55 protein-coding genes and 1 pseudogene (1 of these 56 only partly in view) are annotated in these 57,270 nt (G+C 58.7%); 33 read left to right on the forward strand and 23 right to left on the reverse strand.

Going from position 1 to position 57,270, the window contains the following annotated elements; translation table 11 throughout:
- The 9 genes from dprA to ACFY5D_RS20890 form a co-directional block, all read left to right on the forward strand.
- A partial coding sequence (dprA, locus tag ACFY5D_RS20850; protein WP_387534285.1) for a DNA-processing protein DprA occupies window positions 1-1,018 on the forward strand: 1,018 nt, incomplete at its 5' end.
- A 634-nt stretch (window positions 1,019-1,652) separates the two neighbouring features.
- Window positions 1,653-2,639, forward strand: a complete 987-nt coding sequence (locus tag ACFY5D_RS20855; RefSeq protein ID WP_387534287.1) for a DUF4192 family protein — start codon at window positions 1,653-1,655, stop codon at window positions 2,637-2,639.
- Between the two features lie 83 nt (window positions 2,640-2,722).
- On the forward strand, window positions 2,723-3,139 hold the full coding sequence (locus tag ACFY5D_RS20860; RefSeq protein WP_387534289.1) for a hypothetical protein: 417 nt from the start codon (window positions 2,723-2,725) through the stop codon (window positions 3,137-3,139).
- Between the two features lie 6 nt (window positions 3,140-3,145).
- The gene (locus tag ACFY5D_RS20865) at window positions 3,146-3,556 is read left to right on the forward strand and encodes a hypothetical protein (protein WP_387534291.1); all 411 of its coding nucleotides are present in this window, start codon (window positions 3,146-3,148) and stop codon (window positions 3,554-3,556) included.
- A 2-nt stretch (window positions 3,557-3,558) separates the two neighbouring features.
- A complete protein-coding gene (locus tag ACFY5D_RS20870; RefSeq protein WP_387534293.1) occupies window positions 3,559-3,861 on the forward strand; it encodes a hypothetical protein in 303 nt (100 codons plus the stop codon).
- Between the two features lie 192 nt (window positions 3,862-4,053).
- Entirely contained in the window at window positions 4,054-4,308 is a 255-nt protein-coding gene (locus ACFY5D_RS20875; protein WP_068738516.1) for a glutaredoxin family protein, read from the forward strand.
- A complete protein-coding gene (locus tag ACFY5D_RS20880) occupies window positions 4,305-4,490 on the forward strand; it encodes a hypothetical protein (protein WP_387534295.1) in 186 nt (61 codons plus the stop codon). The genes ACFY5D_RS20875 and ACFY5D_RS20880 overlap by 4 nt, the downstream gene beginning before the upstream one ends.
- 260 nt (window positions 4,491-4,750) lie before the next feature.
- A complete protein-coding gene (locus ACFY5D_RS20885; RefSeq protein WP_387534297.1) occupies window positions 4,751-5,143 on the forward strand; it encodes a GNAT family N-acetyltransferase in 393 nt (130 codons plus the stop codon).
- Between the two features lie 237 nt (window positions 5,144-5,380).
- A complete protein-coding gene (locus tag ACFY5D_RS20890; RefSeq protein ID WP_387534299.1) occupies window positions 5,381-6,193 on the forward strand; it encodes a hypothetical protein in 813 nt (270 codons plus the stop codon).
- Window positions 6,194-6,229: 36 nt separating this feature from the next.
- Here ACFY5D_RS20890 and ACFY5D_RS20895 read toward each other — a convergent pair whose 3' ends face one another.
- The 3 genes from ACFY5D_RS20895 to ACFY5D_RS20905 form a co-directional block, all read right to left on the reverse strand.
- Window positions 6,230-6,508, reverse strand: a complete 279-nt coding sequence (locus tag ACFY5D_RS20895) for a hypothetical protein (RefSeq protein ID WP_387534301.1) — start codon at window positions 6,506-6,508, stop codon at window positions 6,230-6,232.
- A 484-nt stretch (window positions 6,509-6,992) separates the two neighbouring features.
- Window positions 6,993-8,951 carry an ATP-binding protein gene (locus ACFY5D_RS20900; protein ID WP_387534303.1) on the reverse strand — a complete coding sequence of 653 codons (1,959 nt, stop codon included), beginning with the start codon at window positions 8,949-8,951 and terminating at the stop codon, window positions 6,993-6,995.
- Window positions 8,952-9,099: 148 nt separating this feature from the next.
- On the reverse strand, window positions 9,100-9,924 hold the full coding sequence (locus tag ACFY5D_RS20905; protein ID WP_387534305.1) for a hypothetical protein: 825 nt from the start codon (window positions 9,922-9,924) through the stop codon (window positions 9,100-9,102).
- A 539-nt stretch (window positions 9,925-10,463) separates the two neighbouring features.
- Between ACFY5D_RS20905 and ACFY5D_RS20910 the strand changes: the two genes are divergently transcribed.
- The 3 genes from ACFY5D_RS20910 to ACFY5D_RS20920 all read left to right on the forward strand — a co-directional run bounded on the left by ACFY5D_RS20910 (window position 10,464) and on the right by ACFY5D_RS20920 (window position 13,767).
- Window positions 10,464-10,844 carry a hypothetical protein gene (locus ACFY5D_RS20910; RefSeq protein WP_387534307.1) on the forward strand — a complete coding sequence of 127 codons (381 nt, stop codon included), beginning with the start codon at window positions 10,464-10,466 and terminating at the stop codon, window positions 10,842-10,844.
- A gap of 281 nt (window positions 10,845-11,125) precedes the next feature.
- Entirely contained in the window at window positions 11,126-11,656 is a 531-nt protein-coding gene (locus tag ACFY5D_RS20915) for a hypothetical protein (RefSeq protein ID WP_387534309.1), read from the forward strand.
- A 458-nt stretch (window positions 11,657-12,114) separates the two neighbouring features.
- On the forward strand, window positions 12,115-13,767 hold the full coding sequence (locus ACFY5D_RS20920) for a hypothetical protein (protein ID WP_387534311.1): 1,653 nt from the start codon (window positions 12,115-12,117) through the stop codon (window positions 13,765-13,767).
- Window positions 13,768-14,024: 257 nt separating this feature from the next.
- Here ACFY5D_RS20920 and ACFY5D_RS20925 read toward each other — a convergent pair whose 3' ends face one another.
- On the reverse strand, window positions 14,025-14,636 hold the full coding sequence (locus ACFY5D_RS20925; protein WP_387534313.1) for a recombinase family protein: 612 nt from the start codon (window positions 14,634-14,636) through the stop codon (window positions 14,025-14,027).
- A gap of 353 nt (window positions 14,637-14,989) precedes the next feature.
- Here ACFY5D_RS20925 and ACFY5D_RS20930 point away from each other — a divergent pair, with 353 nt between their 5' ends.
- The 3 genes from ACFY5D_RS20930 (at window position 14,990) to ACFY5D_RS20940 (ending at window position 18,714) form a co-directional block, all read left to right on the forward strand.
- The gene (locus ACFY5D_RS20930; RefSeq protein ID WP_387534315.1) at window positions 14,990-15,760 is read left to right on the forward strand and encodes a YfbU family protein; all 771 of its coding nucleotides are present in this window, start codon (window positions 14,990-14,992) and stop codon (window positions 15,758-15,760) included.
- A gap of 141 nt (window positions 15,761-15,901) precedes the next feature.
- On the forward strand, window positions 15,902-17,137 hold the full coding sequence (locus ACFY5D_RS20935) for a protein kinase family protein (protein WP_387534317.1): 1,236 nt from the start codon (window positions 15,902-15,904) through the stop codon (window positions 17,135-17,137).
- 170 nt (window positions 17,138-17,307) lie between these two features.
- Entirely contained in the window at window positions 17,308-18,714 is a 1,407-nt protein-coding gene (locus ACFY5D_RS20940; protein ID WP_387534319.1) for a hypothetical protein, read from the forward strand.
- A gap of 306 nt (window positions 18,715-19,020) precedes the next feature.
- Here ACFY5D_RS20940 and ACFY5D_RS20945 read toward each other — a convergent pair whose 3' ends face one another.
- Window positions 19,021-19,278 (reverse strand): hypothetical protein, encoded by a 258-nt coding sequence (locus ACFY5D_RS20945; RefSeq protein WP_387534321.1) that lies wholly within the window; start codon window positions 19,276-19,278, stop codon window positions 19,021-19,023.
- Between the two features lie 350 nt (window positions 19,279-19,628).
- Here ACFY5D_RS20945 and mobC point away from each other — a divergent pair, with 350 nt between their 5' ends.
- From mobC to ACFY5D_RS20965, 4 genes are all read left to right on the forward strand, one after another.
- Window positions 19,629-19,961 (forward strand): plasmid mobilization relaxosome protein MobC, encoded by a 333-nt coding sequence (gene mobC / locus ACFY5D_RS20950; RefSeq protein ID WP_387534385.1) that lies wholly within the window; start codon window positions 19,629-19,631, stop codon window positions 19,959-19,961.
- A gap of 38 nt (window positions 19,962-19,999) precedes the next feature.
- Window positions 20,000-21,460 carry a relaxase/mobilization nuclease domain-containing protein gene (locus ACFY5D_RS20955; protein ID WP_387534387.1) on the forward strand — a complete coding sequence of 487 codons (1,461 nt, stop codon included), beginning with the start codon at window positions 20,000-20,002 and terminating at the stop codon, window positions 21,458-21,460.
- A 77-nt stretch (window positions 21,461-21,537) separates the two neighbouring features.
- On the forward strand, window positions 21,538-22,341 hold the full coding sequence (locus ACFY5D_RS20960; protein ID WP_387534323.1) for a hypothetical protein: 804 nt from the start codon (window positions 21,538-21,540) through the stop codon (window positions 22,339-22,341).
- Entirely contained in the window at window positions 22,338-22,796 is a 459-nt protein-coding gene (locus tag ACFY5D_RS20965) for a DUF4913 domain-containing protein (RefSeq protein WP_387534325.1), read from the forward strand. The genes ACFY5D_RS20960 and ACFY5D_RS20965 overlap by 4 nt, the downstream gene beginning before the upstream one ends.
- Before the next feature lie 254 nt (window positions 22,797-23,050).
- Here ACFY5D_RS20965 and ACFY5D_RS20970 read toward each other — a convergent pair whose 3' ends face one another.
- From ACFY5D_RS20970 to ACFY5D_RS21015, 10 genes are all read right to left on the reverse strand, one after another.
- Window positions 23,051-24,739 (reverse strand): dipeptide ABC transporter ATP-binding protein, encoded by a 1,689-nt coding sequence (locus ACFY5D_RS20970; RefSeq protein WP_387534327.1) that lies wholly within the window; start codon window positions 24,737-24,739, stop codon window positions 23,051-23,053.
- Window positions 24,736-25,593 (reverse strand): ABC transporter permease, encoded by an 858-nt coding sequence (locus tag ACFY5D_RS20975; RefSeq protein WP_387534329.1) that lies wholly within the window; start codon window positions 25,591-25,593, stop codon window positions 24,736-24,738. The genes ACFY5D_RS20970 and ACFY5D_RS20975 overlap by 4 nt, the downstream gene beginning before the upstream one ends.
- Window positions 25,590-26,615: an ABC transporter permease gene (locus tag ACFY5D_RS20980; RefSeq protein WP_387534331.1), complete on the reverse strand. Its 1,026-nt coding sequence runs from the start codon at window positions 26,613-26,615 to the stop codon at window positions 25,590-25,592. The genes ACFY5D_RS20975 and ACFY5D_RS20980 overlap by 4 nt, the downstream gene beginning before the upstream one ends.
- On the reverse strand, window positions 26,602-27,105 hold the full coding sequence (locus ACFY5D_RS20985; RefSeq protein ID WP_387534333.1) for a hypothetical protein: 504 nt from the start codon (window positions 27,103-27,105) through the stop codon (window positions 26,602-26,604). The genes ACFY5D_RS20980 and ACFY5D_RS20985 overlap by 14 nt, the downstream gene beginning before the upstream one ends.
- Before the next feature lie 124 nt (window positions 27,106-27,229).
- A complete protein-coding gene (locus tag ACFY5D_RS20990) occupies window positions 27,230-27,997 on the reverse strand; it encodes an alpha/beta hydrolase family protein (RefSeq protein WP_387534335.1) in 768 nt (255 codons plus the stop codon).
- 106 nt (window positions 27,998-28,103) lie between these two features.
- On the reverse strand, window positions 28,104-28,535 hold the full coding sequence (locus ACFY5D_RS20995) for a RidA family protein (protein ID WP_387534337.1): 432 nt from the start codon (window positions 28,533-28,535) through the stop codon (window positions 28,104-28,106).
- A gap of 101 nt (window positions 28,536-28,636) precedes the next feature.
- Window positions 28,637-29,737 (reverse strand): LLM class flavin-dependent oxidoreductase, encoded by a 1,101-nt coding sequence (locus ACFY5D_RS21000; RefSeq protein WP_387534339.1) that lies wholly within the window; start codon window positions 29,735-29,737, stop codon window positions 28,637-28,639.
- A 94-nt stretch (window positions 29,738-29,831) separates the two neighbouring features.
- Window positions 29,832-31,187, reverse strand: a complete 1,356-nt coding sequence (locus tag ACFY5D_RS21005) for an MFS transporter (protein WP_387534341.1) — start codon at window positions 31,185-31,187, stop codon at window positions 29,832-29,834.
- Window positions 31,188-31,550: 363 nt separating this feature from the next.
- Window positions 31,551-31,937, reverse strand: coding sequence for a RidA family protein (locus tag ACFY5D_RS21010; RefSeq protein WP_387534343.1), 387 nt, complete (start codon window positions 31,935-31,937; stop codon window positions 31,551-31,553).
- A gap of 29 nt (window positions 31,938-31,966) precedes the next feature.
- A complete protein-coding gene (locus tag ACFY5D_RS21015; RefSeq protein ID WP_387534345.1) occupies window positions 31,967-33,076 on the reverse strand; it encodes an LLM class flavin-dependent oxidoreductase in 1,110 nt (369 codons plus the stop codon).
- An 857-nt stretch (window positions 33,077-33,933) separates the two neighbouring features.
- Here ACFY5D_RS21015 and ACFY5D_RS21020 point away from each other — a divergent pair.
- The 3 genes from ACFY5D_RS21020 to ACFY5D_RS21030 all read left to right on the forward strand — a co-directional run bounded on the left by ACFY5D_RS21020 (window position 33,934) and on the right by ACFY5D_RS21030 (window position 36,928).
- Entirely contained in the window at window positions 33,934-34,509 is a 576-nt protein-coding gene (locus tag ACFY5D_RS21020) for an NADPH-dependent FMN reductase (protein WP_387534347.1), read from the forward strand.
- The gene (locus tag ACFY5D_RS21025; protein WP_387534349.1) at window positions 34,506-35,027 is read left to right on the forward strand and encodes a flavin reductase family protein; all 522 of its coding nucleotides are present in this window, start codon (window positions 34,506-34,508) and stop codon (window positions 35,025-35,027) included. Before ACFY5D_RS21020 ends, ACFY5D_RS21025 begins: the two co-directional genes overlap by 4 nt.
- Window positions 35,028-35,290: 263 nt before the next feature.
- A complete protein-coding gene (locus ACFY5D_RS21030; RefSeq protein WP_387534351.1) occupies window positions 35,291-36,928 on the forward strand; it encodes an ABC transporter substrate-binding protein in 1,638 nt (545 codons plus the stop codon).
- Between the two features lie 1,008 nt (window positions 36,929-37,936).
- Here ACFY5D_RS21030 and ACFY5D_RS21035 read toward each other — a convergent pair.
- On the reverse strand, window positions 37,937-39,499 hold the full coding sequence (locus ACFY5D_RS21035) for a LuxR C-terminal-related transcriptional regulator (RefSeq protein ID WP_387534353.1): 1,563 nt from the start codon (window positions 39,497-39,499) through the stop codon (window positions 37,937-37,939).
- A 240-nt stretch (window positions 39,500-39,739) separates the two neighbouring features.
- Here ACFY5D_RS21035 and ACFY5D_RS21040 point away from each other — a divergent pair.
- Window positions 39,740-39,949: pseudogene (locus ACFY5D_RS21040) on the forward strand (helix-turn-helix domain-containing protein); the annotation flags it as partial.
- 263 nt (window positions 39,950-40,212) lie between these two features.
- Here the strand turns inward: ACFY5D_RS21040 and ACFY5D_RS21045 are convergent.
- The 7 genes from ACFY5D_RS21045 to ACFY5D_RS21075 form a co-directional block, all read right to left on the reverse strand.
- On the reverse strand, window positions 40,213-41,952 hold the full coding sequence (locus ACFY5D_RS21045) for a type IV secretory system conjugative DNA transfer family protein (RefSeq protein WP_387534355.1): 1,740 nt from the start codon (window positions 41,950-41,952) through the stop codon (window positions 40,213-40,215).
- Window positions 41,949-43,541 carry a hypothetical protein gene (locus tag ACFY5D_RS21050; RefSeq protein ID WP_387534357.1) on the reverse strand — a complete coding sequence of 531 codons (1,593 nt, stop codon included), beginning with the start codon at window positions 43,539-43,541 and terminating at the stop codon, window positions 41,949-41,951. Before ACFY5D_RS21050 ends, ACFY5D_RS21045 begins: the two co-directional genes overlap by 4 nt.
- Window positions 43,541-45,052 (reverse strand): SCO6880 family protein, encoded by a 1,512-nt coding sequence (locus ACFY5D_RS21055; protein WP_387534359.1) that lies wholly within the window; start codon window positions 45,050-45,052, stop codon window positions 43,541-43,543. Before ACFY5D_RS21055 ends, ACFY5D_RS21050 begins: the two co-directional genes overlap by 1 nt.
- Window positions 45,052-46,326, reverse strand: coding sequence for a hypothetical protein (locus ACFY5D_RS21060; protein WP_387534361.1), 1,275 nt, complete (start codon window positions 46,324-46,326; stop codon window positions 45,052-45,054). The genes ACFY5D_RS21055 and ACFY5D_RS21060 overlap by 1 nt, the downstream gene beginning before the upstream one ends.
- Before the next feature lie 255 nt (window positions 46,327-46,581).
- Entirely contained in the window at window positions 46,582-47,283 is a 702-nt protein-coding gene (locus ACFY5D_RS21065) for a hypothetical protein (protein ID WP_387534363.1), read from the reverse strand.
- A gap of 38 nt (window positions 47,284-47,321) precedes the next feature.
- A complete protein-coding gene (locus ACFY5D_RS21070; protein ID WP_387534365.1) occupies window positions 47,322-47,603 on the reverse strand; it encodes a hypothetical protein in 282 nt (93 codons plus the stop codon).
- Between the two features lie 12 nt (window positions 47,604-47,615).
- A complete protein-coding gene (locus ACFY5D_RS21075) occupies window positions 47,616-48,158 on the reverse strand; it encodes a DUF6668 family protein (RefSeq protein ID WP_387534367.1) in 543 nt (180 codons plus the stop codon).
- 282 nt (window positions 48,159-48,440) lie between these two features.
- Here ACFY5D_RS21075 and ACFY5D_RS21080 point away from each other — a divergent pair, with 282 nt between their 5' ends.
- The 10 genes from ACFY5D_RS21080 to ACFY5D_RS21125 all read left to right on the forward strand — a co-directional run.
- The gene (locus tag ACFY5D_RS21080; RefSeq protein ID WP_387534389.1) at window positions 48,441-48,698 is read left to right on the forward strand and encodes a helix-turn-helix domain-containing protein; all 258 of its coding nucleotides are present in this window, start codon (window positions 48,441-48,443) and stop codon (window positions 48,696-48,698) included.
- Window positions 48,688-50,148 (forward strand): hypothetical protein, encoded by a 1,461-nt coding sequence (locus ACFY5D_RS21085; protein WP_387534369.1) that lies wholly within the window; start codon window positions 48,688-48,690, stop codon window positions 50,146-50,148. The genes ACFY5D_RS21080 and ACFY5D_RS21085 overlap by 11 nt, the downstream gene beginning before the upstream one ends.
- A 13-nt stretch (window positions 50,149-50,161) precedes the next feature.
- Window positions 50,162-51,283, forward strand: coding sequence for a transglycosylase SLT domain-containing protein (locus tag ACFY5D_RS21090; protein ID WP_387534371.1), 1,122 nt, complete (start codon window positions 50,162-50,164; stop codon window positions 51,281-51,283).
- The gene (locus tag ACFY5D_RS21095; RefSeq protein ID WP_387534373.1) at window positions 51,283-51,843 is read left to right on the forward strand and encodes a hypothetical protein; all 561 of its coding nucleotides are present in this window, start codon (window positions 51,283-51,285) and stop codon (window positions 51,841-51,843) included. Before ACFY5D_RS21090 ends, ACFY5D_RS21095 begins: the two co-directional genes overlap by 1 nt.
- Window positions 51,844-51,899: 56 nt before the next feature.
- A complete protein-coding gene (locus ACFY5D_RS21100; protein WP_387534375.1) occupies window positions 51,900-53,390 on the forward strand; it encodes an AAA family ATPase in 1,491 nt (496 codons plus the stop codon).
- A gap of 75 nt (window positions 53,391-53,465) precedes the next feature.
- Window positions 53,466-53,693, forward strand: coding sequence for a hypothetical protein (locus ACFY5D_RS21105; RefSeq protein ID WP_387534377.1), 228 nt, complete (start codon window positions 53,466-53,468; stop codon window positions 53,691-53,693).
- Window positions 53,694-53,810: 117 nt separating this feature from the next.
- Window positions 53,811-54,953, forward strand: a complete 1,143-nt coding sequence (locus ACFY5D_RS21110) for a hypothetical protein (protein WP_387534379.1) — start codon at window positions 53,811-53,813, stop codon at window positions 54,951-54,953.
- Window positions 54,954-55,031: 78 nt separating this feature from the next.
- The gene (gene parA / locus ACFY5D_RS21115; protein ID WP_387534381.1) at window positions 55,032-55,682 is read left to right on the forward strand and encodes a ParA family partition ATPase; all 651 of its coding nucleotides are present in this window, start codon (window positions 55,032-55,034) and stop codon (window positions 55,680-55,682) included.
- A 675-nt stretch (window positions 55,683-56,357) separates the two neighbouring features.
- Complete coding sequence (locus ACFY5D_RS21120; RefSeq protein ID WP_387534391.1) at window positions 56,358-56,741, forward strand: LexA family protein; 384 nt, start codon at window positions 56,358-56,360, stop codon at window positions 56,739-56,741.
- Window positions 56,720-57,270, forward strand: the start of a protein-coding gene (locus ACFY5D_RS21125) for a Y-family DNA polymerase (RefSeq protein ID WP_387534383.1). Its footprint extends 775 nt past the window's final position; only the first 551 of its 1,326 coding nucleotides appear in the window; its start codon is at window positions 56,720-56,722; its stop codon lies beyond the right edge, outside the window. The genes ACFY5D_RS21120 and ACFY5D_RS21125 overlap by 22 nt, the downstream gene beginning before the upstream one ends.

Raw genomic sequence — 57,270 nt, forward strand, 5'->3', positions numbered from 1 at the left:
AACCAAAAAACGCGGGGGAGAGACAAAGCGCGGGGCTGGTGCCGCGATCCCCCTCACCCATGAAACGAGAACAAACATGAACACCCAGAAGATCGCCTACGCCGCGTGGACTGACTTTTCAGAAGCGTGCGACGGATCCGCCCGTGCATTGTTGGCCTCAGTCGGGCCGGAAAAAGCGCTGGCGATGGTCGAGCGAGACGCGACCATGAACGATTCCGAACGCGAGAAGTTCAACAGCCTTGGCAGCGCCAATGAGCGAAATCTTGAAGATGCCTTGTACGTGTGGAAAGGCAAGTATCGGGGCCGCGAACATGCCCAAGCGAACCTCGCCTTGATCGAGCGTCTAGGTGGTGGATTCCTGACACCCGAGGATGACGAATGGCCTGTGGCGGGCAACGACCCCCATTCGAATCCGATTGGCCTCTGGTGGCGCGGAAACATGGCGGCCGGGATCCCTAAAACGCACCGGGCTCTGGCCATTGTCGGATCACGAGACGCCACCGACTATGGACGCCACATCACGGCTGAAATTGCTTTCCACGCGGCAAACAACGGGGTCACCGTAGTTTCCGGTGGAGCTTACGGGATAGATGCCCGCGCTCACGAAGCCGCACTAGGCGCCGAAAGCAATGGGTGCCCAACTATGGCAATCATGGCAGGAGGCCTTGACCGCTATTACCCAGCTGGCAACGCCGACCTACTAACCCAGATCGCCGCACGGGGAATCGTGCTCAGCGAGAACGCGCCGGGAAAAACGCCGACACGCGGGCGATTCCTAGCCAGAAATCGACTCATCGCCGGGCTGGCCGGCGCAACCGTCGTAACCGAGGCACGCTGGCGTTCCGGGGCGATGACTACCGCCAACCACGCCAAGGCGATGGGGCGAAACGTAGGAGCTGTACCGGGTTCGGTATTCTCGGCTAATTCCGCAGGAACTCACCGACTCATCCGTGATGGCATAGCAAGCCTCATCACCATCGGAACCGAAGCGCTGAACCTGTTGGATACCAACATCTAAACGCAGTAGGGGAGGGACACATCGGGTGCACCTCCCCCTTTCCTGGTGGTGCGGGCGGCCTCCGCCGCACGCTCCCCCGGCCGCCGACGCTGGCGCGCACTCAAGACCTCGCGCCAGGCAGCGGATCCGCCGCGGCCGGGGAGCGTGTTTTTTTACTCGCGTCAATGGCGTCTTCTGCTCACGCCGCTTCTTACTCATTTACTCAAGTGAGCAATGCATCATTTACTCAGCACGGAATGATGCGGTTTTCAGGCGTCCTGGTTACTCGCTCGCTCGCAACCAGGAAACGGGCGTCCGCTCCGCGTCCGACTGTTGACCTGATTCACCTCCGGCGAATCAGGTAGCCGGCCTGGCGGCCGTCCCCTTTTTTCGGTTGCTGTCCTTCGGATCATATGGGCCGGCTCCAATCACACAAGCCCCTACGCAGGCTCCGGGGCCGGCACCGGGAAAACATGGGTCGGCGCTCCTACGTCGCTTATTTCCTCCCCATCTTTTCCCGGCACCGCCCTGCGGGTTGCTGTGCTTTCCGTCCGGCCCGCTCGATAAATCTTCGCCAGCAACCAAAAAACGCGGGGGAGAGACAAAGCGCGGGGCTGGTGCCGCGATCCCCCTCACCCATGAAACGAGAAAAAACATGAACACCATCAAGGCAAGCACCATGGCCGACGTAGTGGCCATCGCCATCCACGGCATCGGGTTCGTTCCCACCTCCTCGGTGGCACTGATGCTGATGAACGAAAACGGGCTGGTCGCCACGCTGCGCGCCGACGCCAACCACGACGCCCCCGCCGAACAATGGGCACAGGCCATCACCGACTACGTGCACCGCGTCTCCGACGCGAACGGGGTCATCCTGCTCAGCTTCGAGGACGAGGACGCCATGACCACCGCCCAGTACCGCGCACTCGGTGACACCCTCGCCCACGCAGGGTGCCCCATCCGTTCGGCCATCCTCATCACCGCAGGGCACCTGATGGACTACGACGGAGATTCAACCGACTCTCTCGAATTCTCCGCCGTCGCCACCTCCAACGCGGCACTGACCCTCATGATGGCCACCACCCGGAGTACCAAGCTCGCCGCCGACATCCCGGCGTGCACCCACGCACCGACCGAACTGCTGGCACGGTTCGCCCGCGAAGCGGCGGCCATGGACTCAAGGTGCGCCGAAACGCTCGCCGTGGCACGCGGAACGCTCGCCGACATGATCGAGGGTTACCGGCAGACCGGAAAGGTCGGCCCCGAGCACGCCGCATGGCTGGCCGGAACCTGCACCAACAAGGGGATGCGCGACATGCTCATCGCCTCGCTGGCCACCACCGACACCGAACTTGAAGAAATCGGTGCCGCGCTGATGGGGGAAAAGACCCCGGAGGATTGGGGATTCTTGAAGGCCGGGGGAGACACACTGTATGCCGCCCTTGAATTCATCCCCACCGAACACCGTGCCGACCTGCTGGTCGCGATCGGCTGGACGCGCTGGATCGACGGCAAGGGAACCGAGGCACGCAAGTTCGTGGGCCTCGCCCTCGAATCCAACCCCGGCCACCGGCTCAGCCAGCTACTCAACCGGCTGATCCTCAGCGGTCACCTGGCCGCCAGCGCCACCACCCAGCACTAACACCAACCACAGGCCAGGGTGGGGTGACGGTTCAAACCGTCACCCCACCTAGCTACACTCACACCAATAAGGGAGTCGCACACATGAGCCACGATCTAGTCTTCCCGCCCCGGAACACGCAGATCCACCACAACCCGACATGGGTGCCGCAGTCACGGATTTCGGCGGCGGCCTCCTCCGCAAGCTCCCCCGGCCGCCGCACCGGGGCGCTGCGCGCCCCGGACACCCCGGCACGGGGAAACCCGGACACCTTCACCCACCAGGGCACGGCATACGTTCTCATGCGCTTTTACCCGGGCGACGCGCCGGCCGAGCCCGTGCCGCGCCACCGGGCGACCGCCGAGATACCGACCACCAGCGGCACCCCGGTCATTCCGGTCGAGGTCACCGCCCGCACCCCGCACCTGGTGCACGTGACATGGACCGATGACACCGGGGAAACCCTGGGCACCTGGTGCCCGGCCAGTATGGTGAGAACAGAACACGAACAACAGGATTAGGAGAGCATGAGCATGGATGAGGACCAGACCCCCGAAGCGGTGCAGGAAGCGGACAACGCCTGCGAAGCACTGCGCGCCATGGCCCACCTCACCCGGGCCACCCACCCGGCCCCCGAGGTGTACCGGATCCTGGGGAACCTGAAGAACTTCGGCAGCTTCCTGCCCCAGATTTCCGACCAGCTCGCCCAAGGCCTCACGAGATCCCTGCAGGAATACGACGTCACCGAAGACGAGGGCAAAGACCCCGCCGCCAGCGTCGCCCTGGCCGGCGAACACCTGGCCCGGGCCGCAAAGCTGGCTGCGCAGATGGGTGAGGAACTGGCGAAGGCGCAGAACGCCATCGCCGGGCAGGGCTACCGCACCGCGGAAGAGCGCCGCCGCGACGAGGAACTCCAACGCGAAGGCAACGGCGCCTAAGCATGGGGCCGCTGGATCCCAACCAGTACCAGGAGCTGCTCGCCGGGCGCGACGTGCTGGACGACGCCCCGGTGAACTTGAGCCGGTACCAGGCGCAGAAATGCGCCGCCATCCTCACGGCCGGACAAGCCGGCCACACCACCTACGCCGAGGCCACCGACACCGTGGCCCGGTTCCTGCAGGCACTGGCCCTGGACCTGCTGCCGGGCATGAGCCGAACCCCGGTGGACAGTGCCGCGCTGTGGCAGACCCTTGATGACCTGCCGTGGCCGGCACCCGGCCCGCCCGCAGCCCAACCCTCCTGAACCCGGGCCACCGAAGGGCAGCAACCAGGGTCCACCAGCGGGCATTGACGGCCAAAACAGGCACCACATCCCGAAGGTTTACAGGGCACGGACAGCGGCCAAAAATGCCCGGGATATCAAGGCAAAACCCTAGATGAGACCCTCATTTGAGGGTAGAATGATGGTACATCGAAAGAGCTGGAGGGCAGAGCAATGGCGATCACCATCTACACCAAACCGGGATGCTTCGGATGCCGCAAGACGGCAGAGAAATTCACCGAGGCCCACCTGGATTTCACCGAAGTGGACGTGACCCAACAGCCGGCGGCGCTGGAATACGTCACCGAGGAACTGGGCTACTCCCAGGCCCCCATCGTCGTGGTCGACGACGACTTCCACTGGTCCGGCCTGAACCCCACCAACATCGACCTGGCCATCAAACTGGCCAAGGAAGCGGTCGCGAGTTGAGCGCCAAACCCACCAAGGACGGGACACCGCAAAAGCGGCTGAACTTCGACGTCCCCGAGGAACTCGCCAACGAGTTCAAGGCCTACGCGGCACTGCAGGGCAAGACCCAGCGGGAAATCGTCATCGCCTTCATGGAACGGTGCACCAAGCAGGCCAAGCGAACACCTGAAAGGACGAAGTGATGACTTCTCAACCGAGAAATGTCGATCAAACGCCCCCGCTGGAGTACCCGAACGTGCCCAGGGGAGTGAGCGACTGCGAGTACGAGGCGTTAGAACCGGCCTTTCCCCTCAGCCGCGACCCAGAATTCGTCGGGTGGAAGAAACGGTTGGCGACTCTTTCGTCGTCCGAGGTTTCAATCCGGGTAGCGAATTCGGACCCACAAGACGGCCGCCGAATGAGGGATTTGCAAGTCCTATGTTCGCCGATAGGCGTCCAAGCTGTGAAAAAGAACGCCTCGACAGTTACCGAGCGACTGGTACTCCTAGCCGAGATCGGCGGTGTTCACGTAGGTTTTTGCGTTTCATCCCCGGGCCCCCAGGACTCGGATCCGCTGTTCATCCAGATAGTCGCGGTTGTTCCGGAAGCGCAGCGACGAGGAATAGGCCTGGCACTGCTCACCAAAGCAGCGGAACGTGAACCTCTGCGCAACATCGCGCTTGCCACCCAGGACGACAACGGCGAGGCTCGGGCGCTGAACGTGAAGTTCGCCAAGTCAATTGGCGCAAGTATTGGAAGGGTCAACCTCGGCACCTATCCAGATAAAGACCTTGGTATCCGACGAGGAATGGGCTATCGCGCTTGGCTCATCCAACGTTTGCCATTCGAACCCTGAGTGAAGAGGCCGACCAGAAACGATCATTTCTGGTTCAGCTATTTTGGTTCCCTAGGTTCTGCCGACACTGTCATTTTCCTCTAAGACGACTGCACTGGGCGTCCAAAGTCGTCTGCACTGTGCTGGGTCGTCCGCAAGCGGAACCCTCAGCGGGCACCTAATACACGTGACGAGGAAGAAGTCCGAGCACAATTACTACATGAATATACTTAAGGCATTCGCGAACGGAAGAGGCCGATGAACCAGGAACGTACGAATGAGGCCATCGCGAAGCAGATCGTTGAGCGGGTGATGGGGATTCAGCTCGAGCACGCGGACACTCACGGCGGAGTTGATTACCTCTCCACCGATGGCACCGCCGCCCTCGAAGTTACGGCTGTCACCGAAGGCGACAGGAAGAGCTCTCGTGGCGCGCTCTTAAAGTCCAAGGCGAAGGGCTCTCCGACGACGAGGTTGCAAGGTTGCTGGTTCGTGTTCGTCGCGGACACCCAGCTGGGGATGAAATCTTTTGTGCAGCGAGTGCAGCTGGCGATTGCTGAACTGGAGTTCGCGGGTGAGACGTACTTCGATCAGCGGCGCGCAAGAGCGCATGTTGTCAATAAGGGTGAACTTTCGCATGTCTACCTGCCGCTACTGGATGCCGGCGTCGAGAGAGCGATTCCCTTCCCGCATTCGAAGAGCCCGGAGGAACCGGATCACGTTCACCGTATTAGTGTCAGCGCCGGAAGTGGCGGCTCGGTGAGCGGCATCGATGAGTCACTTGACCTACTGATGAAGGCACTCAATAAGAAGACCGACAATCCTTTGAAGCTGCGTGCATCCGGCGCCCAGAATGGCCACTTGTTCGTGTGGCTAGACGACGACACCTGGTACAATATCGTCCGCCCACTAAGCCGTGAGAAAACTTCTTGGGTGGACGAGGGATGGGGTCTTCCCACGACCAAGCCGCAGCTGGACCCCGCCATTACATACTTGTGGGTCGTGCACGATGAGTCCCGACTGGGCTGGCTGTGGGACGGCGAAAAGTGGAGTGAGCTGCGAGGCCCCTAAGCCGCCGGAGGGTGCGGCAACTCATGGACGGCGCGGCTAGATGTAGAGCGTACGCCGGAGTTCGGTCTCGTCGCTGTCTTCCCAAGTAAGCTCGATTGCGGTGACGCTCGGGCTGACCAGAGACTTATCGATCGTGAACGGTACTGTCTCATCCGCCGCAAGCTCAAGCGGCAGAGTGCCGTCGTATCTGGCGGCGTTGTCACCGCCGGGGGTGACGTCCCTGAACCCGGTCAGTTTCGCGGACGCGCCGGTGTGTGTTGAGTCATTGCGGAGTCGGTACCGGTTCTTGGCCTCGTGCCAGGCAGTCCAGCTCACCCTGCTCTGCGCAGGCTCCGGTGACGGCATTCTTGTTTCGGCGGTGGATGCACTTTGTGGGGCCGCTGAAGTCTCAATAGCACCCCCCCGCATTCGCCGCGGCTTTCAGGGTCTCTACTCCTCCCTGGGTTTTGAGGGATTTAACGAGAGCGATACTGCTGACTACCGCCGCAGCCAGGCCACCCACGCCGCCGAGCCACGCGGGGACCGCTGCGCCCCAGACATCTATTCCACTCATGATGCCATCATAGTGTCACCCAAACGACACCAGTTTCAGGGTTCTGATTGGACTATCGGCACGGGAATCCACGATAACGGTGGATATTTCGCATAATCTCATCCACGCCAAGTTTCGGTCGGCTTGGTGGGACCGATGGACGGCCAAATGCTCGTCAACTGTGCTTGGTCCAGACGCGAGTAAAGGCCAAACGACATCATGAGGCCAATTGCTCTTTCGTACAGGATATCTATCGGTCCACCCAGCTTAGGCGGATACCTTTTCCTCAACAGCCAGTTCGGGTGGAAGGTACTCCGCGTAGCGTTCCCTGACATACGAAATACCCTTGTCATGATCGGAGGCATAGTCCAGAGACTCTTGGACGAACTGCAGCCGGAACTCAGCTTCGCTGATCACTTCAGCCCACGTCTTTACGACAATTCTGTATGGCGATGCCTGTATGACACCGGGAGGTAGATGAGGCTGATTTCTACTCTCGTTTACTGTGTCTTTCATGTCGGTTCCGATAAGCCAGAACTCCCAGGACACGTTCTGTTGATCGAATCGGGGGTCATTCTTAATAGCACTCGCATAAGAGCGGATTTGCATTACGTCTTTGTCTTCGAGCGTATGGCCGGGCCGCTTAAGCTCAACCACCAACTGTTCATACGAGTTCTTTGCGATTCTCATCTTTCGTCCGAGTACGAGGTCGGGGATTCCGTCCCTGCCGTCTTCTCGTAGGACAGGGGTTCCCGACGCCAATTCTGCATCTTGGTCCAACTTCGCAAGATGATTCTTGAGGACCTCGGTCAGACGCACGTCGTCTCCGGTGAGTGACCATTCCTCGCCAAATATCCAAGTCTCCTGGGCCAGGATACGGTGTAGCTGGCGGCGCTCCTTTGTATGTTTCCTACTCAGCTTGTCGAACACCAGAGCATTGAGCGCTTGGATAAAGTCGAGTCGGTCGCCAACCATGCGCCCAGCCGATATAAGGCTTGCTAACTCAGTGCGATCGAGAAGATCAGTAAGCTCATCCACTCTTGTTTTGGGCAATTTTGCCACAGATTGAAGGATGGGGAGCACTGATTCAGGGCTTTGCTCGAAGGCCTCTTTAAGTAGACCGAGCGCCATTTTCTTTAGATCTGTTGACTTGCTGGCCTCGACCGTCCGTGAGAATGCTTGAGCGACAACGTTGAACGCAGAACGAGCGGTTTTTTCGGTCTCGGACTTGGGCTCAGCTACATACGGGTACACACCCTCACGCCGCCATTTCTCAATGGTTTCTTTCTCGCGACGTCGCATGGAAAGCGACATGTGCTCCCGGAGTCTGTTCTTTGCTGCCTGGATAACCTTGCCCGCGGGGGTTTCTTCATCATCTTCCATTACCAAAGGTTGCCCGGAGGTGAAGCCAGCCCACTTAAGATAGGCAGTAAATTCCGACCCGGGGGCCTGGATCCCAGGAGGCATCTCATCAATGATCGAGCCCTCGTCGCTAACGAGATAGAGGCGTCGTTCTACATTGGCAATGTCCCATTCGATGACGGTCAGCTCTATCTTGCCCCTGGTCCCTTCTGGGTTCGGTATTGAAAAAGTCTGATTGTCCAGCTGCACTGACTTGGGATTTAGTTCCTCGCCGAAGATCGTGATGCGAAAATCTTCATAACGGTCCAGATGCAGGGCAAACTCAGAAATTACTTCATTTCTGAAGTAATTTTCTTTGTCCAGATCACGAATGCATTCAGTACTAAGCGCAGTTATCCGTACCGACGTCCCGCGCTTTAGTTCCCCCGTTTCAACCGGTGTAACGTCAACGGTCGTTAGGTCTGATCGAACACCTTGTGCAGCGACTGTTTTCATGGATCCTGATTCATCTACGGTGGATGTCCATGTGACGTACTCGCCTAAAGAAAATGCGGCATATCGACCCCGCCCATGCCGCCCATGCATGGGTCTCTTCTTGATTTCGGAGCGGGAGTTGAGTGGGGCCTTCCAGCTGTCTCCTACTTTTGAAAATGAGGCGTTCGCGGAGATTTCATTCATTCCCGTACCGTCGTCGCTGACGGTAAGGGTGTCCCATCCGCCCAATGGGGATTGCTCGGGGATCACGATGACATTCTCGGCATCTGCGTCAAAGGCATTCCAAATGAGCTCACGCAGTCCGACATGGGGGGTCTTCACTAGACCAACAAGGAGGCTTCGTCCCGCGTGGACACTGATTTTGCTCATTGTGTAAGTGTGCCATGACTTGCATAAGGTGACGGTGAGCTTGGTCTGCGTGGTTGACTGCGTGGGCCTCGGGTTTTAGTAGCAATGGAACAGGTAGGGAAAGAAATACCCGGGAGTTGAGACGACGACTCCACAGTGGTCCGTTCCTTCATCCTTTGGCTGGAGGTTCCTTCGTTGATCGAAGTTCCTCAAGGCGGTCCAACCCTTGTTCAAGTATCCTCAAACCCCGCTCGGCAGTTGAAACCATCTTTGCGATGCCGGCAGAACGATCTGTATTTGCGTCTGCCCGTGCCTCAGCGCCCCAGCCGTCTCTCGGCATGCGCGTCAAAAGTCCCGACCAGGGCTTACCGTGAGCTGCGCCGGATGCAATTTGCCAGTCAAGGAATACCTGGGGAGATTCGCCGGACTCGTGTGCGGCATCCTTGATTATTGAAGTCATCCTCGGGGCCTGGTTCATCTCCCTGAGAGATAGTTCGATCCCTGCGGCTGCAGCCTCGAGTGATGCTATCCGCCCTGCAACGAAGTCATCTGGCGCGTCAGGAGAGACAGCGCGTCCCAGAAACTTCCCTACTTCGTTTTGGGTGCGCATCATTTTTCGCGCGTCATTTGCGTTGGCCATTTCCAGGCGTAGGTGCCGTTTCAATCGGGTATCGCGGTCCAGAGGAGCCAGCACCCATAGGATGGTGCTTGCAGTCTCGATAGTCGAACGAGCCAGTGTGTAGGAACCGAAGACCGGGAAAAGCCTAGTCTCAACGATCGAGTTGGTTAGATACCAAATATGGTCGATCGCCGAGGGAACCAGATGGTGCCCAACATGAGTGGAAAGTTCGGCTCGAGGGCACAAACGGTCATCTGCATTTAGCACTGATCCAGAAACTGAAGCGGGAAACGTATTTATGCGGTTGACTGTCTTTTTGACTGCTTCATTTAGGTTGTTGACTCTTGCGAGTGCGTCACCTGTATCAACTTCCATGTCCCAAGCATATTGGCACGAACGGCTGAGCTTTTGTCGGCTCTGTATGGTGACGCGGCTGTCGTTTTCAAAAGTTCTCCGGCCTCAGGATTCTCGTTTCGACCAATTCTTAAAATCGTCCGTTTTCGAGAATGACTGTCGGGCCGCAGTGCGCCGCGTAGGTAGCCGTTCCCGCGAAGTCCGGACGCCATAGCGGGCGTCGTCATGTTGTCGGGACTCATGACCACCTCGGAGATGATGGAGGGGTGGCTTACTGGTAGGGACCGCTATTTCCTTGTGCAGCGAATTCTCCGACAACAGTGCTCGCGCTCGACATGGACGCTGCAGCTGATCACGTGGCACTTTCTCCTGCGCCAGGAACTGGATTCGGCCCAGCATAAGGCTGTGGCGCAGCAGGCTCACACTCTGCTGAATAGCGCAGATGACACAACGTTTTCATAGCCGGTGTGCTGACGGAGGGCGCAGACTTCGCCCCTTTTAGACATCATTGATGATGCTTTTCTGTTGATTTATGAGCACTTTCATGCAACAATCGAGGCATGGAAGCAACTGTTAGGAACCTCATTCACGTCGATTCGACCCGTATGAACATCCACGACATAGTGCGCGAGCTCAACAAAAACGTGGGCACCACCATTGTTCAGTCCATGGCCGGCGTCAAAGACCGGACCTCACCTACCAAATGGGCCAAGCCTGATGGGCCTGAACCTCGCCCGGACGTTGAAACACGATTACGGCTTGGATACCGGGTATGGAGAACCCTTGAGCAAGCAGACGGCAAGAACCTCGCGCTCGCATGGATCATGGGGGCAAACCCACGTCTGAACGAGGAGCTGCCTGTGCTGTTTATTCAAAAGAACCTGGCTCGTGACGTCATCGGCGCTGCGGAGGCATTCGTGAATGACACCTTCGCAGCATGATAGTAACTGGCGAGTCCCGAACCTGCACGACAACGGGGCTTCGACTGCTACCGGCTCTAGGCGAAGTCTCATACCGAGTGGCAAAAGATCGTTATGGCGCGCTTGCAGTTCGCGCGAATGAAATCGTGGGCCCACGGGTCGTCGGTGCCAGCTCTGCGCAAGCCGACTCTCGGGGTCGGTACGACAGCCTGGGGTCCACAATTTACTTGGCCGACTCTCGTCGCTGTGCCTACGCAGAAGTTTTGAGTGGTTTTCGTCAAAGCAGAGCAGCTATCACAAAGGTGGCCGAATCCATCGGATGGGATCCGAGAAAGTATGTTGAGGCTGTCCTCAAGGAAGCTCAAGACAACGGCCTCGACGCACCATGGGCAATTTCAGTGGATTGGCAGATGGACCGATCGATCTACGAGATCCGTCTCCCACGCGATGGATGGTGGGTCAAGATGGATCACGTCGATACGCTCAAGGCAGTCGAATCTTTCGATTCATCCTTTGTTGGCGTTGGAGAACGACTGCAGCTGCTCACCAACGGTTCTATCACCGGTGAAGACAGAGACCTCACCACGTTGATTGCGCATCTAATCAGAAACGTAACGCTGGATGATGGATCCGAACCTTTAGGGATTAGCTATCTGTCGAAGACGCTGCAGGGGCGCTGCTGGGCGTATTGGGATCGCCGGACTGACCTGCAATTGGCGCCAGGACGCAACGACCTGATCCAGCGGAGTTCAGATAATGTGGGACCTGATCCGGAATTCATCTGGACTGCCGACTATTACACACTGCCCATTCTCAATGGGCGTCGATACTGACAAGTAGGCTCACTTTTTGGGTCGCTAAGCGATGCGAGGATCGTCGTCGTGGCGGTGGTTCCGGCGGTGGTTCGGGGTCCTCTGTATTCGAGCACATGGAGCGCAACCCAGGTCTCCCGGATCGATTTCCAGGTGCAGCGAATTCTCCGACAACGGTGCTCACGCTCGAAATGGACGCCGCAGCTGAGCACGTGGCACTTCTCCTGCGCCAGGAACTGGGTTCCGCTCAGGATGAGAAGGTAGCCGTCTCTTCACGTCCTTAATAGCACGCGCTGACATCGACTCGTGGTGCAACTTGTGGCCTGAGATTGAGGTTTATGAAGGCCTAACCACTCAACATTTGATCTAACTAATGAAGAATAGATTGTTCAAGGAAACTGCCCAGTCGTTGTGGGCCGGGATCTGATTTTGCCTCATTACGAAGGCATGATGATCCCGAGAGCGGATAGGACCGAGCATTGACAAGCACGTTCAGTGAAGCAGAGATAGCGGAGATCAGTGGACAGCGAGCGAAGGATGAATTCTTGCGCGCAGGGTCGGGCCCCTGGACCGTGCTCTATGACTTCGAAGGAATCGACGAGAGTCCTATCTCAGCCGCAACATTCTCGGTGTTGGCACCCCCCGGATTGCGGTCTAAGTTCCTGAGCTCAGGCAGTTGGGATGCTACTGTCGGGTTCGGCCAACCAGGCACCATGACCACCTATGCCGAGACGAAGTCGACCACTTATCTCCCTTTGGGCAACGACCAGGGGATGGAACCCCTCGTCATCGTCACTGACTCTGCAGGAACAAGAAAATCAGAGATCTTGATCAACCAAGAGTTCCGCCTGGTTTTCGAACTGTTCGAGGACAAAGAAACCGGCAATTTGGTAAAGGTCTTCGATGATGGCACGGAAGAGATTGTGGTCGAGATTACCGGCGAAATAGTTCGTGTTCGGAGCTCTTACCTTGCCCGTTTCCGTGCGCTCAAGCAGCTTGATTTGTGGCTCTACACGAATGTAATCAGTCATTTTCCTGAAGTGTCTCAAGATACCGACTTCGAGCAGTTCGCCACAGAGTGGAAGAATGAGAATTCAGCCGGATCAAACAATGCTGGCACCTCGTTTGGGCGTACAACGTCGTACTTCAATGCAAAAAAATTCTTCGCTCCCGGGCCTGTTGAGAAGTGCAATCTATGGGAGTACGAAGACCGCAACAGGACTTATGAGGATTTCATCATTGGTGAAGACGAATTTGGCAAACCTGTCACCTTCACCTGTGAAGAGGACAAGCTCGCCAACTACTTCGGCAAAAACCCTGAGGCACCCCACTATCTGACCCCGGTATTCTTCAGGAAAGATGTGTTGCTGAAGTATTACAACCATGCTGAGCTCTATACGGTGACTGATGGTTCGGTTTCATGCGATACACGCTGGTATCTTCGCATGGACAACGACCATGAAGAGTATGTAGCTGTCTTCCTAGGCGACCTTGGGCGCGATCTCCCTGACACAGAGCGCCAGTATTGGAAAGGCTTCAACATCGCCCCGCGCGGTCCGATGAGCAGTACGTACTCACAACGCGCCTATGAGGGCAGATGGGTCGATGCTCAGCAGCCGGATCACCAATTTAAATCAGCATATGCAGATCTACAGAATCAATGGAACAGCAACCACGGGTGGCAGATCTACCGGGAACCTCACGACGCTGACAAATCGATCATTAACCGGCTCCACGTTCCGCTCAACGAAACCCAATCCGAGTTCGAGGATCAATTGATGAACCTCGCCAAGCTCCTGGTCGATTTCCTCAACGAAAAGGCCATTGTCAAAGCAATCGGCAAAGGGCCGGAGGGTGAACGTGGGCTGAGTAAGCTCCAGAGGTTCTTCACCGTCACCGGCTACAAACACGTCGAGGAAGACAACGCTCTGCTCAGGCAAATCCAAGAGCTGCGATCAAGGGTTTCGGCTCATAGCAAGGGTTCCGATTACAACAGGTATATCGCGGGCAAACTCGGTGGGATGCAAAAGAAGGAGTTTGTCATGGAACTGCTTAGAAACTCTACTGAGATGCTCAAGAGATGGGCCGATTTTTCGCCGGTTTATGCTGCTTACCGTGAGTCACAGTCATAGCGTTTTTCGAGACTAAACAGGGGTCACTTGTTAATTCGCCAAAAAAACCGACGCTACGGATCACAGTGTCTGGTAACGATCGTGCTCGAGACACAAAAACCGTGAGTTTGGTGTCATTCTCCAAAGGCCACAGCACCGGGAATGCCGCTATTTCGGGGTAGTGCAGGGGACTTCAGACATTGATATGTCCGGAGTTCCCTGCACAAAACAGCATTCCGGTCCGTAGTCGTCTGCACCATCGATCAAGTCTTGGTGCTTCAGTGGTTTTGGGGCTTGTCCACGGCGGTCAGCGTCTCTGGCGGTCGGGGTGGAAGGTGGCGGTAGAGGCTGGATCGGGTGATGCCGGTTTTCTTCACGATTTGGCTGATGGAGAGCCCTTCGTCGCGCAGGTGCGCCGCGTAGTCGAGTTTCGTCGGATCGACAACGCTGGGTCGGCCGATGCGTTTTCCTTTGCTGGTGGCGACGGCGCGGGCGTGGGCTGCCCGCTCGATGGCATAGGTTCGTTCCATTTGTCCGAACAGTGCCAGCATCACCACTGCCAGCTGGGACATGGGGTCCTCCGGGTTGGCCGAGTCAACACGGATTGGATCGGCCAAGTTCCGCACACCTACGCCGCGGTCGGCTAGGTCATGGATGAGGTTCAGGGTGTCCCTGACGGTGCGGCCCAGCCGGTCCAGGGTGTGTACGACAATCACATCGCCATCGCGGGCTTGGTCCAGGGCTTCATGGAGCCCCGGGCGATTGGTGGTTGAGCCGGACTTCTTATCCACGTAGATGCGTTTGGAGGGGATGCCCTCGGCGCGAAGCGCGTCGAGCTGCCGGTCGAGATCCTGTTTCGCCGTTGAGACGCGAGCATACCCAATATCCATACGCCCATTGTACCGAAAGTCAGTTTCGCACGTTTCTTTTGGGATCTTCTTTTGGGATTAGTTATGGAACTAAATTTGGCGGCGTGTCGCCCTGATTCGAATTCCGGGTCGGGGGTGTTCCACTTCCAAGGAACTGGGACGCCGCCTCGCGAGTCGTTCTCCGCTGCAAGTTCTGCAATGGACTTTTGGCATCCCGTGCAGTCGGCTTAGAGAAAATGACAGTCGGCGCCCGCATTGGCTTTCGTTGCGGGCCAAACAATTTGCAGTTGCACTACCGTAAGACGCGCGCGTATGCTTGTCTTACGGTGCGACAGTCGTGCTTGTTAGCAGTAAACCCGGAAAGGGTGGTTTGGATGGCGACAGTAACAATCAGGTTGAAAGATGAGACCCGTGATCGCATTGCCGAAGCGGCAGAGGCCCGCGGAGTCCCGCTCAGCGATTACATTCGCGAGGCACTTGAGGTGCACCTGACCCTTGAGCAGGCAGGCGAAGTTGGCGCCGACCGCCCCGACAACGCTGAAGATATTTCAATGACACCGTACGAGCGCAAGGTGCTTCAGCTGCTTCACCGCAACCTTCTTGCCACAAAGGGCGGGCTCACTGAGTCTTACTACGACGAGGAGCAAGAAGTTCGGGCTATCCAGGTGCTGGAAAATGGTTTTGCCGGCGAGTATTCCCAGGAATTTGCCGATATCAGCGAGCCAATGACGCGCTCCGAATGCGAACTGGTCTGGGATATCTTCGATATGTTCCGGGTCATTCAAGCCAGTGTGCGTGGGCTTGGCAAGGATGGGTGGAAACAGGTCAAGGTGGAGGACGCCGAGTTGCATGGCACCTTCCGGGGCTTCGATTTCAACGATCTAGACGAGATCCGCTTGGCAAACTACGCCAGGCACCTCGTCAAAACCAATCGTTGGACCGAGCAGAAGGATGCTTTTAGCCGTGAGAATGACAGCGGAAATTCGCATTGCCAGATGCTTCCTACGTACCGTGCCATGCTGCGGGTCTTCAAGCCGCTTTGGCGAAAGGCCATCCGCGGCAGCATTAGTCGACACTACTTTTCCGCGGAAGACCTCGAACAGGTCCTTTTGGCTGCCCCTGGCGCACGGACCTCGAAGGCATAGCCTTCGCAAGTCTCATACGGAAAATGGATCCAGCCTGCGGAATTCAACCTTTCGCAAGGTGTTGCCCCAAACTGCCACCTTGGCAATACGGTTCAGGCCCTCAGCTCCAAAGCAGTGAGAGTCTGAACCGTCACTCCGCTCGTGGCGGAGGCCCGCGGGACAGAATTGGGACCACAACTACTAACAAGATCGGGGACTGAAGCGTTGGTGTCACCAAGCTTTGTCTATCAAGACATCGAGACCAAATACTCGGAGCGTCAGTACGATGATCGCTTCACGCGCCTCTACGAAGCAGAGAACTCTCGTTTACGGCCAGCCTTTGCCTACCTCCATGACAGGCTCAACTCCCTGCTGGGATTTATGAACGAAAAACGGCTGAGGGGTGGTCACTATAACGCCGAACAGAGCCGGGAACTGATCGATGTCACCCGCGAGATCGGCCAACTTAGAACAACCCTGAGACGAATCGGGGTCGACGTTAGCCTCTCGGCTCCATATGAAACTGTCTTGGAACGATGCCGCAGGTTCCTTACTAGCAGCGGCGGCAGCGCGATCCCTGAAGACTTCGAAGAAGTTACTTTGGAGGACTATGAACCGATATTCTCGATCCCGGCATCCACTGTTCGGATAGAGAAGTCTGGCAGGGACTACGCTCTAAAATCGGTGGGTTCCGGATCCTACGCCCAGGTGTACAAGTACAAAGACGATGAATATCGGATGCACGTCGCGGTGAAGAAAGCACGCCACACTCTGGACGAAGCTGAAATGAAAAGGTTCGAAGCAGAGTACGCCGTGCTAGCCGATCTCAGCTCTCCGTACGTGCTGTCGGTCTTTCGATACAACGAAGCAGACAAAAGCTACACCATGGAGTACTGCGACCACACTCTAGGGACCTACATCGCGGAAAATAACGGCAAGACGAACTTCGATTTCACCAAGAGAAAACGCATTGCACAGCAATTTCTCTATGGCATCAGTTACCTAGCCGTCAAAGGAGTGCTCCATCGAGATCTGAGCTTCAACAATGTATTGGTGAAGACATACGATGCCGGTGTGGTCCAGGTAAAGCTCTCTGATTTCGGATTGCACAAGACCCAAAGTTCCATTCTTACCCGGACGGGTACCGAGATGAAGGGGACGATTCTCGATCCTACTCTCGAGCACTTCAAGGATTACTCCCTGGCAAACGAAATCTATGCGGTGGGGCATGTGGTTTCGTTCATCTTTACGGGGAGAACAGCACCCCATGTTCGCGGGGAAAACCTCGGCGGCATTGTCCGGCGATGTACTGATCTTAATGTTGCTGACCGATACCAGCATGTTAAGGAAATAATCAGAGACGTGACTGAACTTCGGGCCGAGAACTACCTAAGCTGACAGACCCACCGATGAGCCCGTTGCTCTGTGTTTGGCGAGGGTGAATGAGCACATTTTTGAAATTGGTGATTTGATGTCACGTTTGTCGTTGGAACGGCCGGAATTTTTCAAGGAAAAGGACATCAGTGCGCTCGAAATGTAGTTCTGTGTGGTCCCCCATAAACTGAGATATGGACTTACGAACTATTACATTCGGCCAAAGCGTTGCGGGACTTCTTGTAGACGGCGTTGAGACAACGCCGTTCACGGGAGCGACTCTCAAAATGGAAGATCTGCGCGGTGTTGTCGTTGAAATCCCTTACATCGATCACGGGGACACGGAGCAGTTCAACCATGTGAATGAGTGGTTCGAAACTAGAACGCCGCCCCGAAATCTCCTCCTGGCGACGCCTGAAGGGTCGATTGGTCTTTACGGGATTCGCTGGTTGGGGCATTCACCGAAACCCGGTGTTTCTTTAGGAAAACTTGCCCCGAGTGAAACTCTACTGGGGCCATGCGAGGCATCGCTGGAACGTCCTTTGGTGTTGGACGAGGTACGTAGTCGAATCGATGGTTTGCAAGAGTGGACAGGGCTGAAGTCCGTCGGCTTTGTTCCTGAAACTGACGAGCAGGGTCTGTCTCAGGCCATAACTGTCAACGTTCGTGCCGTCAAAAGCGAAACATGGGCGCAAGGTGAAGCCGCTATGCAATTTGAATCAGATTGGCGTACCTCTCGTCCTGACGAGACTGATGATGGCGGGTTGAACATTAACGATGGCGCTGTATTAGTTACGAGATTTCCGAGCCCACGTCCATTCAGCGAGCATCTTGCGGAGCAGCGAAAAGTCGTCAGCTTGCTTACGCTCTTATCCGGGCAGCCTATACATTTTCGTCAGCATAAGGTTTCGGCAGAGTCGATCATTGAGCGCGCTTTGAGCGGTGATGTTTTATCTCATCCTAAGATTCAGCTTGTTAGTGAACAGACGGTTCGGGACTACGGTCAGCCGGTCCCCAGTCGTGGGGATCTGCAGTTGTTTCTTGCAGCGTTCGAGCAGATCGGTATCGATGGAATGACTCGTTGGGCGTCGAGATATGAGCAATGGAAAAGGTTTGTTCTACCCGCAGTCGGTGTTCTTGGACGTAAGGGCTTGTTTCTCGAGGACGTGATTGTTTCCTTATCGATGAGCGTTGAAGCAGCAGGACAGATTATTGGCCATCGTGATGGTGAAGAAGTGACCTATCATCGCGGGCGACCTATTACAGCTACGTATGTGTTCCGTTGCCTTGATGTTCTGGAGATCAAGTGGAGCGGACTGGCGCCGAGTACGAATGCCCTTGCCCGGGCCATCGCGAAGACATACAACGACATTAAGCATTTCGATCGTGGAGAGTTTCCTGAAGGTGATGTGCTACACGTTGTCGGTGTCGTTCTCCGATACATTGCTCGGCTGCTCGCGCTCCATATCGTCGATGATTCCGGGAGCCTACTCGAAGGATTTAGGGAAGACCGAGCATTGTGGCGTGTGCAACGGGTGTACGAGGCTTACGAGATTTCCTTTAACGAACGGGGAGAGACTATCCGAGCCGAGCATGCGTAGGAAACCTGTCAATAAGGCAGCGACTACGATGTTCGAATAGACAGAGGCCATGCACAAGTCGTGCTCGCATAACGTGCGTGAACCCAGGTACCGCAACGTGCGGCTTGTGTATGGGCGTTCGCTTGGGTCCCGCTGTCCACATGTGTGCAGCGGCAAGACCGAAGGATTTTTCTTGCGCTGTGCACATGTGGTCAGGGGGCTATGCAAACTGAACCACAACCAAACAATGGTGAGTCATGATCCACACGGATTATGACCCACCATTCCTTTTGAATAGCGCTAGTTGTTTGAATCGGTTGACACGGATTATTCGCCAGCGGTCTGTGTTTTTGCGGCGCGCTTGCGCGTTGCACGCGCGGGGCTGATCTTGTTGAGTTCCTGCTGGGTCCAGCCCTTCTTGAGGGCGTTGGTGAACGCGGCCTTTTCGTTTGCCTTTGCTTCGGTGAGGGCGTTCTCGGCGTTGACCCGTGAGGCGACTGCCTGGGCAATGTCGTTGGCAGCTTGCATGCGCAGGTCGTTTTGCGCCTGGAGCTGTTCAAGGATTCGGGTTGCTGCGTCGCTCATGTGATCATCTCCGGTGGTTTCGGAGGCCAGCGGCGTGGTGTGCGGCCGGCCGCAATGTTGTTTCAAGGGCCATCCTGGCCATTGACCGTTCTCTCCGATGCTACTCCGCGCGGAGCATCGATTTCTAGTTCCCGAAGCCAAGGATTCGCAAACAGATTGACCGTTGGTGACGGAGCAAGCTATAGAATTAGCATAGCTAAGTCGGCTTTCCGCTTTACTGCGTTTCGCGGACGTGGGACACTTGAACCTAGTGGTTCGAGCGGGGTTGCACTGGGCGAAGGGATGAAGCGGTGGCTGTTGGGCGTGAACGGAAGCGACAGGCCAACATCGGCGGTGGCCGAAAGCACCCTGTGCAGTTGAAGCTCTCGCTGGTCGAAAAGACCGCTTTGAAGATCCACGCCGATGAACTTGGCGTCAGCATCCAGCGCCTTTTGGTTGAATCAACGCTTTCCTCGTTTCAGGGTGAAACGCTCACCGAACGTCGCGATCTTTTGACGGCGCTGTTTCAGCTTCAACGCGGCCTCGCTGCGGTGGGTAACAACATTAACCAGATTGCCCGCGCGGCCAATGCGACGGGCGAAATCCAGGGGGAGCTTGAGGCATCCCTGGCGCAGTTGCGTGCGTCGGTGAACCGAATTGATGAAGCGTTGGAATCGTTGAAGGTTGTTGGTGAACCGTCATGATTCCCAACGTGGTGCGCGGTGGACGCATGAACGGAGTGATGGCCTACCTGGTGGGGCCGGGCCGCTCCAACGAACACGAGAACCCGCACCTGATCGCGGGTGATGACCGAGTGACTTTTGCCATTCCGGTGGGCACATCATTGGATGCGAACCAGGGATTCGAGATCGGGTACATGCTCGATCAGCCGCGCCGCATTCATGAGGCCGAGTTCAACGTTCCGGTCTATGCCCGCGACGATGCATCCGGCGAGTTCCTCACGGACGAAGCAGGCAAGAAGATCCGCACCGGTTCCAAGCCGGGCCATGTTTGGCATTGCTCCTTGGCCGTTGACTCCGGGCATGGACGTGTCAGCGATGAACAGTGGGAAAAGATCGCCACCCAGTTCGTTGCGCGTATGGGTTTCATTGATCCCGATGGCGCGAAGTCATCGCGTTGGGCAGCAGTGCACCATGGCGCTTCCAAGAACGGGAACGACCACATCCACCTTGTCGTTCAGCTGATCCGCGAGGACGGAACGAAGGCGAACATCAACAACGACTTCCACCGCGCCCAGATGGTGTGCCGGGAGCTTGAGAAGGAGTTCGGTCTGCCGCGCTTGGAGTCCCAGGAACACGGCAAGGGCCTGGCCGGTGAGAAGCCCGCCGAGCGAGCGCGTGCAGATCGCGGCAACAACGTTCTGTCGGATAAGTTCGAGCTGCGCCGCCGCCTACGCGCCGCGCTTTCAACCTCGAACAATGCCGAAGAGTATTTGCGTCACGCCCAGGATTTGGGTGTGCATGTTGCCCCGAGTTTCAAGCCGGGTTCAAACACCGAAGTGCGCGGGTACAAGGTCTCGTTGGGTGGACGCGGCACGGACGAACGCGGCATCTGGTACGCACCTAGCAAGCTCGATTCAACACTTGCATGGAACGATGTTCACGCACGTTTCGGCAACGCCAACCGCGAATCCGGTGACGCTTACCTGGTGTCCTTGCATTCATCGAACACCGAGCGCGAACGTCACAAGGCTGTCGCCCATCCGGTATCGAACGAGCAACTGGAACGGATGATGAGCCACAAGACCGGACCGGATACTTTGGCGAACATCTACGCGCGCTTGTCCTTGCAGTTCGAGCGCAACAAGCCAGCAACATTCCAACGTCTTTCGGAGTCCTACGCACGCGCCGCACAAGGTTCGGGAAACCTCCGGTATGCGGCACGCATGAATCAGCGCTTTGCAGCTGGTCAGGGCCGGGGCTGGGTCGCTGTGGCCAAGCAGGCAGGACGCCTGGGCCGGGTCATGCTTGAGAACCAGATGACACAGGATCGACCCCACTTCTCAAACAACGTTGACCGCTTGTTGAAGGATGCCGAGGGCATCATCACCAGGGAAATGCAGCGCATCCAAAAGGAAGAAGCAGCGAGTGTTGCTGTGTCCAAGGCACCGACTGTTCCATACCGAGATTGGAACTCCAGTGCACAACCTGGATCGGGACAAGACCAGGGTTACGAACGCTAGGTACGGCCAAACAATAAGGGAGAGTGAGCACGATGGTTGATCAAGAAGAATCGGAAATCATCCAAGAGTTCGGCAACATGACCCGCGCCATCATGGGTTCCGGAATGCAGGCCGCTGAGCAAGCACAGCGCCGGGTGAGCATGAGCCAGGCCGAAGCCAGCGCGCAGGTTGCGCGCGAACGTGGTGTGGCCGAGATGATCCGTCGCGAGCTTTCCTCACCATCGTTTTGGAAGCACGCCAGCAGCGAAGCCATTGCCGACCGCATGACGGTAGCTAGCGAACTAGCGCTCAAACACAATGATGCTTCCCAGGCGTTCATGGCGGGCGCTGACCGGATTCGCAACCAGTATGGAATCAACGTCGAGGACATCAACCGCGACCACCCCACTTCCTCCGTCCAGAGGCACCAGGCGTTGCGGGATGCCCTGGATGATTACCTGGCCAGCCAGCGACTCAACAGCGAGGCACAGGGCAAGGAGGCAGGGACCGAAGTAGCGGAGACCGGCGCAATCGCCGAGGACGGCAAGGACACCGCTCACGAGCTGGAACAGGCAGCGGCCGCCGCGAAGCAGGACGAGCAAGCCAACCTTGCACGAGCTGGCGAAGCGGAAGCCGAAACACAGCAAGACGCGAAGCACACCCAAGCCGACGAGGCCAAGGAAACAACGAGGCCCAGCGACGATCCCACGGATCGCCCCGATAACGAACCAAGCGCCGCACCTGCGGCTGTGCTGGCCGTGTGGAAGGAAAAGGGCGGCAAGGATGCCGATTTCCCGAAGGCTCCCACCACCCACAACTCACAGGCCGCGATGAAGAACCGCAAGAAGGTACTCGACGCTGTGGGAACACAGCGCGGGCAGAGCCAGGAGCTATCCCGATGATTGAGATACCTCCGGGCACGGATTCCATGGATCTTGACGGCGACGACACAGCCGAGGAACCGCGTGCTTACTCCGTTGAAGCCACGGACGTGGCAAAGCCAGAACGACCATTCATGTTCTCGGATGCAGAACAATGGCTCCACCGGTACGCATTGCCCCGGTATCTTCGCAAGCTCGGTTCAAATAGGAGTTGGGCACCGAACTGGTATGACTACCCCGAAGCGTATTCACTGATTACCGCGCTGTGGGAGTCGTGGGAACAGATGCGCTGGGAAGGCCCACAACAAATCCTGGTGTTCTACAGGGACTACTTCTACCCGCTGATGGATCGACTCACCGCAATGGATGGCCCATTCCATGCCTACGACAAGACCACACACCCACAACTGCCTGAGACCTTCCCCGTCTGGGATGCCCCGCCAGGGTACTTCCGACAGGGCAAAGACGCAGAGTAGAACCCCTAGCCAAAGGGGATGGCGACCTAATAACTAAATAGCCATCCACCAGTGTTGCAAATGCCAGAAACCGCCGAACCTTACCTGGCCTTCTGAGTTATGGATGCGGCAGTCTGCCTGATCTGCGCTCCAGTAGGCTGAAAACGAACTGCCGCCAACGAAAAATGGGAACCAGCCCGGGGCGGTTACTGCCACGCAGGTCAAGTTCGGCATTCTCAAAGAACGTCGGCTTGATGTAGTCATTGTCTTTTTCCCTAGAAACTGTTGTTCTGCGCGTGTTCCAGGTCCTCGCTGCGCGGGTCCCCGTCCTCGAGGGTTTCCTGTCTGGCGCTGTCGCTGCCGTCGGTTTCCCAGCGCGGGCGCGGCACCGAGGCCAACAGGGTCTGGGTGTAGGGGTGCTGCGGGTTGTTCAGCACCGCGCCGGTCGGACCGCTCTCCACGATGGCTCCGTTCTGGACCACCAGCAGCTCGTCGCAAATTTCCCCGACGATCGCCAGGTCGTGGCTGATGAACAGCACCGCGACGCCGCTTTCCTTGCGCAGCTTGTTGACCAGATCAAGCACCTGCGCCTGCACCGACACGTCCAGCGCGCTGGTCGCCTCGTCGAGCACCAGCAGGCGCGGGCTCAGGGCCATGGCCTTGGCGATGGCAACGCGCTGCCGCTGGCCGCCGGAAAGCTTGCGCGGGTAGAGGTTTGCGTGCTTTTCCTCAAGCCCCACGGATTCAAGCAGTTCCTTGATGCGGGCCTTCATGGCCTTGGCATCGAGCTTGTAGTGCAGCTTCAGGACCGTGGCCAGCGCCTTGGCCGGGGTGAGCCGGGAATCCAGGGACTGGTAGGGATCCTGGAACACCATCTGGACGCGCGAGGCCGTCTTCAACCGGCGTTCCTTGGCGCTCCCGCCCTTGACCTCGCCACCTGCCACCGTCATCTCACCGGTGTCTGCGTGTTCCAGGCCGGCAACGATGCGTCCGAGGGTCGATTTTCCCGAACCGGACTCGCCAACGACGGCCAGGCCGCCACCGGCCGGAATGGCCAGTGACACGGATTTCAGAGCCTCAACCGACGGCTGCCCGTGGATGTGATACGTCTTGGAGACGTTGTCCACGCTCAGCACGGGGGCCTCGGCGGACTCCGTGCGGTGTGCTCCGGCCTTCGGGGCACCCTGCATGCTGGGCGTTGCCGCAACGAGCTTCTTGGTGTATTCCGAGACGGGGCGTTCGAAGACCTGGCGGGTCTCGCCGTGTTCCTGGACCACGCCGTGGCGCAGCACGTAGGTGCGGTCGGCAATCGACGCGGCCAGGGCCAGGTCGTGGGTGATGAAAAGCATGCCCATGGAGCGCTCGGACACGGCGTCGGAGAGCAGCTGGATCACCGCCGCCTGGGTGGTGACATCCAGGGCAGTGGTCGACTCGTCACAGATCAGCAGTTCCGGGTCGTTCATCAGGGCGCCGGCGATCATGACGCGCTGCAGCATGCCGCCGGAGAACTCGTGCGGGTACTGCTTCATGCGGGCCTCTGGATTGCTCAACCCCATGGAACCGAGCAGTTCCACGGCCCGCGCCTCGAGTGCGGCCTTGTCGGCACCCGGCACCTGCATCATCGGCTCGATCAGGTGGGCACCGAGGGTGCGCACCGGGTTGATCGACGAGCGCGGGTCCTGGAAGACCATGGCCGCCCGGGTGCGGCGCATGGCGCGCAGCTCGGCCGGGGAGGCCTTGAGGACCGGGACGCCCTCGAGCTCGATCTCGCCGGTGACGTCGGCAGAGGAAGGCAGCAGGCCCAACACGGCGCGGGCCGTCAGCGACTTCCCGGATCCCGATTCGCCAACCAGCGCCACGGTTTCGCCGCGCGCGATGTGCAGGGAAACCTTGTCCAGCAGCAGGGTCGAGCCCCCGGGCTGGTTGATCTCGATGCTTAGGTCAGAGACGTTTAAGAGGTTCATGCGAAGGGATCTCCCAGCTTGTCTGATAGCCAGCCACCAACGGTGTTCACTGCCACGACAACGAGCACCACGGCCACCGCCGGGATGAGTGCGGGCATGAAGTTTCCACTGACCAATGCTGTCTGGCCTTCATTGATCATGTTGCCCCAGTCGGCCTGCGGCGCCTGGATGCCGAGACCCAGGAAGGACAGGGCGGCCAGCTCGACAAGCACGTACCCGAAGTTCTGCGTGGCCTGCGAACCGACCACGCCCAGCACGTTGGGCATCACGGCCCGGGTGGCGATCCATGGTGCGGAGAACCCCTGCACCTTGTATGCGGCCACATACTGGCGGTTCTTTTCGGTGGCAACGAGTTGCCGGGTCAGCCGCCCGATGTACGGGGTGTAGGCAATGGACATGGCCAGCACGGGTGCCACCAGTCCCTTGCCGAAAAGTGCCACGGCGAGGATCGCCAGCAACAGGCCCGGGAACGCGAGCACGATGTCGAAGACGCGGCTGATGATCGCATCGACCTTGCCGCCGGCCCAGCCGGCCCACAAACCGATCAGCAGGCCCAAGATCGAGGAAAGCAGGACCACAAACGCCGGACCGGCCAGCGCGGTGCGCGATCCGTGGATCATGCGCGAGAAGATGTCGCGGCCCAGGGCGTCGGTGCCCAGCCAGTGCTGCGGCGTCGGCCCGGAGTTGACCCTCAACAGGTCGACCGCGGACGGCGGATACGGCGCCACCAGCGGGGCAAGGACGGCGGTGAGCAGGACCAACGCCAGGAAGACGCACGAGATGATCAGCCCCCACCGGCGGTTTTTCAGGCTCAGGCGCTTGATCGGCAAACGCGGAGCAACTTGGATGGTCATCGTGCCCCTTCCCCCGCCTTCAGGCGTGGATCGATAACGGGACCCAGGAGGTCAACCAGGGTGTTGATGGCTACGAATGCGGTGACGACGATCAGCACGATCGCCTGCACCACGGGGAAGTCCAGGCGGTCCACGGAGGAAACCAGCAGGGAACCCAAGCCGGCCAGGCCGAAGGCCTGTTCCACGATCGCGGAGGACACCAGGAGGCCGGCAACCAGCAGGCCGGACACCGTGAGGATCGGGCCGGTGGCGTTGCGCAGCACGTGGCGGATGACAACCGCAACCGGAGTGATGCCGCGGGAACGGGCAACCTCGACGTGCTCGCGGGCGAACTGCTCTACCATGGCCGAGCGGGTCACCCGCCCCACCACTGCGATGAACGAGAGAGCCAGCGCCAGGGACGGAAGAACCAAGTGGTACACCATGTCCCAGAACCCGGTTCCCGACCCAAAGGACGGGAACATGCCAAGCTGCACCGCGAAGACGGCAATCAGGACAATGGCACCCACGAACGACGGGATGGCAGCAAGGCCCGACATGGAGGCCACGATCGCCCGGTCGGCCCAGGTGCCGCGCAACAACGCGGCGGCGATGCCCGCGGCCAGGCCGAGGATCGCGATCATCGCACCGGCCATGACCACCAGGCCCAGGGTGACGGGCAGGCGGTTCAGGATCACGTCGGTGACGTCCTGGCGGTACTGCAGCGAACGGCCGAAGTCGCCCTGCAGCACGCCGGTGATCCAGTTCCAGTACTGCTCCAACGGGGGTTTGTCCAGGCCGTAGATGGCCGTGACTTCCGCGATGGCCTCCGGGTTGGGGCTGCGCCCGCGCAGCAGGAAACTGATCGGGTCGCCCGGCACCAGCCAGCGCGAGAAGAACACGATCACCGAGGAAACGAACACGGTGAAGAGGAATGCGCCGATCTTTCCGGCCGCGAGTTTCAGTGCCGCGCCCGCCTGGCGCGGGGGCTTGGTTGCCCCCGGAGCCGGCGGGGTCGCTGCGGCGAGGTTACTTTGCGCCAATTTGGGCCGCCCATGGGTAGTACAGGTAGTTCACCGACGGTGAGGCACCCGTGATCTTGTTGTTCATCCAGATATTGCTCGGGCTCTCGTAGAGCGGCAACCAGGGAAGTTCCTTGTTGGCAATCTTTTGCGCTTCGACCGCCTTGGCCATGCTCTTGGCCGGGTCGGTGCCCTGCAGTCCGGCGTTCGTTGCCTTGTCGAACTCCGGGTTGGCCCAGGAGCCGTAGTTGGAGAAATCCCCGGTGCGCAGGATGCTGAACATCTCCAGCGGGTTCGCCGTGGAAAGGTACCAGTTGGTGTAGAACAGGTCGGTTCCCTCGCGGGCCGCCGGATCCGAGAAGAGCGAGGTGTACGCACTCGGGGTCACCGTGTTGATCGTGGCCTTCAGGCCGATCGACTCCGCTGCGGCGGCGGTGGCCTGGGCCACCACCGCGAAGGCGTTGCCCATCGGCGCGGTGGTGATGGTGATTTCCTGGCCCGCGTCAGGCAAATCGTTGCTATGGCCAAGGAAAAGGCTCAGGCCTGAGTTTCGGGGTGCAGTCGGCCTGCGAACGTCGAATGTCTCGCCCACGGAAACGCCCTCCGCACAGGACGCCGAGGCCTCCTGGCCAGAATCACACAAACGCCGCCGCCTGGCCTCGACTGTTGCCCGACGCTGCCGGGTTGGCACTATTGCAGGCCCGAGTTCGGGCATCCATCCATTCGAGCACCCCTGCCCAATGCCCGAGCTTCGGATCAATGGCGCCAATGTGGTCCATCGCCGCATGCTCCTGGATCTCAATTTCGGAACGCGCCGCCAGGGCAGCGGCCACAAAGTCGCGTGAGTGTTCAACGGGCACTCGATCGTCTTGCACGCCATGGACCACCAAAACGGGGGCCGTCAGCGGCAGCTGGTGGATTGGTGAGGCTCCGCGGTACGTGGCCGGTTCCGCGTTCCCGAAGTACTCGGACACGGCGCCGTCGCCCAGTCCTTCGGCTCGCGTTCGGGTAATGTCGGTCAACGGTGCCAGCGCGACCACCGCATCAACACCCGCGTTCGCCAGCAATGCCAGTTGCCCGCCCACCGAATGGCCGATGGCGATGCGCGGGCCGCCTGCCCACTGGCTGTTGGCGAGCGTTTCGATGGCGAGTGCCACGTCTTCGGCGGGCTCGGGCCAGGTGCTGTTTTCTGATCCCCGCCTGTATTCGACATTGGCCACTGCCCAACCGCCGTCCAGCAAGTCGGAAACCATCGCGTCCATGAGCGATGCGGTGAAGCGGCTTCGCCAGTAGCCCCCGTGAACAAGGATTGCCAGACCCTTGCTTGTGGTGGTTCCCGAAGGCGCGTGGCACTGGATGTGCTGATCCGGCTCGGGTCCGTAGGTGATGTCGTGTCGGTTCATGGGTTCTCCTCGTTGGCCTTGGGCATTCCGTCGTTCGGCGGGGTTCACACAGGGAATCCGGGCGAAGCACAACGCCCCGCCCGGATCCCGTCGCCGCACCTTGTTGCTAGTTGTCTTGGCCGGCTGCCGACGCTGAAGATCCCACGGCGGCGACTGCTTCGATTTCGATCACGAAATCGCTTTCAATGAGCGACACGACCTGGACGCCGGTGCTGGTGGGCGCGTGGTTTCCAAAATATTTGCGCCTCACTTCCCAGTACTCCTCGCTGACTGTTCGATCAAGCGGGACGGAAAAGTAGGTCACGAGCTTGACCACGTCTTGCAGCGTGGCGCCCTGGCTTGCAAGAACAGCGCTCATCTTCTCGAAAATCTTCTCCGCCTGGCGCACCGGATCACCCGGGGCGTACGCGCTGCCGTCAGGTTCCCGGGCAATCACACCGGCCAGGTAGATGGTGTCGCCGACGCGAATCGCCGGCGAGATCGGCGGCGTCAACGCCGTGCTTGAACCGCCCAAGGTCTTGCTTCCTTCGTTGCTCACAGAGCTTCTCCTTGTATTTTGATCCTGCTTGAATGTCTGGCATGTGGCGCTCCACGGGCGGGCAATCCGTCCACGGAGCGCCGGCAAATACCGAAGTCACATCAGACTCTGCTGGGCTCGCCAATCGCGCAGCCGACGCCGTGCTCGGCCATCCGGGACAGGATCCGGGTGGCCACGGGCTCAAGGTCGTGGATGTAGTCGGGGACGATGATCATGACGCCATCGAGTTCCGCTTCCAGCACCGTGCTGGCGAGCCGGTGAGCGAGCGCTTCGTAGGAGCCGACCATCACGGAGCTCGAGACGGCACTGACCTCTTCGTCGCCGAAGATCTTGGACTTCTCGCCAACGGCCTTGTTGCTGGGGTTCTGCTGGTAGCCGGCCTTGACGTCCGCGACGCATTCGCGGTCCACCCCGGCGTCGAAGTGCTCCAGCAAGGCTTGTGCCTCTTCGTCGGTTTCACCGGGAATCAGGTAGACAAGCCCGAAAGTCTTCAGGTCCGGCTTGCCCAGCTCCCGGGCGGTTTCCTTGGCTTTCTTGGCGGCGGCGAGGTGGCTGGGGTTGTCGCTGGCAACGACAAATGCAACATCGCAGTTTTCGGCGGCGAACTGGAATCCCCTGCCGGAGGACCCGGCGTTGACGATCGGAGGCATCTTCGAGGGCTTCGGTCCCATTGTTGCTTCGTTGGTTTCGAAGAACTCGCCCTTGTGGGTGACGACCGGCTCGCTCCACAGACGCTTGACCACCTGGATCCATTCATCTCCGAGGCGGTAGCGGCCGTCGTGGTCCAAGGCCCCGTCCCACAATCCGACGTGGTTCAGGTCCAGGAAACTGGCGCCCGTGACAAGATTCAGTCCGACCCGTCCCGGGCCGATCTGGTCAAGCGTGGTGATCATCTTGGCGATCGTTGCGGGAGGGTAGACCGTCATGTGCGCGGTGGCCCACACATTGATGCGGCTGGTTGCCTGAAGCAGCGCCGCGGAGGTCGTCAGCGATTCCAGGGAAACCATCCAGTGCTCGGATGGCCCCTTGCGTCCGCGCCAGATGGCCGGGCTGAGGACGAAATCGAATCCGATCTCCTCTGCATTGCGGGTGACTTCCAGAACGTGGTCGAACGTCCCGGGCGTATGGGGGGCGTTCGAAGAGTGGATCCATCCGTTCTTTCCGACAGGGATGAACACTCCAACATCAATTGTCTTTTGCATTTGCGCTCCTTGCTTGTTCGAAACAGATAAGTCAGCAGAGAATGGTGATCGGCCCGAACCCGGATTCAGATCGATCCCGCGAAAACCAGGTTCCCTAGCTGCCCGCCGACAGCTCCTGGGGAGCCAAGGTGCCTTCCGTTGCGGCGGGGCCGGCCTTTCGCTGAGACATGCTCAAGGCAATGACCGCGACCGCCGACAGCACCAATGCTCCGGCGAATAGCGGGAAAATGCTTTTCGCGGCCCAGCCGCCCGAAATCAGGTATCCGACCAGAATGGGTGCGGCGATCGACACCAGGCGTCCGCTGCCGATCATCCAGCCCGTCCCCGTGACTCGGGCTTGGGGCGAGTAAAGCTCTGGCGAAAGTGCGTAGAATCCGGCAAGTCCGGCGGTGGTGAGCAGGCCCAACACGAACGCCACGCCAATTGCCGGCGCCGACAGGTGCATGACTTGCGCGAACACCACAAAGCTGACTGCAGCCGCGAAAAGGGTGATGGTCAACAGGATTCGGCTTCGGATGAAAACGGCGACGAGGCCGAAGACCAGGCAACCGATGATGCCACCGAAGTTCACGATGGTTCCAACCGTCACACCCAGCGATTTGTCGCCGGAAGCCGTGGCCATGATCTTCGGTGTCCACGTGTTGGCAAAGTAGTAACCGCTGGTCAGCAATCCGTAACCAACCCACAGCATGATCGTTCGGAACCCAGCGGAACCGGCAAAGACCTCCTTCACGACACCCTGGCGCGTTTGCTGCAAGGGGACTGGCGGAAGCTCATCGATTTTCACCTGGCCCATCGACCCGAGGAGTGCATTGATCTTTTCCATGGCGTTTGCCGGGCGCTTGTTGACCAGGAAGTCTAGGGACTCCGGAAGCATCTTCAGCGAGGCGATCAGCAACAGCGCAGACACCACCGCACCGACAATAAAAATCGACTGCCAGCCGAATCGCGGGATGAAGAGACCCGCAAAGATGCCACACAATGTTGCTCCGATGCCAAAGCCTGCGGCATAGATGCCCATCACGGTTCCCCTGCGCTTGTCCGAGGAGAACTCCGCGACCAAAACGTTCAGGGTGGCCGTCATGCCGCCGACACCGATTCCGGTAATGATGCGGAACGCTATCAGTTGAGGCACATCGGTGCTTAACAACGCCCCGACCATTCCGATGGTCACGATGCCCATCCCCAACAGCGCGAGTGGGCGTCGGCCGATTCGATCGGCCAGCGGAGTGAGGAAAATGGATCCTGCCGCCATGCCAATGAGGCCGGCACTCAGCAGGTATCCAAGTGTCACCGGGTCGATGCTCCACTCCGCCGACAAGGCAGGAGCCGCGAAGGCCATCACCGCCACGTCGAAACCGTCAACGAGCACCAAGACGAGTGCCAATGCGACCGTCCGATTTTGAAACCAGGTCATTTTGGACTGGCGGATGTTTGCAAGAATGTCCATGCTGTGCTTTCTCATTTCTTACTACGATGCAGTGAGAGGGAAATGAGAGACCCGGCGATTCGGAAATACCGTCACACATGTCAGAATGTGTGCAATCACTGAGGTCTCTTGGCACAACCGAGGTCTTGTGGCTCGGCGGCAGGGCAACGGCTTACGCTGCCCTGAAATAGCAGTCAAAACCCCGTCGTCGATACGCAGATGCAAGCGAGGCTACGGCTACACATGAGAATCTATCAGATTTTTGTCGACGGTCAATAGATCGCGATAGCTCAATATTTGCGGGCTCGACTAGGTTTTTCGGAGCACGACGAATCGACCCGGAGAGCCGCGTGGACGACTCCGGGCCGATTCGTTATCCGTTACTCACTCGATGACAGCTATGCCATCAATCTCGATGACATAGTCATCGTCAAACAGGGCAGCAACCTGCACTCCGGTGCTCGTTGGCCGGTGCTCGCCGAAGGCGCGACGTCTGACGTCCCAGTGCTCCTCGCTGACCTGGCGATTCAGCGGGATGCTGAAGTAGGTGGTCAGCTTGACCACATTTTGCAACGAGGCGCCTTCCTCGGCGAGCAGCTCCGCCATGATCTCAAAGATCTTTTCCGCCTGCCGAATGTGGTCGCCCGGGGCGTGTGCGTCACCGTTTGGCAACATTGCCACCTGGCCTGCGATATAGATGGTGTTGCCAACCCGCAGTACGTCCGCTATCGGTGCTTCTTGCACAAATGCACCTGAATGCTCTGTTGTCATTTCGCTCCCAGCTCCTTCCAAGTTCATTGCTAGCTCGCCGCTACCGCGAACTCGGTTCCGACATTGCTGGAAACGCCGAATTGCTCAAGGAGTGGGAACAGCTTCTGCGAAACGGCATCCAGGTCCTTGATGTAATCCGGAACAATGATCAGGACGCCGTCCAGGTCCGCTTCGAGCACCGTGTTGGCAATCCGTCGGGCCAGGGATTCGTATGAGCCGACCATTGCGGAATCCGGAACTGCGTCTGACTCGTCGTCGCCAACTACCTTCGAGAGTTCGCTAACATCCTTGTTGCTCGGGTTCTGCTGGTATCCGGCCCTGACATCGTCCACGCAGATCGAGTCCACGCCGGCATTGAAGTGCTCGAGCAGCGCCTGGGCTTCCTCGTCGGTCTCCGCGGGAACAAGCTGCATGAGACCAAAGGTCCTCACAGCGGGCTTGTTGAGCTCCTTCGCGATGGACTTCGCCCGCTTCGCAGACTCGATGTAGATGGGTTCGTCGCTTGCCACGACGAAAGCGATATCGCAGTTTTCTGCGGCAAACTTCAATCCCCTGGGCGAAGACCCCGCGTTGACCAAGGTGGGCATGACAGACGGCTTGGGGCCCATGGTCCCCTCGTTGGTCTCAAAGAACTCACCCTTGTGGGTAACAACCGGTTCGGTCCAAAGTCGCTTCACGAGGGAAATCCACTCATCCCCCAGCCGGTAGCGGTCGCCGTGGCTAAGTTCTTCTTTCCACAAGCCGACGTGGCTCAGATCGAGGTAGCTGGCCCCGGTCACCAGATTGAGACCAACCCGGCCCGGTCCAATCTGGTCCAGGGTCGTAATCATTTTTGCGATGGTCGCCGGCGGGTACACCGTCATGTGCGCGGTGGTCATGACCTTGATCCGCTCCGTTGCCTGCAAAAGCGCGGCCGAGGTGGTCACCGATTCCAGAGAAACCATCCAATGCTCAGACGGCCCCCTGAGCCCTCGCCAAATTGCCGGACTGAGCACGAAATCGTAACCCCATGCCTCGGCCTTTTTCGTTACCTCGAGAACATGGTCGAAGGTTCCCGGCGTGTATGGCGTGTTCATGGAATGGATCCAACCGTTCTTGCCTACGGGAAGGAAAACTCCGACTTCAATCTTCTTGTTCATTACTCCACTTTCAGATGGGACGACCATAGGTCAATTCCGAATGACAGATGTTTGGGCCAATCCCTCGCTTCAGGCCTGCACGAAGCACGGAACCCGAATGTCGCAGAGAGCCAAATGAACATCCAAATGTGATTGGACATGGCTATCGACGCAACGCAGGATTGGTGAGGCTCGCTGGCTCCGCAAGGCGAAACCGCTCAAAAGCCGGGGGGCAGAGTTAGTCGACCCCACTCGTTTCCGGTACAGGGCTCATACCCAACTCGAAAAACAAGGGCGCACAGTTCAACCAAGGGCAACCCACGGGTGGGCGCTACGGACATCTTTCCTTGGACCACCGAATTCTTGTGCAACGGTGGAATCGCAACGGCTTACGATGCGTGTCAGCTTGAATCCGCCCCAATGCGTGACATGTGGCGCGAATCACCAGCTGTTCGGAAAATCTATCACACCACTTCGAACGGTCAAGGCGTTCACGCATCGTCGGCAAATCTGCGCCGACGGACGGCGGCTCGCAAATCACCTCGGCGCGCCATTGCGCTCGGACGCGGCCGCGGGCCTCTTGCTCGATTCCCGATTGACTCGACGCAATCCAAACCCATTTTCCATGCACCCCGCAGAATGCTTGACCCGTGGCGATCTGTACTTTAGAGTACTTTTCACTTGATGTGACTCGGGCAACAATTGTCTTTGAATGTCGCATCTGGTCGCAGCGTAAGCCGTTGCGGGAACATCGGGTCACAAAATCTCGGTGATATCAGGAGACGCGCAGAGATACACGCGCCTGGTTCCGGTATTCGGCAATCTTCGCATTCGTATCTTTCCGTCTCACTTCCTCCGCCAGAGATAGTGAGAATAGTATGCTCAAAATTTCGATTGTTGTTGGCAACCCAAAACCACAATCACGGACGCTCAAGGTCGCTCAAACCTTGGCCGAGAAGCTCTTCGATTCCGTTGAGCACCAAGTTGAAGTCATTGATCTCGCGGACTACGCCGAAGAAATCTTCCGGTGGCCCAATGACAACCTGGCTTCACTGAACGCCAAGGTCGCAGCTAGCGATGTCGCCATCTTTGCTTCGCCGACATACAAGGCGACCTATACCGGCCTACTCAAGGCATTCCTGGATCGATACCCCGCCAACGGACTTGCTGGAGTCGTTGCAATTCCAGTGATGACCGGGGCCGATCAGACGCATTCGTTGGGGACCTTCACCTTCCTCCCCGTATTTGCCGAACTAGGAGCAATCGTCCCAGGACGCGGCTTCTACTTCGTGACATCGCAGATGGATCGACTCGATTCCCGTGTGCAGGAAATTGTCGATGAATATTCCGGAAACTTCACTCGCCTGGCTCATGTGGGCGCATTTGCGACGACAAAGAATGGAAATTCTTTGTCCGTTGAAGACATCGAAAACATTGAAGGACTAGTGAAATGACAACCATGCAGGGACTCGAAGGCGTCCAGCTCGGTAGCGCCGTAGACCAGAAGCTCTTCCGCACCACGCTCAGCAACTATGCCTCCGGAATCACCATCATCAGCGGCACGAATGGTGATGAACCCGTTGGCTTTACCTGCCAGTCGTTCTACAGCGTATCGGTTGAACCGCCGCTCATTTCCTTTAGCGTAATGCTTACCTCAACCACGTATCCCAAGATCCGCGAATCAGGCAAGTTTGCCGTGAACGTACTCGCCGATTCGCAGCAAGATATTTCCAACCAGTTTGCCCGCAAGGGTACCGACAAGTGGGCCGGAATTTCCTGGCGTCCGACTCGTAGGAACAACCCCGTGATCGAAGACTCTCTCATGTGGCTTGATTGCGACATCGTCTCTGAGCACGTGGCCGGCGACCACTACATTGTGGTGGGCCGCGTCAACGAAATGAGTCAGGAGGAATGGCACGCAAAGGCCCCCTTGCTGTTCTTCAAAGGACAGTACAGGGGTCTCAGTAGCTAACCCCACGGCTTTCCACTCAAAGCCTGTTGCAGCCTCCGGACGTTGGCGTCTGGAGGCTGCAACAGACCCTCAGGGCAGTGTCCACCCGACTTGCTACAGTCGGCGGATTTGTCCGCCGACTTCATGCCCTGCTGTTCAACCAGCGGCTCTTTGCATGCAGTTTTGCTACCACTCACGCACCAAGAAATTTAGCTTGATCTAGGCACATTCAATCGCAATTGTTTTATTCGACAATCGAGCTGCCCTAACTTCTGGAGAACCTTATGGTAAAAAAAGCAATATCCGGAACACTGTTCATGGCCTTGGGGATTTTCGCTCTCTCGGCCTGCTCCGGCGCCGAACCTGGCGCCGCAGGGACCGCACCCGAAAAGCCAGCTTTTGAATTGACTTCGACCACTCCAAAAGCGTCAAATGAACTCGATAAATTCACGTGGTCAACATATGCTGAACCATCGACATTAGATTATGCATATGCATTCGACTACGGAGACAATCAAGTTCTTTCGAATATTTGCGAATCCCTGTTGCGGCTCAACTCTGATTTGACGATCTCGCCGGGACTCGCAACCGCCTTTGAAAACAAGACTCCCACCACCTGGGTCTACACTATCCGTGATGACGTAAAGTTCCACGACGGTACGACTCTCACCGCCGACGACGTTGTTGCGTCACTTAGTCGACATATGGATTCAGCGGTCGGCTCATATTGGGCGGCTTCGTTCGCCAACGTCACTTCGATCAAGAAGACCAAAGACAACGAAGTCACCATCACGACGAATACTCCCGACTCGCAAGTTAATCTTGCTTTGTCCGGGGCGCCCGGGGTGATCGAATCTGCATCAACGCTGCGCAAGTCGGGCGCTGATTACGGCAATTCGACCACAGGGGTCAATTGCACGGGGCCATTTGAGCTTGCCTCGTGGAAAAGCGGTGAACGGCTCACACTCAAGCGCTTTGAGAGCTACTGGGACAATGAGCTGAAGGCCAAGTCCAAAGAAGTTGAGTTCATTTTCATGCCCGATCCCAGCGCGCGCATGAACGCTTTCAAGTCGGGGGAAGTCGACGGCGGCTGGTTGATTCCCAGCAACGCCGTCGCCGAATTGAACGCTTCAGGCGCCGGCCAGGTCTATTTCGGCAAGAACACCGTCGTCAACTCGCTGGTTGCGACGAATCCGGACGGGCCGTTGGGCAAGCCGGAAGTTCGCAAGGCCTTACTCCAGGCCATTGACCGGAATGCCTTGGTCCAAGCTGCAGAAGGAGGGTTTGGCGAACGAACCAACGCCTTGACGCCACATTCAGTCTGGCCGTCGAACGACCCCAAGATTCTCGAATCGGCGTTCGGGAATCTTGAAGATTATCCCTACGACGTCGCTGCCGCGACCCAAGCCATCAAGGAGTCCGGTGTTCTGGGTCAAGAAATCACGATCACCACCACGCCCATGGGCAACGCCCACAATGTCGTTGCCCAGGCCACCGCAGCGGCCGCAGAGTCAATCGGACTCAAAGCCAGAATCAACACGCTGACCCCCGATTCCTACACATCTTTGTTCTCGGATCCGGAGGCCCGCAAGGGAACCGACTTATTCTTCAACATTTGGTACCTTTCCACTCCCGATCCCCTCGAAGTGATGTCGGTTCTGCGTACCGGGGAGTTCAGCAATTACGGGTCCTGGAGTAACCCCGAATTCGACAAGATCGTGACCAAGGCCATTGGAATCCAGGATCCGAAGAAGCGCGCAGAAGAGTCTCTCGGAGCCCAGAAGATCCTCAACGAGGAGATCCCGTGGCTGCCACTCTACGAAACGCCAAACCTCTTGTGGATGAACAACAGGATTACTGGGGCTTCGCCATCGGTCAATTTCCTGTACTACCCCTGGGCCGCTCAGATCGGTGGAAAATAGCACCACCGGCATTTCCGGGGCCCCGGTCGTCCAGCTCCTGCCCGATGAATGCGATTGGCACTCAAAGGGGAACGTCTCCTCGATCAGCGTGAAGGGCGGGAAGCCAAGCTTCCCGCCCTTCACGTTTTCAGCGTCGATACACGGACGCTTTGACCGGAGATCCACCATCCGCCTAGGCTCAGCTCGAATCCCCTGGTTGTGCCTGCCAACACCGCATTTTTGTATTTCGTTGCACCGCGTTCCGGCGGACGGTCGCACGGCGTCGCTTGGCATTCCTTCGGGATCAATCACAGTGGACAACGTCCGAGGGGCCCATTCTGGCCACATGGCCAGGAGGGACCCCTCGGACGGACAAACTATGCGTATTCGGTCACTGTGCGGGTTCCCATGCCATTGAGCATGCGCTCGAGCGCCGTATTTATCTATGCAAGAGGCATGCTGTCTGTGACAAGGCTGTCCAGATCCACCAGCCCCTCCATGTACAGGTCAATGATCCGAGGAAAATCGATGCTTGCTCGACAAGATCCGTATTTTGAGCCGATGTTACAAGGACTTCGCGGGGACCTGGGCTCCCCGGCACTGTCAACCTTTCGCGCGCCAGGGATCTGGGGTGCCTGCCACACTTCGGTACGGAGCAAACCGGTAACCACCACTTGCGCGGTATTTCGTTCGTCGCCGCAAGCACCGGGTTAGTGGCGTCAAGCAAGACCGGGGTAGAGAATGAAGTTAAAGGGGTCCTCCAAAGGCTGTGGAAACATGGATCTGTTGGTGGCAGTGAGATTGAAACTGACCCGTCCGATTGGTCCGTTCGCGCTATGCTGCCTAGTCGCTTGACGAATGCTTCGGCCTCAAACTGCACCCGGCCGATCCGTCCTTTCCGCGGTCCGCCGGTGCCTGAGCATACGTGCCGATCGAAATCCGACCGACTTGTGCCAACGCTAGTCACGGGCGAAGGAAAAGAGGATGGGCGATCCCTGCCGCGGCCGGTGTGGGACCCCTCTCGAAGTTTCAGTTTGCGGAGTCCTCGAAGAAGGCAATGGCCTCGCCGCGATTGGACACCTGGAGCTTTCGATAAATGGCAGTGATGTGGTTTTGCAGCGTCTTGGAAGAAATTCGGAGGTTGCCGGCGATTTCCTTATTGCTCAACCCTCCCCGCATCGCTTCGAGAGTTTCGCGCTCCCTCCGGGTGAGCAGGTCACCCCGGTCCTCTCCTCGACGCCGGGGTACCGATACACTCACGCTTGAGGACTGTGGGGACCGGGAGGTCCCGATGCTGGCCCCAAGTTCCTCGATGATCCCGGCAGCATCGTCACTCGGTGCATACGGATCACTGGGCTGCTGGCGGCCGGTACTGTAGTCCAGACCAATCCAAATCCGGTCGGGTAATGAGTCGAGTTTGATGGTCATGTTGCCATCGGCGACGGCGGCAATCTCTTCTGCCAGACGAACCAGCAGCAGGTACAGCCGCGAGGCCAGGGAGGTAGACAATGTGGAAGGCCAGTTGCCTATTTCCAGCGAGCATTGCAGTCCTCGTTCCTGCGAGAATCGGTCAACTATGCCGGTCCTGACAAGTTCAAGGAAATCGAACTCGTCGTGGTGCAAGCGCTCGGCGCGTTGGGCCAATTCAGCCAGCCCCGCAGCGATGTCAGTCTCCTGCCGTCCGATACCGGGCTCGCCAAATTCAGCCGCGAAGGCATGCAAGTCGGCAAAGTGCTGTTCCCGCTGGCGGGCGAGCGTCCCGGAGAACTGCGACACCAGCGTCCGGAAGTGTCGGGCTCGTTCCTGCCTGAGGTCATGAACCTTCCGCTCCAGCCGGCCCGACTCGATGTATGGAGTGACGATTGCGGAGACCATCTCGAGAAAAGCAACGTCCTCAACCCGAAAAGGTTCGGGCGAGCGTTTGTACATTTCCAGGAGTCCGACCCGCCGCAATCCACGAAGCAACGGGACGCATGCGTAGGCTCGCAGACCCTCGCCGGCGATCATGTCTCGCCCGAGACGCGCAACCGGAAGCAGGTCGGGGATAGAGATCGACTCCCGCAGCGCGTAGACCTGTCCGCCATACCCTTGACCCAGTTTCCATGGACCAAGTGCCTGAGTGAATTTATCCGAGAGCCCGAGGGTGCAATAGACCTCAATCTTCTGGCGCACCAAGTCCGCCAGCGCGATCGCCGCCGCGTCAGCCCCGAGAAAACTTGCCACCTGGGCAAGAACGAACACAACGGAACGTTGGGTATCATCGCTCGACTGCAGGTCATGCGTGATGGAACGCAGCAACTCGAACTGTGTCACCATCCGGGTATCGTCGCTGTCCACAGCGGGGGCCGTGGCAATGGGGTCGATGCCAACCGAGGCCGCGTGCGCCATGCCCAAGCGACCCAGGCGTTCGGTCCCTTCAAGCTCCACTGCCAGTTTCCGGGCCCGATCGATGGTCTCTTCGTTGAAGAGCCGATATCCTCCGGCGCTGCGGACGGGGCTAAGTAGACCTGAATCCTCCCATGAACGCAAGCGCCACTCGGAAACCCCGCTTTCACGTGCTGCGACGCCGATCGTGACAAATCGATTCTTCATGTTTCGAATCCTAAGGTTGACGCATGGTTATCTGAAGGTTCTCACAAGGATCGTTATCCCATCTACACAAATAGGGCTTGAAAGTTACGCCTTCACTAACAGGTTTCCGCCCTGGCGGCCAGCGCGGAAGCCGCCAGCGGCTGCGCTCGCGGCGGGGGCGTTCCTTGGGGTGGCTTGGATGAGCGGTACGGAAAATCACGCTAAGCGGTTCAGGGTTGACCAGATCGTCCTTGCTCTGAACGTATACATTCCCGTAAGGGGATGGCCGTCGCCAAGGCAAAGGGCAAGCTGCGCGGAAAACAACCCAAGCTCTCTAAAGCCCAGGAAGCACACCTGGTTTTCGTGCACCGGGCGGGAACACACACAACTGTCGAAATTGCCGAACTCTTCGGCGTAGCCCGGTCCACCGTTTACCGTGTCATCAAACGCTCCGGAGAGATTGCCGTTTAAGTCAGCGTTCAGCTTTTGGTGCAGTGCAGAGAACATTGGACGTTCAGTTCAGTCGTCGACGGACAGTGGCAGCAAGCAAGCAAGCAAGCAAGCAAACAAGCAAGCAGGCGGGCACTAACCGCTACATTCACCGCCGCTTGATCCTCTAGCGTGAATTTCCGTACGGATCATCCTGAGATCCGGAGTAAAACATAAATCAAAAGGGGAGGGTGATCCAGTCACAGACTGGATCACCCTCCCCTTGTTGCGGTTGTCTTGAATTCTTAGGAGCACAATCTGCCGTTGCTGACGGCAAGGTCTTCGTAGTATTCCTTGGACTGCTCTACATCATTGGCGTAGGGCTTTTCGGAGTAGTGCTGTAGCCGGATCAGTCCTGCTGGCATTCCCGAGCCGGTGAGGATGGCCCGACCCTTGGGCAACGCCGCGAGGTCTGAGGTATCCATCGTCTTTTCGCGTTGCAGCGAGGTAGATACCGAACGCCCGCTCTTGCCGCTGGTGCTTGAGGAACGTTTCATCACGTCCCTATCTCCAATGAGTTGGGAGAGGAATGGCAGGAACTTATCGTCGGAGAGGCCGCGCCCGGCCACACGAATATTCGCAGCTCCCCAAAGCTTGGCCATGCCCTTTTCGCCGTAGGCTTCCACGCCTTGGCTGTAGGACTGGAAGAACGTGGAGACGATGATGCCGCGTGACCCGTAGTGGGAATACACGTCGGGCAGCTCGCGCCAGCGCACCACGTTCGCCGCCTCGTCGAGCACTGCCATCATCGGGGTCTTTAGCCGGCCCCCTGGTTGCGTGGCCGCTGTCTTTTCGGCTTCGGTCATCACCGCCATGACCAATGCGGCCGTAATGGCGCGTGCGGAACCGCCACCTTCCTTGGAGACCAGGTACAGGGTGTCGGTGGAGGTGGCGAATGCCTTGTGGTTGAACTCGGGGCGGTTGGCCCCGTTGTGGCGCAGCCAGGGAACAACTTGCTCGTAGGAGAGCACGTTCACCCACGGGCGCATGGTGCCATACACGCCGTCACGCTGCTTCGGGGTGAGCTTCTGGATCTGTTCCAGCGCCTGGCCCAACGCCACGAATCCACCGTCATGGAGAATATCGCGTGCAGACATATCTTCCGGGTCTTGTGCCCACAGGAAAACATCGGTGATGGGGCGCTTGCCTATCGACGCAGCGAACATCAGGTGCGAGAGCAGGCGCTTACCGTCCGACTCGAAGTAGGCATCTTGCTTGGCCCCGGCATCCGTGGCCGAGGAAACGAACACGTCGGCCAGCTTCTCGGCAGTCTCCATGTCATGAATGAAAGACAACGGATTCCACCACCAGGAACGTTCCTCACCGATGATGCCCTGCACGTCATGCACCCAGACGGTGCCCACGCGGGCGCGCGGCCCCCGGGTCATGTCCACAATGTCCCGCTTATTCGAGGTGGCCAGCACAGGCCCATTGGTTTCGAGGATCTGCGGAATGCATACGCAGGTAGTCTTACCGGCTCGAGGGCCCATCAACCAAATCTGCACCCATTCCCACGAGCCATACAGCGGCTTGCCGTTGTTGACCAGAACCGCCAGGGGAACACCCACCCCGGCTTTTTCAGCGCCGAGACGTTGCATGTCCGCTTTGGCGGCGGCTTCGCCCAGCTCCGCGAAGTCCTTGGAATGAGCCATTTCCCTTGCCAGATGGTCAACGCGCGAGCGGTTCGTGGTGTTGCGCCGGTAAACCACCACCAACATCACCGCGACCGCCACCAGCAGCGACATGCCCAGGGCACACACGAGGACTTGGATGCCTCCGACCGGTGCGTATCCGCGGCCCTGATCCATGAGCAGCTGGATCGGGTTGTTGGAGGTCTGTTCAACGGATGGGTCGAGGATCGCCCCGAGCGTCCACAACATCACGCCCACGATCACCAGGCTTAGGACGCCACCGCCGAACATCCACAGCGCCTCGTCGTTTGCTGGCTGGTTCTTGCGCCCGGAGCGGGGATCTGCACCGATCATGAGCGCACCATTTCCCAAGCGCTGTTGGTGTCGCTGATTTCGAATTCGAGGTCGGTGAGGTTGGTGACGAACGGGGTCCCGGGGTTCTTGCCGATCTTCAAGATGAAGTGCCCGGCGCCCGGACGGCGATCTGCCTTGTTGGTCTTGGGGTCGACCACGGCTTCACCCGTCCAGTCGGTCATCAACGCTTTTTCCTTCGAGGACAGGGCAAAGACCTCTTCAAGGTTGCCCATTTCCGAGGGCGCCAACCCGCCCAGGAACACCATCGAGGAACGCTCCACGAATCCCCAAGCGGTAGCGGTCAAATGCTCCTTGCTCAGGCGCAGGTCGTTCATGGTGTGGGTGATCATGATCTGGCCGATGCCCCGGCCGCGGTTCAGGCGGGTGATCGTGTCAATGAAGTGCACCATGTCATCCGAAGCGCGCAGGATGCGCCACAGCTCATCCATCACCAGGAAGTAGGTGCGGCGCTTGCGCTTGCCGGCACTTGCCAAGTGTTGTTCGGCCGATACCGTGGCAGAGCCAAGATTCCAGCACAAGGACTGGACGGCGGCGACCAACACGCTGTCATTCTCATTCACCCCGGAAATATCGAATACCACCGGAACCCCGGGAATGATGTGCGCGTCCGATGGCTGGGCGAACATGTCCCCGTAGGCCCCGGATGGGCCGAGGTTGATCAGCGCATCCAGCAGGGCTTGCAGGCGCTGATCGTATTCATGGTCATTGTCGTAGGCCAACACGTTCTGACGCAGGATTTCGGGACGCTCACGGATGAAGTCCACCAGGTCCCCGAGCAACGGCGGATTCTGCAGGTTCGGGTCGAGCGCATTGATGGCCACGGACAAGCACGTGGATTCGTGCGGCTTCAAGGGGCGACCGAGCATCATGGAAGCGATGCCCTCCATGAGGGAGCGGCGGCGACTGATCATTTCATTGATCGCAATGTCGCGCGCTTTCTCATCCTCGATCCCGTTCAGGCTGGCCACCAGCGGCCCAAGATCCAACGGGTTCAAATGCCCCTGGCCAGGGGAAAACGTGATGACCTGGCCACCTAAGGCGCGGATATGCGGGACGTAGTCGGGGCGTGAATCGGCCAGGATCATGGGGACCACTCCCCAGGCCGAGAGCACGGCAATCAAGCGGTGCACCAACGAGGTCTTGCCCAGGCCCGGCTGCCCGAGCACAAAAGCGGAGGGGTTGGAAATGATCCCGTTCAGGAACCACGACACCGGATCCCCGGTCACCAACGTGTTGCGCAGCAGGTGGCGACCCAGGGGAACGCCGATGGTTGGGAGGCCGGCACCGTTGACGAAGGGCCAGAACCCGCAGACCTGGACACTGGAGCCTTGGATTTCTACGGGGGGTTCGATGAAGTTGACCGGGCCGCCGCCGCGACGATTCCACCCGGTAGCACCGGGGGCCAGACGGGATTGTGCGCCTTCGGCCATGAGGCGAGCCAAAAGGCCAGGTTCCTTCCGTGGCTTCGGCGCGGCCTTCTTCGCTAACCGTTCGAGCCGTGCCACATCGCGTTTGGTGAGTGTCAGTTGCTCCGGGGCCGGGGTGACTTCTTTTTGGTCGAGCGACATTAGAACCACGTCCTGATTTCGTCGGGAAGCATCATGTGATCGGGAAGCACCACGCCGAGGGGCAACCCCGCCTGGAACGTCACCGCCTGATTCGCGAGGGCCTCGCGCACCCGCAACTTGGCATGGCTGACCATGCCGGGAACCGTTCGATCAAAGCGGCGCAGATCCTCGGCATCCTTGACACTGATGGTCACGATCAGGCCAAAGCGTGTCAAACCCGATCCAAGTGCTTCTTCTTGGGCCGTTTTCTGGGCTGCGGCGAGCCGTTGCCGGGCACGCACCGACACGCGCTGTTGGGAGCCGGAGAACATTGCATCCTTCTGTTCGTTCTCAACCACCGATGAGGTCTGGTCTGCCGGGATGGGCCGGTAGAGCAGGGTCACGCGCTTGCGTAGCGCCCCGGCGCTGGGAGCAGTCAGGCGAGCCAGCGAGTTGGAGGTGAAGGCCCCTCGCGGGCCTTCATACATCGTCCAGCTCTTCGATACGGCCCGGTCATGACGGTAGTGATCGAAGGCATCCAAGGCAAAGGACGGGCCAGCATCTTCCCAGCCCAGGCCGGTGCCGCCATTGGCTTGGGCCTCTTCCACCGCGGCGGCAGTGGTCGGGTCATAGGCGACACGGGTGAAATCAATGATTTCCTGTGCGCCGCACGGGCGAACCGCGCCGGCACCGGTGTTGGCCAATCCCGAGACGATGCCGGGGAGCCTGTTGCCGATTTCTTCGGCCATCTCTTCCATTCCACGATCCCCACCCTTGCCATCGACCTGACGGCCATCAAAGGTGAGGGAAATGCGTGCAACGAGTTCCGGAGCGTTGGAATTATCGGTATCCGCGATTCGCTGCACCACACGCGTGGCGAAGTCCGGTGCATCGTCGCGGTGATTCTCGGCCAGAAGCTTTTGCAGACGCAGACCGGAGTCGAGCGAGGATTCAAGGGTGACGGATGCCCCGCGAATGCCCTCATCCAACCCGCGCTGCGTGAGCCAATTGGCCCAGTGCGCCACCTGGTTATCCACGTCAACCTGATCAATCAGGCTGTCTCCATTGGGGTAGCACTCAAGCACCACCGAATAGTTGTGGTGGCCGCGTGACGATAGCCGGATCAACCCAAACGGATTGCCGTAGGAGTCAACCGACTCGGTGAGCTGAGACTTAGCCATCAAGCCGGGAAGCCGTACCTGGCCATCGGGCGTGAACCCGGCCGGGCCTGAGAGATAGACGTGGGTTTTGGTGGCTACTTTCCTGCGCTGAGCTGCCCGTAACATGATTCTCCCGTAAATCGAACGTCCTTGTTTTTTGGTGACCAACAGCAGCACGACACCGAGAACCGTGATCCCGATGACGATGACCGATGCAAGAATCCAGCCACGCGCCGCCAGCATGATCACGATGAGGATGATCGGAACCAACGCGAGGCTGTGGCCCATGGAAAGCCCCATCAGGCCGGAACGGCGGGGCACCGTGAAGTTTCCAAAAGTATTCGGTTCGATCCGAACATCTGCTTGAGCCATTACTCATCGCCTTCTTCCACTAAACGGTTCGGGTTGGCGCCCTGGGCCAGATGGTTGAGGTCACCCATTTTTTGGGTTGCGGTTGCTGTGCGGCCAGGGGCGCCGGCCCCGGAAGGGCCACCCGCTGAAGGCTGGGGGTTCTGCCCGCTGGCAGGGGCGTTTGCCCCCGACGGGCCGGAACCGGAAGTTGCTGATGAGCCGTTGGAGCTCGAACCGATCGAGCCAGCCCCACCAGGAGTGCCAGAGCGATTTGAAGCCCCAGCGCCGCTGTCTGAGGAAGACGGGCCGCCAGATGCGGTTGATCCGCCGCTTGGTGAGCCAGTTGCTGATGCACCCGTGCTGCTACTCGAGGCCTCGGAGTTGCCCCCCGCACTGGATCCACTGGGCGAATCAGTGCCGCTGATTGTCTGGGAGGCACCGGACCCGCCACCGGAGTTTCCGCCACCGGGACCAGGGGAAGAACCGCCAGGCCCGGTATTGGGGCTGGCGCCGCCAGCAGTGGAACCGCCCCCGCTTGAAGCCGCAGTTGCCCCGGCCCCGGCAGACGCGCCGCGTCCGGCGGTAGCAGCGCCACCGGCAACCGCACCCGCACCGCCAGTGGCGAGCACCGCAGCACCAGCCGCGAGGGTGACACCAGCCCCGAGCGCTGCACCGCCTGAGAATGCGCCAGCGCCGACGCCCGCGGCGGGGACGATGAACTTGATCAAGGCCGGCAATGCCAACGCAGCCAGCAAGAGGATCAACAATGCAATCAATGTTGAGTGCATCGCATCGGTAACGGAGGCTTCTTCCCCGCCAGCGCCGTTGTCGGTGACGAGCATTCGGAAGCCAAGGGAATAAATGCCCGCCGCGACGGGCTTGAAAAGCAGCAACGCGATCAGCCAGCCATTGGCCTTGCGCCAAGCCTGGCGGCCTTGCTCCGAGCCGCTAGCAGCGGCCAACACGACGATGAAAGCGGACAGGATCAGGAACATCACGTCTCGGAAATACATGAACAAGAGGTTGATGATCGCACCAAGCAGCAACAGGATGAACAACAGGAATGCCGTGCCGGGGCTGGCCAGCAATGCCGAACTAGCCGTGAGCATTTGGGTCAGGTCGATCTCACCGCCCGTGGATCTTTCGATGATCCACTTGGAGAACTCATCCGAGGCAGTCAGCAGGAGACCAATGCCGGTTGCGTAGGCGGCGGTTGCCAGGATGAGGTTCACGATCGGTGTCGCTATGCCGATCAGGCTTCCTTTTACATCTTGTGAAAGTACGAGCCTGACCAAGCCGACCAGGAAGCCAAGGATTGCAAACCCTGCCACGTACCAGGACATGTCCGCGCGGAGGCTTAGAACTGCACCGTTGGCAACGTCGGGGCTGGGCGAGTCCAACCAAAATGTCGAGACCTGTGCCACGAAGGCCACTGCCCCGTCATAAATGGATTTCACAAAGTCAGTAATCGCACTATCGGCAAGATTGCCCAGGCCCTCACCAACAACGCAACCGAAATCCCAAGGTTTGCATTCAGCCATGTCTAATCGCTACTTCCAGTCGGTGAAGCCCGATGGATCATTAACCAGCTTCCATTCCGACATTCCAGCGGATAGGTCTAATCGCCAGTCGCCAGCTTTGTCATCCCAAAGCACGGAAAAACGGATAGCTCCGTGTTTTCCTGCTTCTGCCGCAAGATACTCAATGGATGCGCTGTCCTTGTTGCTACTCATGACTCGGAAACCCGAAACCAACGGGTAATCGCTCGACGCTGGAATACTGCTTACCTCTGCGAAGAGGTTCTGACGGTTGGGTGAATCAACAGCGGCATCGATGGAACCACCCGAAGAGAAATCGAAGCTCAAAGCAATTCCGGCCATGACGGCACCGGTTGGCGTATGGCTAAAGCAGCGCCAAAAATCACCGTCTTGCTTGGCTGGCCCGTGCTCCGTTGAGACTGGTAGGAGCATCCCGGCAGGATGGCGTTTCCACTCAGTTGCAGGTGCGTCATTGGGAAAGGAAGTATCCGTGCTCAGTGCCGGGCAGTCGCCGGCAAGCGGCTGGGACGGTGAAGCCGTTGGCTGGCTAGATTCCACCGGCGATGATGCTGCGGGAGCCGTGGCCGGTGCGGCTTCCGGCGCGGGGACATTGCGTGGGACAAAAATGAGTCCCAGCACAACAACCGCTGCAATGAACGCCAGGACGCCACCCCAAAGCTTCCAATTTCTTCCCAATGGATCCGACTCGGCCATGAGGACACTTCCTTTCCTGAATGCGTTTAGGCGGAGGCCTATACAAAGACGTTGATGATCGTTCCTGCGCTGATTGCCAGGATGCAGACGATCAAGGAAATGATCAGGCCCTTGAAGCCGTTGATCTCACGCCCCGTGAAGGAGGCAAAGGCAAGGAAGCCGGCCGAGCACAGGAAACCGGCTACGCCCAGGATGATGACCGCCCAGGCAATCCAGTTCAGGATCGTGGTAAATCCTTCGGTGCCTGGCGGCTGTTCCGGGGTGGGGTTCGGAATGCTTGCGGCAATGTTTATTCCGGTGGTGAGAACTTGTAGAAACATGATGGTTCCTCTCTAATTTGTCGGTGCCGGTGCGTTGAGCAGTTTGATGATGCGTTTGATGCGTACCGGCAACCGTGCCGGTTCTGGTGGGGCATCAAGCCACGAGTCCATCCAAGGAAGATGTGTGCCTCGGGGAACCATGCGCAGTAGGCGTTTGGTTGCTTTCTTCCGGGCATCGCTGGTTCTTGGGCCGGCGTCGATCAGAACCAACGCCGAGAGATTGGATCCTGTGAGCTGCCCATTGGCCCATGACCTGACGAAGGTGTCGGCGGCTCGTAGTCCTGAGTAGTCGTTGCGTGCCACTGCGATCACCGGAATAGGCCAGGCCTTGGCCGTCCAGGGGTTTTGGGAGATGGGCCAAGCCCTTCCAACGTCCGAGGCACCTTCGCCCAGCAGGGCGGCAATGGTTGTGGCGCCAGCGCCTCCGTGGAGCCCCATCACGGCAAATCCTTCGAGGGGTCCTACGTTCTGGGTTTCCCATGCTTCTGCAGGTGCTTCCAGCGTCGGAGACAAGCCGGGACGTGTCGGGCCGGTGACCACCAGGTCATCGCCCATGAGGTCATCTCGAATGTCGAAAGAATCTACCTGCGGTATCTTCCGCTGAGAAGGGGCAAAAGGGTTAGACACGCCAGACATAGACCCGCTCTCCTAAGCGTTATCGCCACCATAAACTGTTCTTGCAGCCCCAGCATAAACACGGGCTCTAATCAATATCAACGCTTTAAACGCCTTAAACTCCCTAAACGCGCAAATGTGTACAAAAGTACATATTTGTGAAAAATAGGCTTAAATGCGTTGACTCGATTAGCTCCCATCACGCACATTGGAGAAGTGAAGATGAATGATCCCGCAGCAGTGGACAGCCTTCTGGAGCAACTACCGGACCTTGCTACCACCGAAGAGATTGCCGAACTCATGCGCGTCAAGACGGGCACGATCCTGAAATGGAGCCAAAAGTTCGGCTTGAAATCCATCGCGGTGGGCCCCCGTGTCCGTCGCTTCCGCAAGGAAGACCTGCGTGCCTTCCTGCTCCACAGCGACGAATTGAACGATCCCGTAAATGACCCAGCCAGCGGTGAGGTAGATGACGACTGATCCCGAGAAGGTCCCGGCCTTCCCTGTCTATACGCTGCAAATCAGCGAGGGCTCCCAGGCTGTGACCCTCGACGGAGCCGCGGTACCCCTGGCCGACGACGATGATTTCGTCGCAGCAGGTATCGCGGCGATTGTCGCCAAGCTCCACCGGCACCACCTGGGTGTCGTGCGTGTCCGTGCCATTGACGCATCAACGGACGATTCCTGGGACATGATCGTTTCCGCGACGGGTGAGGTCCTCGACCTCTCCGAACAGCATGAAGCGGAAAAGCTGCGCAAGGAACGCAACACCAAGCGCACCAAGTACCTGTTGATTGCCGGGGTGGGCACTCTTGCCGTGCTCACCCTGGGGGGTGTCACCGCCGCGGTGGTCGTTGCCAACCAGCCACAAGCACAAGCGCCGGCCTATGTTCCCCAAGGAGTTGGCGCAACCCTTCCAGCAGCCCCGCCGCCGCAGCACGCACCCACGGCGGCCTGGAGCCACACGGTGGCCACAGGCAGCACCGTGAACATGATCAGTGCGGAGCGTCTTTTGACCGCTGATCCCGATGGATCGGTCACCGCACGGAACCCCGAGACCGGGCAACCAGTCTGGCGGGGCGCCGGTGCCCCCGAGAACCTGCACGCTATGCATCAGACCACCTGGGCAGGACAAAGCGTGTATGCCGCCGTCGTTGGCCAAGAGCTGCGCCTCTGGCCAACCACAATGCCCCCTGACGCCTACAGCGTCTCCCCCACCGCGATTGCGCTGGAACCAGGGCAGAGCGCGCGAACCGATGTAGCACTGCCATACATCGACCTGGGCGACTGGTACATTCGCCTACCCGATGGGGCCGGGAAGCTCCACAACGTGATGATTCCCCCCGGATCCACCGTCCTGAACACCACCGCCGACGGCGGCATCACCACCCTGAGCGCAAACACCATCTACACGCTCGACAACAACGGGACAATCACCGCCGAGAAAAGCTTTGCAGCCCCGGAGGGAACCACCAGGTACCCAAGCCGTGTCTGGACGCTCGATGAGTCGCACCTGCTGCTGGCCTGGGATGAGGGAACGCGCCTGATGGGCGTGCTCGACACCACCACCGGGAAGCTCGTAGCCACTGCTAAGCCACGGGCAATCCCGAGCGTTTCGGATGACCTCTTCGTGGACAGGGACGCCCACACGGCGGCCATCGGCTCCATCGGTGTGAGCTACGGAAGCGTTGCGGCACTGACCGATTTGAAATCGGCATCGATCACCAGCATCCACGGAACCACCGTCTACGCAAACACCAACAACGGCCCCGTCACGATGGACTTGACCCATCCCGAAGCCGAAATGATGACGTGGGATAACTACCGCACAGAAGATCCGGCCCCCGAACTCGTCACCAACGATGCCATCTACCTGGTGGCAACGCAGCTCGAAAACACCGTCGTTTACCGCTCCAATCGCACGCAGTAAGGGGTGAAGCACCATGGAAGAAAGCGGAAGCTCGGCAAAACTCGTCATTGGTGGGCTGCTGGCTTTGCTGCTGCTCGTGCTCACTCCGGTGATCATCTTTTTGGGCGCAAATGATGAACCCCCGGTAGACCCGAACGGCCAATGCGTGATCCAGGGTGAACCGGCCGGCGACTCCGACAAGCCACAAGAGAGCATCCCGGAACAGTACCGAGAAGCCGTGGAAGCGGCCGCCAAAACCGCAGGGCTGCCCGTGGGAATCATTGCCGCGCAGATCCAGCAAGAATCCAATTGGAACCCCAAGGCACAATCACCTGTCGGGGCAGCGGGAATCGCGCAGTTCATGCCCGGCACCTGGGCCACCTGGGGTAACGGAAAAGATGTTCTGGATCCCTTTGCGGGTATCGATGCCCAGGGCCGCTACATGAAGCACCTGTCCGATTTCGTGGCGGACCTGGCCACCAACGAGAACCAAAAGCTCAAGCTCACCCTTGCGGCCTACAACGCCGGCCCCGGCAACGTCCAGAAATACGGCGGCATCCCACCGTTCGCCGAAACCGAGGAGTACGTGGAGAAGATCATGAAGAACGCTCAACTTGAGTTTTCTTCCACCTGTGAAGCCCCGGGCGGTTTCGACTTCGGGGACCTGCGAGCCGGCGAATGGGCGCACCCGCTTCCCGCCTCACGCCTGACCTCCGGTTTCGGCCCACGGCCATGCCCCCTGTCCAGCTGCGCGGGACAACCATATTTGATGTACCACGAGGGGATCGACCTCGCCGGTTCGGAGCCGTTCTTCTACGCACCCACCGACATGAAAATCACCTACGTCAGCGTCGGCTCCCCGGACAAGCTTTACGGATTCTACGGCAACTACCTCTTCGCGCAGATGACCGAAGCCCCCTACCTGGTCTTTGAGTTCCACGAGGCCATGGATCATTCGCTGCTCGTCAAAACCGGCGACGTGGTGACAAAGGGAACCCCACTGGGAAAGCCCGGTGCCACCGGAAATTCCAGCGGCATTCATGTGCACTTCCAAATCAACGACCCCAAAACCTCCGTGTTTGATCGCCCGGCGGTCAACAACGGAAAAACCATCGACCCACTACCGATCCTTCGACAGCAAAAGGTGAATATCTGATGAAACTAAAACCACTCATGATCACCTCAGCACTCGTTGGAATCACGCTGAGCCTGGCCGCATGCAGCCCGCCCGACAACGCACCTGGACCGGCGCCAGCCAGCACGCCAGATCCAACCGCGACGGCAGCGCCTGGCCCGGGTTCCGGGGTGCACGAGGAAGGCCACGCCAATGAAGATCCGGCAAAGGTTGCCCTTGCGCTCGAGGCGGCCAAGATCATGACGACCTGGAACCCGGCCAAGGACTTCAACCGCACCGATGCAGAAATGCGCGCCCGCAAACTCATGACCGCAGAACGAGCGAAAGAAGTCATCGCCCCCGAGCGACCGGCAACCGGCGAGGAATGGTTGAACGCAGCCGCCAAGAAAGCGACCAGCCAACCCACCGTCAAAATCGAAACCGCGCACCACGAGCAAAACAGCATCGCCGTCAATGCAACCTGGCAATGGGTCACCGCAGATGGGGAGACCTGGGCAGGGGAAGGAAAAACAACGTTCTTCTTCACCTTCACAGACAAAGCCCCCTACCAAATCAGGGACTACACCGCCTCCGGCCAGTAACCCCCGAGAAGCCCCATCCATCAAGGTTTCACTCCTTCACAGAAAGTGAGAACACCATGAGCACCACCGGAAACATCATTGAAGCCACCGTCAACGCGGACGGAACAGCCACGGTCACCATTGAGGATCAAACCCACGACTTCGAGGCGACCAACGAAGAGGAAGCACGAGCCAAGACCCTGGCCCTCGTGATCGCCCACGCGGCCAGCCAGGGCGCGCCCGTGCGGGCCCTCATGACCGACGAGCAAGGAACCTGGCCCGTCAAGGTCCACCCGGACGGCACCGTGGACGCCGACACGGAAAATGTTCCCCGGGTAGTCCACGAGGAACCGTCCGAACCCACCGCTGCGCCGATCCGCAAGCGACAGAGCACCCCCGCGGACCCCTCCCCGGCCACGGAAATAGAACAGCCGACCACCAGCCCCCAGCCGGTTCCCGGCGCAGATACAGCCCCCCAGATTTCCGCGCCCGAAGCAACCGCACCCGAAACAAACGCGCCACAGGCGCCCGCCACGGGAAATCAGGCGGCAAACCCCTTCGCCCGGAAATCATCCACCCCGAACGCCAACGGCACGGGTCAAGCGCAGCAACCGGCCAGCCCCGGCACGCGTCGCGAGGCCCGCCAAAGCTTCCTGACCAAGGAACAGGTCGAAGAACCGGCCTCCAAGGGATGGCGCGGCAGCCTCACCCGCATGGGAATGCGCATGGCTCCCAGCGAGGATGAACGGGCCGAACGGGACGATGTGCAGGCCGTCAGCCAACACTGGCCAGGGCCACGCACCATCGCCATCGTGAACGGCAAAGGAGGCGCAGGAAAGACCCCAACCACCGTACTTCTGAGCGCCATCTTCGCCCGCTACGGAGGCGCAGGAGTGCTCTCCTGGGACAACAACCAAACCCGGGGGACCCTAGGCTGGCGCACCGAGCAGGGCCCACACGAGGCAACCTTGCTCGACTTACTCCCCCAGTCAGAAAAGTTATTGGGCACCGGGGCGCAGTCCGCAGACCTGGCGCACTTCGTGCACCACCAAACCCGGGACAAATTCGATGTGCTGCGCTCCAAGCCGATGGCGCTGGCACACGAGCAACGCGTGGAGCCGGCCGACGTGGACGCCATCCACGCCGTAGCCGCCAAGTACTACCGACTGATCTTCATCGACAGCGGCAACGACGAATCAGACCCCATGTGGTTGCGCATGATCGACCTTGCCGACCAGATCGTCGTGGCCACCACAACCCGCAACGACCACGCCGAAGCCGGCGCACTGCTCCTGGAAGCGCTGGCAGAGCGCAACGAACACTCGGCGAGGCTCGCCCGTGAAGCCGTGGCAGTCATTTCGCAAGCAGACCCCAAGGCCACTCGCGCCGATTTGGAACACGTGGCCAACGGCTATGAAGCCCTGGTGCGGCAAGCTGTGCAGATCCCCCATGATCCGGCACTTGTTGACGGTCAGATTTCCTACGAAGCGCTACGTCCTTCAGCGCAACGCGCTTGGCTTGCCGCGGCTGCCGCCGTGGCCAATGGTTTGAGCACGAATCGGCGGTGATGACTTGGGTAAATATATCGCGACACACCGGATGGAGTCCTTGGTGCAGTTATTTCTGAAATGTAAATTGCTTCTATGGGTAATCTAACGCGCAGCAGAGTCGGGCGTCCTTCCAAGGGCGACCGGCATGTATTCACGACCCGTATTCCCACCTCGCAGGCTGAGAAGATTTTTGCCGTTGCCAAGGCACAGGGAATTTCTGCCAGTGACTTCATCGCGGACATAGTCCTCGAACAGTTGGGCACTATCGACATTGCAGCACTTGACAGTCAAACGGAGTTGCCGATCAAGCACGCTTCTTAAATAGAAGAAGGCCCGTACGAGACGGGCCTTCACTCAAGTAATTTAGCTATTCGCCCCATGTTCTTGGCGGGACCGGGTGAATAGCTCTCACAAACACACCCTTTTTCAAGGAGCCTTGTGTCTGCTATTTTACACACACTTGCGCAGGAACCAACACCTGCTATTTACCGCAAACGACGTGTCTCTCGGCACAAAGAGACCACACGCGATGTTGTGCTACGCGCTGTGCCTACCGGTTCTGCCAGGGCAGCACACGGGAATGACGTTCTGCGCGCCTTAGCAGATACCCCAGAATTCGCCCGTTGCTACGCATCATCACGCAAGACACTGCGCAATACGCTCGGCGCGCTAATCCAGCGCGCCGACTACGAATCCATGACCACCCGCCCAGGATGGCAGTACCTATGTGAAATCGTTGGCGTAAGCCGACGGACCATCGCACGCGCACTCAAAACCTTGCAGACATGGGGCCTACTTGGCGTCGTCGCCAGCGGACGCAGCGCCACATACGCGACGGTCGGGCCAGACGGAGAACGCACCAACGAAGCCGCTGTTTACGTACTTTGCACGCCGTCCCCCCTGCACGTCGTCAAACCAACCACCTCTGATGGTGTTGAAGAATTTGGCACCCCTCCCGCCCTAGGCGGTTCTCACCTTAAGAACTTAAAAGAAACCCATACACGCGCGCGAGAAAACCACTTTGAAGGAACGGCTACGCCGTCTGAATATGAAACCGGCGGCTCCGCCGCACCTACTCACCAAACGCCCTATCGTCCAGAACTCAATTGGCCCACCCACAAAACGACAGCATCGACAAAGCAGCGTCTTTCCGCAGCTTCGGAGCTCCGTCGCCGCATTTTCCTCTTGCGTCCAATGAGCTCCAAAGATGTGGCATCCGTCGTTCGAGATTTCCTGATCGCTGGTTGGACCGTTGCGGATCTCCACCATGCCCTCGATTTCCAACCCACCGGTGACCCGTGGCCATACTCGGGTATCCCCCTCAGCGACTCCGCCCCACGTCTTAGAGGGTGGATGCGCAAGCGTCTTTCCGCGTGGCGGACGACCGCTGGCGAACCTTTCCGATCACGTGATCAACGATCGAGCGTCGAGGCGTTGGAACGCCGGGCACAAGCCGTTCGTACGACCGCCCGCTTGCGTCAAGAACGTGAGGAACAAGCGAACCGTATTGGCCAGGACTCCCCCGCCAAAATCGTGGCACTTGCTCAGATCCGAGCGTTGCGCACAAGAAAATATGAGTAGTTACTCATTTACTCATGATAAGGTAATGAGTAACGCATCATTTACTCATCCGCTCACTAAGCAGGCCGAAGGAGACTCATGAAAACCATCGCGGTACTGAACCAAAAAGGTGGAGCTGGCAAAACAACGATCGCCACTCACTTGGCCACCGCGTTACAGCACTCAGGCCATAGCGTCTTGCTTATCGATTCTGACCCGCAAGGCAGCGCTAGGGACTGGGCCGCTGTGCGGGAAGAACACCCCATCTCCGTTGTAGGCATGGATCGACCCACCATCGAGCGCGACGTGAAGAGTCTCGCGCCAGTGGACTTTGTCATCATTGACGGCGCTCCCCAGGCCAGCGACCTGGCTGTATCGGCCATTAAGGCATCAGACTTCATCCTCATCCCGGTCCAGCCCTCGCCATACGACATTTGGGCGACCGCAGACCTGGTGGACTTGGTCAAGCAGCGGATTGAGATTACCGATGGAAAGCTGCAAGCCGCATTCATCGTCTCCCGCGCTATCACGGGATCAAATATCGGGAAGGAAATTTCCGTGATCCTGGAGGACTACGAGTTGCCGGTCCTCACCACCAAGATCCACCAACGCGTTGACTACCCCGGCACTGCGGCCGGCGGATCAACGGTAATTGAAGATTACCCACGCTCAGAAGGCGCTCGGGAAATGATGGAACTCAGCGCAGAAATTGTGTCGCTCTTGAATGAACATGAGGCAGTAAGCAAATGAGTGCAAAGAGAACAGGGCTCAGCGCGGGACGCCCAAGTGTAAAGTCGGAATCGGAGAAAGCCCGCCTAATGGCAAGTCTCAATGACGTGACTCCTGCAGAGCCTATGGTTCGCGTGAACTTTGAGCTGGCCCAAAGCAAACACACCAAGCTGAAAATTCACGTTGCTCGCAGCGAACACAAAAGTATCCGAGACTTCCTCACCGCATACATTGATTCACTCCCTGATGAGTAAGTGAGTAAATACTCATACCATCACCGGCATGGCCAGAAGCAAACCGCTTCTGTACTGTTGAGACAGCCAAATACTTGCCCTTCGGCAAACAGTGTTTCTTTCATGGGAACAACCCGCGGCCCCCCGGCTTTGTCTCTGGGGGGTCGCACTTTTTTGTTCTACCCACGCCGCACAGACAGTAGCCGCTCCCCCGCAGCCAGAGCATTTACGAGCTCCGCATACGCATCATCGTATTGTTCGGCTTCAATGCTCGTTTCCCTAACGCCCTTCTCGGGGCTGCTCACTACTTCGATGGTTCCAATGAGTTTCACCATCCAAGGGTAAGGCAGAGCAAAGCGTGGGTAGCGGACGTATCCTTATGTAGAACTAAATTTCTATAAATTGGGGTGCAATGATGACTGTGCAGAACATACGTTCCATAGATGGTGACAGCGACCAAACCATGCTGCCGGTCGCCGAGACCTCCGTGGCTGCTGGCTACCCATCTCCGGCCCAAGACTACTTCCTTGGGTCCATCAACCTCAGCGAGCACCTCATCCACGACACCACCAGCACCTTCATCGTTCGCGTGTCGGGCCATTCCATGCAGGGCGCCGGGATCGCGGACGGGGATGAACTCATCGTGAACCGAGCCCGCAAACCCGTTGACGGTTCCGTGGTGGTGGCCATCCTGGACGGCGAAATGACCGTCAAGCGTCTACGCCTCACTCCGCAAGGAGTCGTACTGCAAGCCGAAAGCCCGGACTATCCAGATCTTGCAGTGGGGGAGCTGGCTTCCCTCACTGTGTGGGGAGTTGCCGAAACATGTCTGCACCGTCTGAACTAGGTGCTTTTCCGTTAAACGGGAGCTCGCAAGATTACATTGCCCACGTGGACGTGAACAGCTTCTACGTGAGCTGCGAACGGGCATTTGATCCAACGCTCATTGGCCGGCCGGTCATCGTGTTGAGCAACAACGACGGCTGCGCCGTCGCACGCTCCGACGAGGCAAAAGCCCTGGGCGTGGAAATGGGTGCACCCTGGTTCAAGCTGGAAAGCGACGCAACCTTCCGCGGGGCGGGACTGGTCGCAAAATCGAGCAACTACGAGCTCTACGGCGACCTGAGTTCCCGCGTGATGCAGCTGCTGGGGCGGCACTCGGCATGGGTCGAGGTCTACAGCATCGATGAGGCATTTCTCGGCGTCCGAGGCACGCTGTCTGAGCTGCAAGACCTTGCACGACGTATGAAACAGGACGTGATGGATCATCTTGGATTGCCGGTTTGTGTGGGGATAGCTCGAACAAAAACCCTAGCCAAGCTGGCTAACCGTTGCGGCAAGAAATTTCAGAACCTTGATGGTGTCTGTGTGTGGGA

Source organism: Paeniglutamicibacter sp. NPDC012692 (assembly GCF_042901625.1).
Taxonomy (GTDB): Bacteria; Actinomycetota; Actinomycetes; order Actinomycetales; family Micrococcaceae; genus Paeniglutamicibacter.

Excerpts from the sequence above, each read along its gene's own strand:
- ACFY5D_RS20855 (WP_387534287.1), top strand. The coding sequence starts at position 1,653 with ATGAACACCATCAAGGCAAGCACCATGGCCGACGTAGTGGCCATCGCC.
- ACFY5D_RS20860 (WP_387534289.1), top strand. The coding sequence starts at position 2,723 with ATGAGCCACGATCTAGTCTTCCCGCCCCGGAACACGCAGATCCACCAC.
- ACFY5D_RS20865 (WP_387534291.1), top strand. The coding sequence starts at position 3,146 with ATGAGCATGGATGAGGACCAGACCCCCGAAGCGGTGCAGGAAGCGGAC.
- ACFY5D_RS20870 (WP_387534293.1), top strand. The coding sequence starts at position 3,559 with ATGGGGCCGCTGGATCCCAACCAGTACCAGGAGCTGCTCGCCGGGCGC.
- ACFY5D_RS20875 (WP_068738516.1), top strand. The coding sequence starts at position 4,054 with ATGGCGATCACCATCTACACCAAACCGGGATGCTTCGGATGCCGCAAG.
- ACFY5D_RS20890 (WP_387534299.1), top strand. The coding sequence starts at position 5,381 with ATGAACCAGGAACGTACGAATGAGGCCATCGCGAAGCAGATCGTTGAG.
- ACFY5D_RS20900 (WP_387534303.1), bottom strand. The coding sequence starts at position 8,951 with ATGAGCAAAATCAGTGTCCACGCGGGACGAAGCCTCCTTGTTGGTCTA.
- ACFY5D_RS20905 (WP_387534305.1), bottom strand. The coding sequence starts at position 9,924 with ATGGAAGTTGATACAGGTGACGCACTCGCAAGAGTCAACAACCTAAAT.
- ACFY5D_RS20910 (WP_387534307.1), top strand. The coding sequence starts at position 10,464 with ATGGAAGCAACTGTTAGGAACCTCATTCACGTCGATTCGACCCGTATG.
- ACFY5D_RS20925 (WP_387534313.1), bottom strand. The coding sequence starts at position 14,636 with ATGGATATTGGGTATGCTCGCGTCTCAACGGCGAAACAGGATCTCGAC.
- ACFY5D_RS20930 (WP_387534315.1), top strand. The coding sequence starts at position 14,990 with ATGGCGACAGTAACAATCAGGTTGAAAGATGAGACCCGTGATCGCATT.
- ACFY5D_RS20940 (WP_387534319.1), top strand. The coding sequence starts at position 17,308 with ATGGACTTACGAACTATTACATTCGGCCAAAGCGTTGCGGGACTTCTT.
- ACFY5D_RS20945 (WP_387534321.1), bottom strand. The coding sequence starts at position 19,278 with ATGAGCGACGCAGCAACCCGAATCCTTGAACAGCTCCAGGCGCAAAAC.
- ACFY5D_RS20955 (WP_387534387.1), top strand. The coding sequence starts at position 20,000 with ATGGCCTACCTGGTGGGGCCGGGCCGCTCCAACGAACACGAGAACCCG.
- ACFY5D_RS20960 (WP_387534323.1), top strand. The coding sequence starts at position 21,538 with ATGACCCGCGCCATCATGGGTTCCGGAATGCAGGCCGCTGAGCAAGCA.
- ACFY5D_RS20965 (WP_387534325.1), top strand. The coding sequence starts at position 22,338 with ATGATTGAGATACCTCCGGGCACGGATTCCATGGATCTTGACGGCGAC.
- ACFY5D_RS20970 (WP_387534327.1), bottom strand. The coding sequence starts at position 24,739 with ATGAACCTCTTAAACGTCTCTGACCTAAGCATCGAGATCAACCAGCCC.
- ACFY5D_RS20975 (WP_387534329.1), bottom strand. The coding sequence starts at position 25,593 with ATGACCATCCAAGTTGCTCCGCGTTTGCCGATCAAGCGCCTGAGCCTG.
- ACFY5D_RS20990 (WP_387534335.1), bottom strand. The coding sequence starts at position 27,997 with ATGAACCGACACGACATCACCTACGGACCCGAGCCGGATCAGCACATC.
- ACFY5D_RS21000 (WP_387534339.1), bottom strand. The coding sequence starts at position 29,737 with ATGCAAAAGACAATTGATGTTGGAGTGTTCATCCCTGTCGGAAAGAAC.
- ACFY5D_RS21005 (WP_387534341.1), bottom strand. The coding sequence starts at position 31,187 with ATGGACATTCTTGCAAACATCCGCCAGTCCAAAATGACCTGGTTTCAA.
- ACFY5D_RS21010 (WP_387534343.1), bottom strand. The coding sequence starts at position 31,937 with ATGACAACAGAGCATTCAGGTGCATTTGTGCAAGAAGCACCGATAGCG.
- ACFY5D_RS21015 (WP_387534345.1), bottom strand. The coding sequence starts at position 33,076 with ATGAACAAGAAGATTGAAGTCGGAGTTTTCCTTCCCGTAGGCAAGAAC.
- ACFY5D_RS21020 (WP_387534347.1), top strand. The coding sequence starts at position 33,934 with ATGCTCAAAATTTCGATTGTTGTTGGCAACCCAAAACCACAATCACGG.
- ACFY5D_RS21025 (WP_387534349.1), top strand. The coding sequence starts at position 34,506 with ATGACAACCATGCAGGGACTCGAAGGCGTCCAGCTCGGTAGCGCCGTA.
- ACFY5D_RS21030 (WP_387534351.1), top strand. The coding sequence starts at position 35,291 with ATGGTAAAAAAAGCAATATCCGGAACACTGTTCATGGCCTTGGGGATT.
- ACFY5D_RS21035 (WP_387534353.1), bottom strand. The coding sequence starts at position 39,499 with ATGAAGAATCGATTTGTCACGATCGGCGTCGCAGCACGTGAAAGCGGG.
- ACFY5D_RS21045 (WP_387534355.1), bottom strand. The coding sequence starts at position 41,952 with ATGATCGGTGCAGATCCCCGCTCCGGGCGCAAGAACCAGCCAGCAAAC.
- ACFY5D_RS21050 (WP_387534357.1), bottom strand. The coding sequence starts at position 43,541 with ATGTCGCTCGACCAAAAAGAAGTCACCCCGGCCCCGGAGCAACTGACA.
- ACFY5D_RS21055 (WP_387534359.1), bottom strand. The coding sequence starts at position 45,052 with ATGGCTCAAGCAGATGTTCGGATCGAACCGAATACTTTTGGAAACTTC.
- ACFY5D_RS21065 (WP_387534363.1), bottom strand. The coding sequence starts at position 47,283 with ATGGCCGAGTCGGATCCATTGGGAAGAAATTGGAAGCTTTGGGGTGGC.
- ACFY5D_RS21070 (WP_387534365.1), bottom strand. The coding sequence starts at position 47,603 with ATGTTTCTACAAGTTCTCACCACCGGAATAAACATTGCCGCAAGCATT.
- ACFY5D_RS21075 (WP_387534367.1), bottom strand. The coding sequence starts at position 48,158 with ATGGGCGATGACCTGGTGGTCACCGGCCCGACACGTCCCGGCTTGTCT.
- ACFY5D_RS21080 (WP_387534389.1), top strand. The coding sequence starts at position 48,441 with ATGAATGATCCCGCAGCAGTGGACAGCCTTCTGGAGCAACTACCGGAC.
- ACFY5D_RS21085 (WP_387534369.1), top strand. The coding sequence starts at position 48,688 with ATGACGACTGATCCCGAGAAGGTCCCGGCCTTCCCTGTCTATACGCTG.
- ACFY5D_RS21090 (WP_387534371.1), top strand. The coding sequence starts at position 50,162 with ATGGAAGAAAGCGGAAGCTCGGCAAAACTCGTCATTGGTGGGCTGCTG.
- ACFY5D_RS21095 (WP_387534373.1), top strand. The coding sequence starts at position 51,283 with ATGAAACTAAAACCACTCATGATCACCTCAGCACTCGTTGGAATCACG.
- ACFY5D_RS21100 (WP_387534375.1), top strand. The coding sequence starts at position 51,900 with ATGAGCACCACCGGAAACATCATTGAAGCCACCGTCAACGCGGACGGA.
- ACFY5D_RS21105 (WP_387534377.1), top strand. The coding sequence starts at position 53,466 with ATGGGTAATCTAACGCGCAGCAGAGTCGGGCGTCCTTCCAAGGGCGAC.
- parA (WP_387534381.1), top strand. The coding sequence starts at position 55,032 with ATGAAAACCATCGCGGTACTGAACCAAAAAGGTGGAGCTGGCAAAACA.
- ACFY5D_RS21120 (WP_387534391.1), top strand. The coding sequence starts at position 56,358 with ATGCTGCCGGTCGCCGAGACCTCCGTGGCTGCTGGCTACCCATCTCCG.